Here is a 55,539-nt window from a genome sequence, read left to right as displayed (position 1 = left end):
GCCAAGACGCAAACCCGGCGCACGCATGCGCACGGCGGAGCTGTTTGAGACGGGCGATTGGTTCGATGTTTCAGTCGTGATACATCGGCGCATCGGCGTTCACATTGCGTGAGCGGTGGGGCACGGCGAGTGAGCATCTCGTGGCGCACGTCGCGTCGCGCGGCGCGCCTTGAGGACTTGCGTACTGCAAGCATGGTGCCTTGCCTGCCCGCTTGACTGCGAGCGCCCCCTATCGGCAAGACGCATGCGGGAAACGTGTTTTGGTTTTTACGTCGGGCGTTGCCCAGGCGGTCAGGCAAAACCGCGCGCGGCAAGCATCGTCATGGCAACGAAAAGCCGCGCGCAACCCGTTCACATTTCAACCGCGAAACTGCAAGCTCGCTTCAGGCCGTGGCGGCCACCGTCAGCTTGAGTTCTTCGATCATGCGATCGCGCATGACGAACTTCTGCACCTTGCCCGTCACCGTCATCGGCATCTCGGTGACGAAGCGGATGTAGCGCGGGATCTTGTAGTGCGCGATCTGGCCCTGGCAGAACGTGCGAATTTCCTCTTCCGTGGCCTGCTGGCCGGGCTTGAGGACGATCCACGCGCAGACCTCTTCGCCGTATTTCGGGTCGGGTACGCCAAACACGTTGACGGCCTGCACCTTCGGATGGCGGAAGAGGAATTCTTCAATCTCGCGCGGGTAGACGTTCTCGCCACCGCGGATGAGCATGTCTTTCACGCGGCCGACGATGTTGCAGTAGCCCTCGGCATCGAACGTTGCGAGATCGCCCGTGCGCATCCAGCCGTCGTGAATGGAGTCAGCGGTCTTGGCTTTGTCGTCCCAATAGCCGAGCATGACCGAATAGCCCTTGGTGCACAGCTCGCCCTTCTCACCCACCGGCACAACTTCTCCTGCGCCGTCCACCAGCTTGACCTGCAGATGTGGCTGGATGCGGCCGACCGTGGTCACGCGCTTGTCGAGCGGGTCCGTCACGGCGCTCTGGAAGGACACGGGGCTCGTCTCCGTCATGCCGTATGCGATGGTGACCTCGCGCAGGTTCAGCTCCGACACCACGCGCTTCATCACCTCGATGGGGCACGGCGATCCGGCCATGATGCCGCCGCGCAGGGTGGATACATCGAAGCTCTTGAAGTCCGGATGATCGAGCTGTGCGATGAACATGGTCGGCACGCCGTGCAGCTGCGTGCAGCGCTCTTCCGCCACCGTGCGCAGCGTGGCCAGCGGATCGAACGCCTCGCCCGGAAACACCATGCACGCGCCCGTGGCCGTGCAGGTCAGCACCGACATGACCATGCCGAAGCAGTGATACAGCGGCACCGGAATGCACAGCCGATCGCCGCCTTGCAGGTTCATCGCCATGGCAACGAAGCGCGCGTTGTTGACGACGTTGACGTGCGTGAGCGTGGCGCCCTTGGGCGCGCCCGTCGTGCCGCTGGTGAACTGGATGTTGATGGCGTCGTCAGGCGACAGCGTGGCCGTGATGGCATCCAGCGCATCAACGGGTACGCTTTTTCCGCGCGCAATCACCTCGGCAAAGTTGAGCATGCCCGGCGTATTGGCCTCGCCCATCCGGATGACCCAGCGCAGCGCCGGCAGCTTGGCCGCCTTCAATGCTCCAGGCTGCGCGGTCGCCAGTTCGGGCGCGAGCGTCTGCAGCATTTCCAGGTAGCGCGAGGTCTTGAACGCTTCGGCCGCCACGATGGCCTTGCAGCCGACCTTGTTGAGCGCGTATTCCAGCTCTGAAAGCCGATACGCAGGGTTGATGTTGACGAGGATGAGCCCCAGGCGCGCCGTCGCGAACTGCGTGAGCACCCATTCGACGCGGTTGGGCGACCAGATGCCGATGCGGTCGCCCCGCTCCAGTCCCAGCGCGTGCAGGCCGGCGGCGAGCGCATCGACCTGTTCGGCAAAGGCGCGCCACGTCCAGCGCACGTTCTGCTCGCGGAACACGACCGCCTCGTCGTCGGGGCAGCGGCGCACGGTATCCGCCAGCAACGCCGAGACCGTGACATGTGCCAGCGGCACCGACGTATCGCCCACCACATACGACGCACCGTTGCGCGGTCGCGCGTCGAAAACCTCACCAGCCATGGATGTCTCCTCCAATCAACGTTGGCCTTTTTGGGGCCTTGTTCTGAATGATTTGTAACCACTGCGTCGATCGCAATTTGACGCAGCTTGACGCATTTGGCAATCCGTTCTCGGACGAACAATGACGCGGAACAATTGCTGCGCTGCAGCAGCAAAAATCGGCGGCCGCCCTCGCCAACGCGCTAACATGCCGGCCTGATGTTTTGGGCTTTCTTGCACGTAGGGATCGACGATGATCGTAGTAGTGATGGGTGTTTCGGGTTGCGGCAAATCCACGGTGGGCCAGAAGATCGCCGAGCGGCTGGGCTGCGCTTTCCGTGACGGCGACGAGTTCCACTCCGAGGCCAATCGCGCCAAGATGCACGCCGGCATTCCCCTGAACGACGACGACCGCAAACCCTGGCTCGAATCGATCCGCGCCTACATGGACGAGAAGACAAGCAACGGGCAATCGCTGGTGGTGGCGTGCTCCGCGCTGAAGCAGCGCTACCGCGACGTGCTGCGCGGTCCCGCCGGCAACGCTGAATTCGTCTACCTGAAGGGCGATTTCGATCTGCTGCAAGGCCGCCTTGCCGCACGAAAGGACCACTTCTTCAACCCGAGCCTCCTGCGCAGCCAGTTCGATGCGCTGGAAGAGCCGACCGATGCCGTCATCGTCGACATCGCGCTGCCGCCGGAAGCCATCGTCGACGAAGCGGTCGCCCAACTGCAGGCACGCGCCGCGCACCGCCCGGCCGCCTGACCCTGCCCGATCAGCGCTAGCTGCGCATGAGCTGTTGCAACACGGCCTCCACCTCGCCGTTGCACACGCGGCTCATGCGCTCCTGCTCACGCGGCGTATCGATCTGCTCGTGCGCCTGCAAGCCCAGTTCGATCAGCGATTGCGCGCGCGGCAGCCAATGGCGCGTCAGCGCTGCCTGTAAATCTGCAGCAATGCGGTCCGGATCGCCAAAGTAAAGCCGGCCGCCGTATTCGCTCTCGATTTCCTTGCGGATCACCTCGGCGGCGTGCGGCAGCACCGCGCGGTTCACGGCGACGTGCCGCAATTCGTGCTCGCGGATGGCGTTGTACGCGCAAGTGCCCGGCGCAAATTCGCGCGCGACGGTCACCCGAAAATTGTTCAGCACCAGCTCCACCGAAATGGACGGCCGCAGGCAGGTGGTGGCCGGCTGCGTGGCGATGGCCATGTAGCGGCTGTTCACGTCGAAGCGCGCCACCAGCGTCGCATACGTCTTGCCGAGCACGCGCGCCGAACGATCGTATGGCGGCGCCTCGGCGGTGAGTTGTTCGACCGAGCGGTCGTTGGAAAAGGACAGCGGCGTTTCGGTGGCGCGCACCTCTACGCGCATCGGGCCCAGCGCCTGGTCGCACGCCTTGAGCCAGTGCGATTTGTTGGCATTGAGCAGAGGAGCGCCCGCGCCGCCCGTTGCAGCAGCAACGTTCTCGATTGGCGCAAAGCGCACATCGGCCAGCCTCAGCCGATGCAGCCGACTCCACTGCCAGGCACCGGCCGCCACGGCCAGCACCACACCCAATACCACCACCCGACGCATGCTGGGCTCCCCGTTTGCGCATCCCGAAGCGGCTGCGCAGGGGCACCGGTCGGGTCATGCCGGCGTCAGTGCCACCGGTTCTAGGTTGTTGTGCCGGGCCGCAACCAGTCGTCTGATCTGCTCGCCCGATCGTTTGAGCGCTACACGCGCCTCTGGAAGGAAAGGATAGAAGATCGGCCACACGTGCGGAAGCCGCCGCCCCATTTCTACCGAAACGGATACCCCGGCCGCCCGCGCGCGCTCGGCCATTCGGAGGGTGTCGTCGCGCAGCACTTCGCTGGTGCTGACGTAGCAGTGCAGCGTGGGCAAGCCCGTGAAATCTGCATACAGCGGCGAGGCGAGCGGATGGTCCGTCGGTGCGCCCGAGTCGCCGAGGTACAACGCGGCACCGTGCGCCATCCACGCGCCGCGAAACATCACGTCGGATTCATCGTTGTCGATCAGGCTTTGGCCCGTGGCGGCAAGATCCGTCCACGGCGAATACAGCACCGCGCCCGCCGGCAGCGGGTCCGCCGCATCGCGCAAGGCCACGAGCAACGCCAACGCCAGGCCGCCGCCTGCGGAATCGCCCGCCACGACAATGCGCGATGGCGGCACGCCTTGCGCCAGCAGCGTGCGATACGTCAACAGCGCATCTTCGACCGGCGCTGGAAACGGATGCTCGGGTGCCAACCGGTAGTCGGGCACGCATACACGCGCCCGCGCATGCGTGGCGAGGCCAATGGTGATCGGGCGATGGGTGCGCGGGCTGCAGAAAAAGTAGCCGCCGCCATGCAGGTAAAGCACGACGGGCGCGTCGTCATGCAGGTCCGGATCGGCGGGTTCGATCCATTCGCCGGTGAGGCCATCGCCGTGGGCCCCCAGGGTCGGCACGATGCGCCAATCCGGCGGCAGCTCCACCGGCAAAGGCATCTTGCGCTTCTCGGCATGCAGGCGCGTGGCGATGGGGTCGAAGGGCTCCCGCTCGGTCGGCTTCTTGACCTGGTTGCGCACCATCCTCGAGACAATCCAGTTCTGCCAGCTCATCGCGCAGCCCTCCGCCGCAAAGTCCCAGCCTAGCGAGGATGCACTGCCCAGACAATCGGTTCACACCCTGCATTCGCGCGAGTGTTTCCGTCGGGCAACGCACGGGGCTGAGCACTTGCTTGTCTCGCCACATGACAAACAATCTATAAATTTATATATTATTGGAATCTAGATTGTTCCCTGCCCCTCTCCCGTTTTTTTTTCATGTCGATTGACTTCGCACACTTCACTCCAGGCGCGGCGCTCGCTGGCGGCCTTGTCATTGGGCTGGCGGCGGCCGTGCTGGTGCTTGGCAGCGGCCGCATTGCCGGCATCAGCGGCATCGTTGGCGGCCTGCTGCAGCGCCCGCAGGGGGATGTGGGTTGGCGCGTCGCGTTTCTGATCGGCCTGGTGGCGGCACCCCTCATTGCGGCGTGGCTGGGCCACCCCGTGGTCCCGGACATCGCAGCCGGCTGGGGCGAGGTGCTGGCTGCAGGTTTCCTGGTCGGCATCGGCACACGCTACGCAGGCGGCTGCACGAGCGGCCACGGCGTCTGCGGGTTGTCGCGCGGCTCGGTTCGCTCGCTGGTGGCAACGCTGACGTTCATGGCCTCGGGCATCGTCACCGTGTTCGTCGTGCGCCACGTGGTGGGCGGCTGACATGGCCATCGTGATCGCACTGGTTGCAGGCCTGCTGTTTGGCGCGGGGCTCATCGTGTCGGGCATGGCCAATCCGGCCAAGGTGCTCGGCTTTCTCGATCTGTTCGGTCAATGGGACCCTTCACTCGCGTTCGTGATGGCGGGGGCGATTGCCGTGGGCGTGGTCGCCTTCTTCGTGGCGCGGCGGCGCGGCCGCTCGTGGCTGGGCACGCTGATCCTGTTGCCGTCGGCCACGGGCGTGACCGCGCGGCTCGTGCTGGGCAGCGCCGCGTTCGGCATCGGCTGGGGACTGGCCGGTTTCTGCCCCGGGCCGGCATTGGTGGCGCTGGGCGCGGGCGTGCCCAAGGCTGTCGGCTTTGTCGGCGCCATGCTGGCGGGCATGGCCGTCTTCAGCGCGCTGGAACGCAAGCGCTAGCCAGTCGCCACCGCATATAAACCGATAACCAACCCCACGAGAGACAACATGACGCTGTGCAAACTCGGTGCCGCATTAGCGCTGGCCATCGGCACATCCGCATTCGCACAAACAACGCCGGCGACGCTGCCGGTGCCAGACGAAGCCACCATCCCCGCCGGGCCTGTGGGCGACGCCATCAAGCGCGGCAAGCTGATCCTCACCGACACCAAGCGCCAGTTGCCGCACAACGTCGGCAACGGCCTGAACTGCACGAGCTGCCACCTCAATGGCGGCACGACGCCCTACGCGTCGCCATGGGTCGGGCTGACTGCCGCGTTTCCGGAGTACCGCTCGCGCAGCGGCGCAGTCATCTCGCTGCAGCAACGCGTGAATGATTGCTTCCAGCGGTCGATGAACGGCAAGCCCATCGCCTTCGACGGCGAAGACATGAACGCCATCCTTGCCTACATGAAATGGCTCTCCAGCGGTGTACCCGTAGGCACCAACGTGACGGGGCGCGGCTTTGAGAAGATCGACACCGCGCTCGCGCCCAACCGCGACAACGGCAAAGCAATCTACGCCCAGCGCTGCGCCGCCTGCCATGGCGTCGAGGGCCAGGGGCTGCCCAACCCGCAAGGTGGTTACCTGATGCCGCCGCTGTGGGGCAAGGACTCGTTCAACGTGGGCGCAGGCATGGCGCGCCTGTACACCGCCGCAGCCTTCGTGAAGCACAACATGCCGCTTGGCCAGGGCGGCACGCTGACGGCGCAGGAGGCCGTGGACGTGGCAGCCTTCTTTACCCAGCAGCCCCGCCCCGACTATGCCGCGCGCGCCAAGGATTGGCCCAAGGGCGACAAGCCGAAAGACGCGCGCTGAGCGCCGCCCGATTCAAAAACAAAAAGCCTGCGACGCAACCGCCGCAGGCTTTTTGCTTTCGCACTTCGGGGCGCTGCCCTCGCAGTGCTTTCCCCGTTCAATCCTGATCAGTTGACCTTGAGCTGACCACCGCGGCCCAGGCCGCCCTTGACGTCTTGCGCCTTGTAGCTGCGCAGCGCGACGACCATCTTGTTCCACGCGTCGATGAAGGCGACCACCGTGGCCTTGCCTTCGGGTGTCGCCGAGAAGCCTGCCAGGCCACCGCCCACGCCACCGCCAAAACCGGCCAGCACGGCGCCGTAGTTCGTCGCGGTCGAGCTGCCTTCGGCGGCTGCGATCTGCACGGCCGAGCGCACGTCGAACAGGGTCAGCGTCACGACCGAAGCCTTCGACTTCACGCTGCCGGCCAGCGCAGCGATGGCGCTGTTGCCGAGCAGGCCGCCCACGGCACCCGCCACACCGCCGACCGGCGAGTCGTTGATGATGATCTGCGGCTCCATGTAGTAATCGGCCGCCACGCGCTGGCCCTTCTGCTGCTTGGAGCCGGCGCGGTATTCGCCGGAGTTGCGCTGCAGATCGGTGATGCGCGACAGGCGTGCGTCGGTCTTCTGGTTGCCGATCGACGTGATCACGAAGCAGTTCGATTGCTGCACGGCCATGCGCAGCAGCGGATCGATCGTCGTCACCTTGGTGGCGCTGCCGAACTGGCCGTACCAGTCGGCGTTGCGGCCGTCGTCCATGGCGATGGTGCCCAGCGGCGAGGCGCAGCGCTCGAGCGTCGGATCTGCGCCCACGCTGGAGCCGCCGGCCGCAGCGCCGCTCACGCCGGCGTTTTGTCCGCCCGGGGTCACGATGCCGCCGCCAGCGCAGGCAGCCAGGGAAGCAGTGATCAGTGCCACGCCTGCGGCCTTGGCAGTGCGGCTGAGAAGATTGGTGTTCATATTGTTGTGTGGCTCACATTGAGTCGATGTTCGGCTTATGCGTCCTGCGACTCAATAAGCCCCCCTTGATCAGGCGTGCGAGGTGTGCAACAGGCTTTCCCCCCTCCCCGAACTGCCTTGAAACGCTTTGAAACGGATGACTGCGGTGCCTGCTCAGTACCAGTACCAGCTCGTCTGGCGCCAGACGCCAAGGTACGGATACCCCGAATACCAATAGCCGTAGTAGGTGCTGCGCCATTGCGCGCGCCATTTGTAGTCGTCTTCGTCGGATTTCTTGGCGGCGCGGGCTTGCTCGAGCAGCTTCTTCGATTCCTTGTCGCCGCGGCTCACGGCAATCGAGAGCCATTTTTCGGCTTCGCGCGGGTCGGAGCCCATCTCTTCCAGCCCGAACAGGTAGAACGCGCCGAGCGCCTTCTGCGCCTGCAGGTTGCCGTGCTCTGCCGCCTCGCGCATCCAGTTCAGTGCCTGGTAGCTGTCCTGGCGGACGCCGTCGCCGCGGAAATAGCGCAGACCCAGGTCGTAGGCAGCCTTGGGTTCTCGCCTGGCAACTTCCTTGAGGGCGACGATGCGTGGATCTTCGTCGGGGATATTCGCCTGATCGAACGCCACCTGGGCCTTCGGCCGATCGGCGCAACCGCGGTCGTCGCACACCCGCACCACATCGCTGGGCGGCTGCGGCTGGGCACACGCGGCCAGCAGCGACACGACTCCCAACATCAGCAAACGATTCCGCATTCGCCTGACCCCTTTTTTTGTTGTTGCTGTTGATCGAGAGAAACTCCGTTGACAGCCTGGCAGGTGCCGGTCGTTTTTTGCGATCCCGTTCGCAAAACCGGCGCCGCCGGAGCGGCCGCACAACGCTTTCTCTTCCCCGCTCCGGTAGGAGGTGCGGGCTGATGATATAGATCGGTCTACTTTAGCCGGAACCGTGTGCAGGTGTGTTACCAAAGCGTAAAGCTGACGCGGCCACAACACTCTGCAGCGCACGGCCCGCGGGCCCAATCGACAGGCCGCAAAAAGAGGCCGGTGCTAAGATGCGGCACGGCAAAACAGGAGAGGCGGCAATGCGCGCAAGCAAGCGCCAACAGGTGGTGGACAAGGCCGGCGAGCTGTTTTCCCAGCACGGCTTCCATCCCGTAGGCGTCGATTGGATCATCGACGCGTCCGGCGTCGCCCGTATGACGCTGTACCGGCACTTTTCCGGTAAGGACGATCTGATCAAGGAAGTGCTGGAGCAGCGCTATACCTACGTCATGGGCAGCATCGCCGAGAAGCTCAGCCCCCTGCCCGACGCCACCGCCCGCCTGAAAGGCATCTTCGACTGGTACGGCGCGTGGTTCCGCACCCCCGAGTTTGCGGGTTGCCTGTTCGAACGCGCGCTGGCGGAATTCGGCTCCACCTGCCCCAAGGTGACCGACGTGGCGGTGCGCTACCGCGACGACCTGCTCGCCATGATGGAAACGCTGCTCAAGGATGTGGTGCCCGCCAAGACGGCACGGCAACTTGCGGGGGTCTACGTGATGCTGCTGTCGGGCGCCACGGCCGATGCCCGCGCCATCGGCGATCCATCCGTCGCGTCGCAAGCCTGGCACGCCGCCGAAACCTTGCTGAACCAGGCCAAGGCCACCGCGGAAGCGGTCTGAACGTGCCCGCCGCGGGCTACCAACCGCGCTGCACCCGCCGCGCAATCATCGACGGCAACCGCAGCATGCCCTCCACCGTCAGGCGCAGATGCATCCCGAACAGCAGGATGTTGTCGCGCAGATACCGGAAATGCGAGACGCCGCCCTCGTGCGCGCGGAAGTAGCGCACCGGCGCCGCCAGCCGGATCGGGCGCACGCCCGCCCAACATAGGCGCACCGCCGCTTCCGGATCGAAATCGAAACCGCGCATCCATGCCTGCCGGCGCATGATCTCGGCGAGCGGCGCAATCGGATAGACGCGAAAACCGAACAACGTATCGCCAATGCCGGCCCACAGCGTTTCGATGTCTGCGCAGCCGTTGGACAGGCGCCGACCCTGCACGCGCACCTGCGGCGCCGACGCGTCGAACACCGGTTGGCCGAGGATCATCGCGTCGGGCGCAGCCTGCGAGGCGGCCATGAACTCGGGGATGAGGTCTGCGGGATGCTGGCCATCGGCGTCCATGGTCAGCACGTAGGAAAAGCCTGCCGCGGCAGCAGCTTCCAGCCCGGCCAGCACGGCCACGCCTTTGCCGCGATTGCGGGGCAGCACGATCACGCGCAGCCCCGGGTCTTGCGCGGCCATGGCCTGCAGCCGTTCGGTGCTGCCGTCGGTGCTGCCGTCTGCCACCACCCAGACCGGGTTCCACTGCGCACGCGCGTTGCGTACGGTGTCGTCAACCTTGGGGCCCGGGTTGTAGCTCGGAATCAGAACGAGATGCGTGGTGGAAGCGCCGGTCATCGGCATGGCGTCGGTCCGGCGATACGTTGAAAGCGGAATGCGTCGGGCGCGGGCGCGAGCCTATCGCGTGCGGTGCTCTGCCACGTAGGCCGCGAGTGAGCCCAGCGAGGCGAAGATCTTCTGGTTGTCGGGATTGCCCGAGCGCAGCTCAAAGCCGTATTTCTTGGAGATCAGCAGCGCAACTTCGAGGATATCGATGGAGTCGAGCCCAAAGCCCTCGCCATACAGCGGTGTGTCCGCCGTCAGGGCATCGAGTTGAATGTCTTCGAGATTCAGTTCGCCGATCATGAGCGCGGCGAGCTCTTTTTCCAGGTCGTTCATCGGTCTTGCAACCACAGGCGGCATATAGCGGGGATTGCGGCCAGAGCCAACGACGTTCTCCTTGCGCGAAGCCCCTGCCTTGTCCAGCCCAGCCTGTGAAGGGGGTCGTTTAAGCTACGCGGATTCTAGACGAAGGGTCACACCCCGTATAGCGCGAAACCGTGACAAAGACTGCATATCGCGGCGTGTGCAGAAGTGACGCAAACGATTCAACGGCTGGTGTGGCGCCGTAAACCGGCAAGGCTCGGCACAGCGAGGCCAGCCCGGCGCGTACATCCGGTTACAAACACGCGGCGACCGGCGCGGGCGAGACACGCCTGGAGCCCTAGAATGTGGCCGCCCTATGATGAAACTGCCCGCCCCGACGACCACAATGCACCCCGGCCTCTTCCAACGCCTTCTGCCATGCACCGATTGACCGCCTTTGCGCGCGGCGCTGCGGGCGTGGGCGCCGTGGTGGCGTATCAGGTGGGCGCGCACTACGCAGCGGCCACGCCGGGTGCGCACGGCTTGGGCCTGGCGATGGCCCTGGTGCCGCCGTTGGCCATTGCGCTGGTGGCGGCCACGCGTTCCCGGCATCGTGCAAAGCTGTTGCCGCTGTGGCTTATCGTGTGCGGCGCACTGTGGATGGCGCGCGCACCGCTGGCCGCGCATTTTGACTGGGGGCTGTATCTCGAACACGCAAGCTTCAACCTGATGATGGCCTACGTGTTCGGCCGCACGCTGGCGGCGGGGCGCGAGCCGCTGTGCACACGCTTTGCCCACATGGTGCACGGCACGCTGACGCCGCGCATTGCGCGTTACTCGCGTCGCATCACCCTGGCGTGGACCCTGTTTTTCCTGGCGACCGCCGCCGTATCCACGCTGCTGTTTGCCACGGCATCGACCGTAACGTGGTCGACGTTTGCGAACTACCTTTCGCTGCCGTTGGTGGGCGTGATGTTCGTGGCGGAATACCTCTGCCGCCGCATCGTGCTGCGCGGCGAGCCGCGCTCCAGCCTGTTCGATGCGGTGCGCGCGTATCGACAATCGGAACAATCCGGGCACGCAGCGCCCATCGCCACAGAGCGCCCCCGCTGAACCCACTCGCTCCAAGATTCGTTTCATGCCGACTCATCCGCTGGTCTCCCATTCAACACTCGACCGCACGCTCGCCTGGCGTGACGGCGCGCCCGTCTCTGCACGTGCGTTCCTGGCCGATGTGATGGCGCTGGCCCCAATGCTGCCGCCCGGCGCCCACGTATTCAATGCCTGCGCAGACCGCTACCGCTTTGCCGTCGGCCTGTGCGCGACGCTGGTGGCCGGCAAGATCAGCCTGCTGCCGCCCATGCAGACGCCGCAGATGGTGCGTCAGCTTTCGGCATTCGCGCCGGACGTGTTCTGCCTGCACGACGCGGCGGCCTGCCCCGTCGACCTGCCGGGCTTTCGTTATCCCGATGCGTTGGATGCCGACACCGCGCCCATCGACGTGCCGCAGATCGACGCCTCGCAAATCATGGCGGTGCTGTTCACGTCCGGCTCGACGGGCACGCCAGTGCCGCATCGCAAGACGTGGGGCGCGCTGGTGCGCTGCATGTGCACGGCCGTCGACCATCTCGGCCTGGGCGACGGGCGCGCGTTCACGTTGGTCGGCACCGTGCCGGCGCAGCACATGTACGGCTTTGAGGTGACAGTGCTGCTGGCGCTGCAAGGCGGCCTGGCGTTCAGCAATCGGCAGCCGTTCTATCCGGCGGACATTCGCGAGGAGCTGGACGCCGTACCGCAGCCGCGCGTGCTGGTGACCTCGCCGGTGCATCTGCGGGCGCTGCTGGCATCGGAGCCGGCGTTGCCGAGCGCATCGCTCGTGCTGTCGGCGACTGCGCCGCTGTCGGAAGCGCTGGCGCGGGAGGCCGAGACGCGCCTGTCCGCGCCGCTCCTGGAGATTTACGGCAGCACCGAAACCGGCCAGGTTGCGACGCGCCGCACCGCGCAGGAAACCGCGTGGCACCTGTACCCCGACGTCCGCATGGAGTTGCGCCCCGGCACGCCGGAAGACGACGGCCCGACGGTGTGGGTCTACGGCGGACACGTCGAAGCCGCGGTGCCGATGGGAGATGTGATCGAGCCGATCGACGAGACACATTTTCTGCTGCACGGGCGCAAGGCTGACCTGATCAACATTGCCGGCAAGCGGTCGTCGCTGGCGTATCTGAACCACCAGCTCAATGCGATTGCGGGCGTGGAGGACGGCGTGTTCTACATGCCGGACGATGCGCCCGCGGCCCCGCACACGCACGGCAGCGCGGCGGTCACGCGCCTGGTGGCGCTGGTCGTGGCGCCGGGCATGAGCGCGGCGGACGTGCTGCGCGCCCTGCACGACCGCATCGATGCAGCATTTCTGCCGCGCCCGCTGCTGCTGGTGGACGCGCTGCCACGCAACGAGACCGGCAAACTGCCCCGCGATGTGCTGGCCGCGCTCGTCGCACAACACTCGCATTGCAACGCGGACAAGCCCGCCATGCGTTTCACCATCGCTGCGGATCACCCGGCGCTGCCGGGGCATTTTCCCGGTCACCCGATCGTGCCGGGGGTGGTGCTGCTCGACCATGCGCTCCACACGATCGGTGCGGCGCTCGGCCGCCCGTTGGATGCCTGCAAAATCAGCTCGGCCAAGTTTCTCAGTCCTGCCGCACCCGGGGAATGGCTCGACCTCGCGTTCGAAACGACGGCCAGCAACGCCGTGCGCTTCACCATCCGCGCGGGCGAGCGTGAGGTGGCCAGCGGCGTGCTGTCCGCATCCGCGTCGGAGGGCGTTGCCGCATGAAGCGCACTGACTGGGCCGAGCGTCCGGAGCGCAGCAACCTCGCGCTGCTGCGCGTGATGACGTGGCTGTCGCTGCGGCTGGGGCGGCCGTTCGGCCGTGTCCTGTTACGGCTGATTGCGGTGTATTTCGTCGCGGCGTCGCCTGCGGCGCGGCGTGCTTCGCGTGACTATCTGCGGCGCGCGCTCGGCCGGCCCGCAACGCTGCGTGAGGTGTTCGGCCACATGTTCACCTTCGCCACGACCATCCACGACCGCATCTACCTGATCAGCGGTCGCTTCGATCTGTTCGACATCCAGTTGCAGGGCCAACACCACGTGCACGACGTGCTGGCGCAGGGGCGTGGTGCGTTCCTGCTGGGCGCGCACCTGGGCAGCTTCGAGGTGGTGCGCGCGCTCGGCCGCACAGTGCCCGACCTGCGCGTGGCCGTCGCCATGTACGAAGAGAACGCACGCAACATCAACGCTGCGGTTGCCGCCATCAACCCGGCGGCGGCGCCGGAGGTCATTCCGCTGGGCCGCGTAGACGCCATGCTGCAAGTGCGCGAAGCGCTGGACGGCAACCGCCTCGTCGGCATGCTGGCCGATCGCACGCTGTTGCGCGATGCGGGGCCGTCCGTTCAGCAGATGGATTTTCTGGGCAGCCCTGCAGCGTTTCCGCTGGGGCCGTTGCACATGGCGGCCATGCTGAAGCGCCCCGTGCTGTTCATGACGGGGCTACACCTCGGCGGCAATCGCTACGCCGTACATTTCGATCCGTTGGCGGACTTCACCGATGTGCGCCGCGAAGATCGCGCCGCCGCCGTGCAAACCGCCCTCGCCCGCTATGTGGAACGCGTTGAGCACTACTGCCGCGTCGCGCCCTGCAACTGGTTCAACTACTTCGACTTCTGGCAGGATGCCGACGCGGCCGACGCGCAGGGTCGCGCCCCCGCCGAGCGCCAGACCACCCCAACGCCATGACTGCAACGCGCCTATTCCTCCGCGCCTTTCTGGCCATGCTTGCCGCCAGCCTGTTGGCTGCAACCGCCCACGCCGCAGATACCGCCTGGACGCTCGACCGCCTGATGTCGACGCTCGCACGCAACAAGTCGGGCCGCGCGACGTTCACGGAAACAAAGACGCTCTCAATCGCGGCGCAGCCCATCGAATCTTCCGGCGAGCTGGTGTTCGTCGCGCCCGATCATCTGGAAAAGCGCACCCTGGCGCCGAAGCCCGAGCACCTCGTGATTGACGGCGACAAGCTGACCGTGGAGCGCAATCAGCGCAAGTTCACGATGCCGCTGTCGCAGTACCCCGAGCTGGGCGCCTTTATCGAGAGCATCCGCGCGACGCTGGCGGGTAACCGCTACGCGCTCGAGGCGATCTACAAGGTCGCCATCGCGGGCCACGGCGATGACTGGACGCTCACGCTTTCGCCGCTCGACGCACGCATGCAGAAGGTCGTCAGCACCATCACGCTGGAAGGCACGCGCGATGTGCTGCGCAGCGTCGCCATCCGCCAGGCCGACGGCGATCATTCGCTGATGCGCCTGCAACGCGTGCCCGGCAACTGAGGACGGCGCGCACATGAAACGCTCGGACGCCCTGCGTCGGCCTGCGGTGCTGGTCTGGTTGACCGGCCTGCTGCTGTGCGCGGTCGTGATCGGGCGTACCAGCTTTACGGCGGACTTGTCGGCGTTTCTGCCGCGATCGCCGAGTGCGGAGCAGCGTGTGCTGGTCGACCAATTGCGCGAAGGGCTGGTGTCGCGGCTCATCCTCGTCGGCATTGAGGGCGGCGACGCGGCCACCCGCGCAACGTTGTCAAAGCAGCTGGCCGCCACGCTGCGTGCCGACGCACGATTCAGCGCCGTCAATAACGGCGAGCCCGTGAGCGAGGCCCGCGACCGGCAGTTCGTCTTCGACCACCGCTACGTGCTCAGCCCGGCTGTTACGCCGCAGCGCTTTTCCACCGAAGGGCTGCACGCGGCGCTGGGCGAAAGTCTGGATCTGCTGAGTTCATCGGCCGGGCTCGTCGCCAAGAAGATGCTGCCGCGCGATCCGACGGGCGAGGTGGCGGCGCTCGTCGGCCAGCTCGACAACACGGCGCTGCCGTCGTCGATGCATGGCGTGTGGGCATCGCGCGATGGCCAGCGCGCCGTGCTGGTCGTGCAGACAACGGCTGCCGGCTCCGACACCGATGCGCAGGCGCGTGCCATCGATACCGTGCGCCGCGCATTCGAGGCGGCCGCCCGCACCGTGCCGAACGCGACGTCCACGCGCATCGTGATGACGGGCCCGGGCGTGTTCTCCGTCGATTCGCGCGACACCATCAAGCACGACGTCGAGCGGCTTTCCACCGTCAGCGTCGTGCTGGTGGTGGCACTGCTGCTGACGGTGTACCGCTCGCCGCGTACCGTGGTGCTGGGGTTGCTGCCGGTGCTGTCCGGCGTGGCGGCAGGCGTGGCGGCCGTCAGCCTGACGTTCGGCGCGGTGCACGGGCTCACGCTCGGTTTCGGCACCACGCTCATCGGCGAGGCGGTCGACTATTCGATCTACCTGTTTGTGCAATCCGCCCGCTTGCGCGGCGCCACCGCCAACGACAGCCTGCGCGCATGGATTGCCACGTACTGGCCGACCATCCGCCTGGGTGTGCTGACCTCGGTGTGCGGCTTTGCGTCGATGCTGTTCTCGGGCTTTCCGGGGCTGGTGCAGCTGGGGCTGTATTCGATCGTCGGATTGGTGACAGCTGCGCTCGTGACGCGCTATGTGCTGCCGCATCTGCGGGGTGCGGAAGTGGCGACGCGCGATGTGTCACGCGTGGGCGCGTGGCTGGCGCGGGCGACGTCTGCCGCACCGCGCCTGCGCTGGCTGTTGGCGGCGGTGCTCATCGGTGCATGTACGGCGCTTGTGTTGCACCGCGATGGCTTGTGGAGCCGCGAACTCGCCGCGCTGAGCCCCGTCCCCGCGAAGAGCCAGGCGCTCGACGCCAGCCTGCGCGCAGACGTGGGCGCACCCGATGTGCGCTATCTGGTGGTGATTCCGGCTGCAACGGAACAGGCGGCGCTGGAAGGCGCCGAGAAGATCGCCGCGCAACTTCAGCCGCTGGTGGACGACGGCGTGCTCGCCGGCTTCGAAAATCCCGCGCGTTATCTGCCGAGCGATGCCACGCAGCAAGCGCGCCTTGCAAGCCTGCCCCTCGCCGATGCGCTGGCCGCCCGCATGCGCAGCGCCGTTGAAGATCAGCCGATCCGCGTGAAGCCCGATCTCTTCGCCCCGTTCATCGCCGATGTCGAGGCGGCACGCGCGCAGCCCCTTTTGCGGCGTGCAGACCTGGAGGGCACGTCGATGGCATTGGCGGTGGACGCGCTGCTGACCGAGCGCGCCGGGCAATGGAGCGCCATGCTGCCACTGCGTGCACCAGCGGCCGCGCCCGCCACGGCAAATAACGCTACAAATCGTCCCAGCCTGGACGCCGCCCCGATTCGCTTCGCTGTCGCGCAAGCGAACGTGCCCGGCGCGCTCTTCGTCGACATGAAGGCCGAAGCCGATCGGCTATACGTGGATTACGTGCGGGAAGACCTGCGCCTCTCGCTCGCGGGTTTTGCGGCGATCGCGTTGCTGCTGCTTGTGGCGCTGCGCTCACCGCAGCGGACGCTTCGCGCGTTGGCGCCCCTGGTGGCGGCGGTGCTGGTGGTGACGGCGGGCTTTGCGGTGGCACGCGTGCCGCTGACCATCCTGCATCTGGTCGGCATGCTGCTGATCGTGGCCGTGGGCTCGAACTACGCGCTGTTCTTCAATCAACGCACGCAGGCCATCGCGCCGCAGACGCTGGTGTCACTGCTGGTGGCCAACCTGGCGACGGTGGCCGGCTTCGGCCTGCTGGCGTTTTCCCGCGTGCCGATGCTCGAAACCTTCGGGCTGACCGTCGGCCCGGGCGCCATGCTCGCGCTGGTGTTTGCCGCCATCCTGGCGCCACGCGCCCATCACGATCAGCACGCCGCCGCATGAACGCACCGACCACCTCACCGCTTGGCACGGCCCGCCGCTGGAAGCCGAGCCCGCTAATCAACGGCGCCCTGGCACTGCACGCCGGTGCGGCCGTTGCCGTCGCGGCCGATCCATCGACGTGGCCGTGGGCGGGCGGCAGCGTCATCGCCTCGCATCTGGTGCTGATGGCCGGCGGTCTGTGGCCGGGCAGCAGCTGGCTGGGCCCGAACTGGACGCATCTACCCGCCACGGCGGGGCGGCAGATCGCGTTGACCATCGACGACGGCCCTGACCCCGATGTCACGCCGCGCGTGCTGGACATGCTTGACCAATACGGCGCCAAGGCCACCTTCTTCTGCATCGGCGAATTGGCGCAACGCCACCCGCGCTGCGTCGAGGCCATCGTCGCGCGCGGGCACGCGGTGGAAAACCACAGTCAGCGGCATCGGCATACGTTCTCGCTGCAGGGGACGGGCGCGTTGCGACGCGAGATTGCTGCCGCGCAAGACACGCTCACGCAGATCACCGGCACGCGCCCGCTGTTCTTCCGCGCGCCGGCCGGCCTGCGCAATCCGTTTCTGGAGCCCGTGCTGTGTCAGCTTGGCCTGCAACTGGCGAGCTGGACGCGCCGCGGCTTCGACACCCGCTCGCGCAACGCCGAAGCCATTGCCCATCGCCTGCTGCACGGTCTCGCCCCACGGGACATCCTGCTACTGCACGACGGCCACGCGGCGCGCGATGCACACGGGGCGCCTGTGCTGCTGGCCGTGTTGCCGAAGATGCTGGAAGCCGCCGCGCGTGCGCAATTGCAGTGGACGACGTTGCGCGCTGCCCTCCCGGCTCAGCCCGCGCAGACCGCGCGTCCGCAAATGGCCATTTGATAAAATTTGTTAAGAATCGGCGCGCCAGTCTGCCGAACCATCCCACCCCACCATCGCCGCGACATCCTGCCCGTGAAGCCCGTCCTGCTCACGCATTTCACCGCCACGAGCTGCCTCGGACGTGGCCTTGACGCCACGCTCGACGCGTTGCGCGTGCAACGTGGCGGCCTCACGCCGTGCACCTTCCCGCGCGCTGATCTCGACACCTGGATCGGCGAAGTGCCCGGGGCCGATGCGGGGCCCGTGCGTGCAGACCTGGCCGATTTCGATTGCCGCAACAACAGGCTCGCCCAGATCGGCCTCACACAGGACGGTTTTGCCGAAGGCGTTGAAGCCGCCAAGGCACGCCATGGTGCCGCGCGCGTCGGCGTATTCATCGGCACCAGCACGTCGGGCATTCTCGAAACCGAACGCGCCTATCAGCAGCGCGATCCGCAAACGGGCGCGCTGCCGGCGAGTTTTCACTACGCGCAGACGCACAACATCTATTCGCCCGCCGCGTTTGTGCGTGCGTACTTTCGGCTGAGTGGGCCGGCCATGGTGATTTCGTCGGCGTGCTCGTCGGGCGCCAAGGTCTTTGCCTCGGCGCGGCGCATGCTGGCTGCGGGGCTCATCGATGCGGCGGTGGTCGGCGGCGTCGATTCGCTGTGCCTGACCGCCCTGTACGGCTTCAACTCGCTTGAGCTGCTGTCAGGCCAACCATGCCGGCCGTACGACGCGGCGCGCGACGGCATCTCCATCGGCGAGGCAGCAGCCTTTGCGCTGCTGGAGCGCGCCCCCGCCGCCAACGACACGCTGGACGACGACGCCATCCTGCTGCTCGGCATTGGCGAATCGAGCGATGCGCATCACATGTCGTCGCCGCATCCCGAAGGATTGGGCGCCCGCGCGGCCATGGCGCAAGCGCTCGCCACCAGCGGGCTGAGCGCAACGGACATCGACTACATCAACCTGCACGGCACCGGCACGCCCAGCAATGACGCTGCGGAGGCGCGGGCCATCCAGGCGCTGTTCGACGGCACGGCATGCAGTTCGACCAAGGGCGCGACCGGCCACACGCTGGGCGCGGCGGGAGCGTTGGAAGCCGTGATTACAGCGCTGGCGCTGCGCCATCAATTTCTGCCCGCCGGCATCAACACCACGCAGCCCGACCCGGCCTTGAACGTCAACTACCTGACAACCAGCCGCGACGCGCCTGTTCGCGCGGCACTGAGCAATGCGTTTGGCTTTGGCGGCACGAATTGCAGCCTGGTCTTTGCCCGCGCAGGCGATGTGGGGGTGTCGTCATGACCGGCCTGAGCGTCTTCATCGAAAGCATCGGCGTGCTGGGCCCCGGCCTGCAGGATTGGCCGCACACGGCTGACGTGCTCGCAGGCCGCGCACCCTACGCACACGCGCCGACCGAATTGCCGCCGCCAGCCGGCCTGCCGTCGGTCGAACGTCGTCGAACGGGGCCGGTGGTCAAACTCGCGCTGGCAGTCGGCCACGAAGCCGTTGCAGCGAGCGGACGCGATGCCGCCACGCTGGCCACGGTCTTCAGCTCGTCTGGCGGCGACGGCCACAACTGCAACGCCATCTGCGAGACGTTGGCTGGCGACGATCGCAAACTGTCGCCGACGCGCTTCCACAACTCCGTGCACAACGCGCCGGCCGGCTACTGGAGCATCGCCACGCACGCGATGGCGCCGTCCAACGTGCTGTGCGCGTATGACGGCAGCTTTGCCGCCGGCCTGCTGGACAGCCTCTGCCAGGTTGCAATTGATGCCACGCCCACGCTGCTGATCGCCTATGACGGCGATTATCCGGAGCCGCTGAATGCGGTGCGGCCCGTGCCCGATACGTTTGCGGTGGCGCTGGTACTCGCGCCCGAAGCCAGCCCGCGCACGCTCGCGCGCATTGACGTCGCGCTGACCGACGCGCCGCCGGCGGCGTTGGCACATACCGGCCTGGAAACCCTGTGGCACGGCAACGCCGCAGCCCGCGCGCTGCCATTGCTGGAAGCGTTGGCCGCACGGCGCGCAGGCCGCGTGGTGCTCGAGTATTTGCCCGAGACCGGCGTGCAGGTCGACATCACCTTCAGCACGCCATGACGTCAAGCGCGCAGCCGGCTCCGCCGCTCGACCGCAACTGGATCGCGGCACGCATTCCGCACAGCGGCGCGATGTGTCTGCTCGACACCGTTGTCGCCTGGGACGAAGCACACATCCATTGCCGCGCCACGAGCCATCGTGACGCTGCGAACCCGCTACGTTCGCACGGTCAACTGGCTGCCGTTTGCGGCATCGAATACGCCGCTCAGGCGATGGCCGTGCATGGCGCCCTGTGCGATGCTGCGCAAGCGCGCCCGCGCGCCGGCTTTCTTGCCAGCGTGCGCAGCGTTGAAGCCCATGTCCCGCGCATCGACACCATCGATGCACCGCTCGACGTCGAAGCTGAACGCATCGGCGGCGACGGCAACAACGTCCTGTACCGATTCACCGTGCGCAGTGGCACGCGCATCCTGTTGACCGGCCGCGCCGCCGTGGTGCTCGACGCGTCCGTTGCATGAATCTGTTTGCGAGGATTCCGCTGTGAAAGGCCCTCTGCTTTTGATCCCTGCGCTGCTGCTGGCGCTGCTCAGTCCCCTGGCCCATGCCGACTTGTCCGAGACCAAGGAAAACATCAAGCAGGACACGAAGGAAGCGGCCCGAAAAACCGGCCATGCCGCGAAGGAAGCCGGGCATGCGACGGCCAATGCCGCGCGCACGGTCGGGCATGGCGTGAAGAATGCGGCGCATGCGACCAAATGCGGCGTGAAGCATCTCTTCAAGAAGCCTTGCGAGAGCGACTAGAACGCCGCAACCCTGCAGGCTGAAGGCCAACAAAAAACCCGGCGTCCTTGGTGGACTGCCGGGTTTTTTGTTGTGTTCCGAGAGGGACTTAGAACGGAATATCGTCGTCCATATCCTCAAAGCCATTCGACGGTGCCGGCTGACGACGTGCACCGCCGCCCTGACCGCCGCCTTCGCCGCCGCGCGAGTAGCCACCGCCTTGGCCTTGACCTTGGCTGCGGCCACCGCCGTAACCACCGCCACCGCCGCCTTCACCGCCACGCGAGTAGCCGCCACCGCCACCACCGCTGCCGCCGCCCTCACCACCGCGGCCGCCGAGCATCTGCATCTGGTCTGCGACGATCTCGGTGCTGTATTGCTTCTGGCCGTCCTTTTCCCATTGACGGGTCTTGAGGCGCCCTTCGATGTAGACCGACGAACCCTTCTTCAGGTATTCGCCCGCAATTTCGGCCAGACGGCCGAAGAAGGCGATGCGGTGCCACTCGGTGGCTTCCTTCATTTCGCCGCTGGCCTTGTCCTTGTAGCGGTCGGTGGTGGCCACGCGGATGTTGGTGACCGCGTCGCCGCTGGGCATGTAACGCGTTTCCGGATCGGCACCGAGATTGCCGACGATGATGACTTTGTTGACGGACGCCATGATGAGTTTCCGAAGGTAATTGAAGGGATGCCGCCGTAAAGGGCTAACGAAAAAAGCCGACTGAAAGTGTAGCGCTGAATGCCGACCCTAGTGCCGACGCAACGCCGGCATCTGCATGGGGCTGGCGATTATAAGCCACGCCAAAGCCAGCGCCGCGCAGGTCAAAAATACTGCATGCTGCCCCGCGTGCAGCAGAATCCAGCCGCCGCCCGCACCGCCCGCAAACAGGCCCAGCGCCTGCGTGGTGTTGTACACACCCATGGCCGCGCCCTTGCGTACGCCCGGCGCGTACTTCGACACCAGCGACGGTTGCGACGCCTCCAGCACGTTGAAACCGAGGAAGTAGACCAGCAGCGCGATCGCCAGCGCGGCGAGCGTCGGATTCACTTCGCCCAGTGCCAGCTGCGCCACCATCACCAGCGCCACGGCGGACAGCAGCACCGCTTTCATCTTGCCGCGTTTTTCTGCCGCAATGATGGCCGGCACCATCAGCACGAAGGACACGCCCATCACCGGCAGGTAGATTTTCCAATGGGAATCGACGGGCAGGCCGGCGGCTTCCAGCATGTGCGGCAGCACAACGAACAACGCCGTCTGCGTGGCATGCAGGGCGAACACGCCAAAGTTCAGGCGCAGCAGTTCGGGGTTGCGCAGGACTTCGCGGAACGGCGCCTTTACATGCTCGGGCGGACGCGGCGGGTTGGGCACCACCCACAGCACCACGCCGATGGCGACGATGGCCAGCACGCCAATCGCCGTGAACATGCCCGGCATGCCGACCCAGCGGAAGATGACCGGCGCACTCACGATGGCCACGGCAAACGACAGGCCGATGCTGCCGCCGATCATGGCCATGGCCTTGGTGCGATGCTCCTCGCGCGTGAGGTCGGCCACGAAGGCGATCACCGCCGACGAGATCGCGCCCGCACCCTGGATAGCCCGCCCCACGGCGATGCCCGCGACGCTGTGCGAAAACGCCGCCACCAGGCTGCCCACCGCAAAAATCACCAGCCCCGTCACGATGACGGGCTTGCGTCCGAAGCGATCCGACAGCCAGCCGTAAGGGATATAGAGCACCGCCTGCGTGAGGCCGTACACGCCGATGGCGAAAGCGACGAGCTGGGTGTTGTTGCCGTCGGGCAGCGTTTTCGCGAACACCGCGAAGACCGGCATGATCATGAACAAACCCAACATGCGCAGCGCGAAGATGCCGGCCAGCGAGGCGGCCGCACGCAGCTCAAGGCCGTTCATGCGGCCGGAAGCGGAAGTCATGGATGGGGAAGCGGAAGACATGGTGCGGAAACCGCCGCGAAAACCCGGAAGAAAAGCGGCGACAAGAACACTTGAACGGCTCTGCAGATTGCCCCATCTGGGAGCAGATACCAGCAAAACCGAAGTTCGGTATATTAGCAGGCTTACCCTTTTCCACCCCTCCGCCGATTGCCGCAGGCGGTCCGCACCCCGACGCCGCATTCAGCTGCACTCAGCCGCACATGGACGAAATCAAGATTCGTGGGGCCCGTACCCACAACCTGAAGAACATCAACCTCGATCTGCCGCGCAACCAGCTGATCGTGATCACCGGGCTTTCGGGGTCGGGCAAGTCGTCGCTCGCGTTCGACACGCTGTATGCGGAGGGGCAGCGGCGCTACGTGGAATCGCTGTCGGCGTATGCCCGGCAGTTTCTGCAACTGATGGAAAAGCCCGACGTCGACCTGATCGAAGGTCTGTCGCCGGCCATTTCCATCGAGCAGAAGGCCACCAGCCACAACCCGCGCTCGACGGTCGGCACCGTCACCGAAATCCACGACTACCTGCGCCTGCTGTATGCGCGCGCCGGTACGCCCTACTGCCCCGATCACGGCCAGCCGCTCGAAGCGCAAAGCGTGTCGCAAATGGTGGATGCCGTGCTGGCGCTGCCGGCCGACACCAAGCTGATGATCCTGGCGCCCGTGGTGGCCAACCGCAAGGGCGAGCACGTCGACCTGTTTGAGGCGATGCAGGCGCAGGGTTTCGTGCGCTTTCGCATCCGCTCGGGGGGCGGCACGGCGCACGAGGCCGAGGCCAAGGTCTACGAAGTCGACAACCTGCCCAAGCTCAAGAAGAACGACAAGCATTCGATCGAGGTCGTGGTCGACCGCGTGAAGGTCAACCCGGAACTCAAGCAGCGTCTGGCCGAATCGTTCGAAACCGCGCTGCGCCTGGCCGATGGCCGCGCCATCGCGCTGGAGATGGATACAGGCAAGGAGCACGGCTTCAGCTCCAAGTTCGCCTGCCCGATCTGCTCGTATTCGCTGCAGGAGCTGGAGCCGCGGCTGTTCTCGTTCAACAACCCGATGGGCGCGTGCCCGCACTGCGACGGTCTGGGCCAGATCACGTTCTTCGATCCGAAGCGCGTGGTGGCATTTCCGAATCTGTCGCTGGCGTCGGGCGCCATCAAGGGCTGGGACCGCCGCAATCAGTTCTATTTCCAGATGCTGCAGAGCCTGGCGGCGTTCTACGACGTCGACATCGATGTTGCGTTTGAAGACCTGCCGGCCGAAATCCAACAGATCGTGCTGCACGGCTCGGGCAAGCAGCAGATTCCGTTCACATACATCAACGAGCGCGGCAAGACCACGGTGCGCGAACACGCGTTCGAGGGGATCATTCCGAACCTGGAGCGGCGCTACAAAGAGACCGACTCCATCGCGGTGCGCGAGGAGCTGGCCAAGTACCAGAACAACCAGCCCTGCCCCGAGTGCCACGGCACCCGCCTGCGCCGCGAGGCCCGCTTCGTCAAGATCGGCGAGGCCGACCAGGCACGCGGCATCTACGAAATCAACGGCTGGCCGCTGCGCGATGCGCTCACGTATTTCCTGACGCTGAACATGCACGGGGCCAAGCGCGAGATTGCCGACAAGATCGTCAAGGAAATCACCGCGCGGCTGAACTTCCTGAACAACGTCGGGCTCGATTACCTGTCGCTGGAGCGCAGCGCCGATACGCTCTCGGGCGGCGAGGCGCAGCGCATCCGGCTGGCGTCGCAGATCGGCTCGGGGCTGACCGGCGTGATGTACGTCCTGGACGAGCCGTCCATCGGCCTGCACCAGCGCGACAACGATCGGCTGATCGGCACGCTCAAGCACCTGCGCGATCTCGGCAACTCGGTGCTGGTGGTGGAGCACGATGAAGACATGATCCGCGCGTCGGACTACGTGGTGGACATCGGCCCCGGCGCCGGCGTGCACGGCGGTCAGATCATCGCCGAGGGCACGCCCAAGCAGGTCGAGCAATCGCCGGCGTCGCTGACGGGCGACTACTTGTCGGGCAAGCGCCGCATCGAGGTGCCCAAGCAGCGCACGGCGCCCGACGAGGAGCGCTGGCTGCGCATCATCAATGCCAGCGGCAATAACCTGAAGAACGTGTCGGCCGATATTCCGATCGGGCTGCTGACGTGCATCACGGGCGTGTCGGGTTCGGGCAAGTCGACGCTGATCAACGACACGCTGTACCACGCGGTGGCGCGCCATCTGTATGGCTCGACACCGGAGCCGGCAGCGCACGATCGCATCGACGGGCTCGAGCACTTCGACAAGGTCATCAACGTCGACCAATCGCCGATTGGCCGCACGCCGCGCTCGAACCCGGCCACCTACACGGGCCTGTTCACGCCGATCCGCGAGCTGTTTGCCGGCGTGCCGTCGGCCAAGGAGCGCGGGTATGACCCGGGCCGCTTCTCGTTCAACGTCAAGGGCGGCCGCTGCGAGGCCTGCCAGGGCGACGGCGTGCTGAAGGTCGAGATGCACTTCCTGCCCGACGTGTACGTGCCGTGCGACGTGTGCCACGGTAAGCGCTACAACCGCGAAACGCTGGAAGTGCTCTACAAGGGCAAGAACATCACCGAAGTGCTCGAGATGACGGTGGAGCAGGCGCACGAGTTCTTTGCGCCGGTGCCGGTGGTGCGCCGCAAGCTGCAGACGCTGCTGGATGTGGGCCTGGGCTACATCCGCCTGGGGCAATCCGCGACGACGCTCTCGGGCGGTGAAGCGCAGCGCGTGAAGCTGTCGCTCGAGCTGTCGAAACGCGACACGGGCCGCACCCTGTACATCCTGGACGAGCCGACCACCGGCCTGCACTTCCACGATATCGAGCTGCTGCTGAAGGTCATCTACAAGCTGCGCGACCACGGCAATACGATCGTGATCATCGAGCACAACCTCGACGTGATCAAAACGGCGGACTGGCTGCTCGACCTGGGCCCCGAAGGCGGCGCCGGCGGTGGGCAGATCATCGCCAAAGGCACCCCCGAGGATGTGGCCAAGAGCAAGGCGAGCTTTACCGGCAAGTACCTTGCGCCGCTGCTGAAGCGGAAGTAAGCGACCTCCTTTTCGGCAAAAAAAAGCGCAGCTTCGGCTGCGCTTTTTGCTGGGGCGACGCTGCCCCTCAGTGGCCGGCAGGCGCCGCCTCGGCGCCCACCTCGTCCGCATCCTTCATGCGACTGCGATTCAACGCGCCGGCCTCATCCAGGACCGGATACGCGGCTGCGCAGAACAGCGAATTCAATCGCTTGAAATCGCTGATGATGTCGAGATGCAACGAACTGGTCTCGATGCTCTCGGCCGTCTGCGCGGACACCCGCGTCAGGTGACTGCGCGAGTAGCGTTTCTCCAGATCGCGGAAGTGCGCCTTTTCCAGCATCAGCTTCTGCGCGCTGCGCAGGTCGCCCGTGAGAAACACCGACAGCGCCAGCTTGAGGTTCGTGACCAGGCGCCCGTGCATGTCTTCCAGCTCTTCCATGCCGGCCTCGGAAAAGGCCAGCTTGTGTGCGATCTTCTTCTCGCGCACGTCCTGCAGCATGCGGTCGAGAATGTCGCCGGCGTGCTCGAGATTGATGGTCAGCGAAATGATGTCGGCCCAGCGCTTGCCCTCGCGCGCGTCCAGCGCTTCGTGGCTCAGCTGCGTGAGATAGAGCTTGATGGCGGTGTAGAGCGCATCGACCTCGTCGTCGATCGCGCGGGTGGTCTGCAGCAGGCGCACATCGTTGGTCTTGAGCACGCGCAGGGTGTTGTCGAGCATGTGTTCAACGCGATCGCCGATGCGCAGCACCTCGCGCGCCGCGTTGCCAAGCGCCAACGTTGGCGTAGCCAGCGCAGAGGGATCGAGATAGCGCGGCGCAACCAGATCGTCGATATGCGCACCGCCCGGCAGGATGCGGGCGCACAGTCGCGCCATCGCTTCGGTAAAGCCGATCAGCAGCACCGCCAGCGCGACGTTGAACACCACATGAAACGCCACGACCACATGCTGCGGCGCCACGCCCGCGTGCGGCGCCCACGCTGCCAGTGTGTCCAGGAACGGCAGCGCCAGCGCCGCGCCCAGCATGCGCGACAGCAAGTTGCCGAGCGTCGCCCGGCGCGCGGCCTGGCTCGATGACGGTGTGGTCGCCAACGCGGCCACGGCGCTGCCGATGTTTGCGCCCAGCACAATCGCAAAGGCCACCTTGACCGACACCGCGGCCGATGCCGCCAGCGTCGCGCAGAACAGCACGACGGCCAGACTCGAATAGCACAGCAGCGTGAGCACCGCGCCAATCAGCATGTTCAGACCGGTGTCTGACGAGATGGAGCCCAGCAGCACGCGCAGCGCATTGGCTTCCACCATCGGGCTCGACGCGATCGAGATCAGCTCCAGCGCCATCATGATCAGCCCCAGGCCGATCAGCACCCGCCCAAAGTGCCCCACCGCACTGCCCTTGCGCGACAGATGCAGGATCACGCCAAAGAAGATCAGCAACGGCGACAGCCACGACAGGTCCAGCGCAAACACCTGCGCCATGATGGCCGTGCCCACGTTGGCGCCCAGCAAAATCGCCAGCGCCGACGACACGCCCATCAGCCCCTGCGCAACAAACGCCCCGACGATGGTGGCCGTCGCATTACTGCTCTGCACAAGGCACGTCACGCCGATGCCGGCCAGCAGCGCAGAGAACCGGTTCGAGACGCTGCGCGACAGCAGGCGACGCAAGTCCGCCCCATACAGGCGCAACATGCCGACCTTGACGGTCTGCGTGCCCCACACCAACAGGGCGACGCCAGAAAGCAGATTAAGCAGGGTGATCATCGATGCCGTTCTGTCTTGCTTATTTGGTCAGGGCCACGCGCAGGCCCAGCCCGATGAAAATACAGCCGCTCACCCGGTCGAGCCACAGCGACGCGCGTGGCGTACGGCGCATCCAACCGCCCAGCGCGGCCGCGCACCAGCCGTAGAGACTGAACACGACGATGGTCTGCGCCATGAACACGCCACCCAGCAGTAACATCTGCAGCGCTGCGTGGCCCGCCTGCGCATCGACAAACTGCGGCAGGAACACCACGAAGAACAACGTCACCTTCGGGTTGAGCAAATTGGCGAAGACACTCTGGCGATACACGCGCCACAGATCGGGTGCCGCCTGCGGTCCAGCAGGATTCAGGCCGACGCCGCCCTTGCTGCCCAGTGCCTGGACGCCCAACCAGATCAGGTACGCGGCGCCCAGCCAACGAATCGCCTGGAACGCCACCGGGGACGACTGCAGCACGGCGGCCAGCCCGAGCGCCGCCAGCGTCGTATGAAAGAGGCACCCTGACGCAAACCCAGCCGCCGCCGACAGCCCGGCCTTGCGGCCCTGGCTGGCACCGCGCGCGATGACCTGAAGGTTGTCCGGCCCCGGCATCACGGTGATCGCGATCGAGGTCAGCAGAAACAGCACTACGTGTGGCATCGACGTCTCCCGGTGTGCGCCGAAAATGGAAAGGCTCATGCTACTGCGCGCGGCAGTAGAACGTCATATTTTTGTCACATGAATGTATGCGGCTAGCGCATCACGCCACGTCGTTGCCGGCCGCTCAGTGACCGTCGAAGCGGCAGACCGTGAAGAGCGGCAGACCGCCTTCGATCAGCAATTGCGAGCCGCCCAGTTCGGGCAGGTCGACAATCGCAGCGCCCTCCACCACCGTCGCGCCCAGCCGCTCCAGCAGGCGCTTGCCGGCCATCATGGTGCCGCCGGTGGCGATGAGATCGTCGATCAACAAGACGCGGTCGCCGGGCTTGCAGGCATCGGCATGGATTTCCACCGTCGCGCTGCCGTATTCGAGCATGTACTCCTCGGCCACCGTGTTGAACGGCAGCTTGCCTTTCTTGCGGATCGGCACGAAGCCCAGGTTCAGCTCGTACGCCACGATCGAGCCGAGGATGAACCCGCGCGCATCGATGCCCGCCACCAGGTTCAGCCCCTGCCCCATGTAGCGATGGACGAACACGTCCACCAGCACGCGCAGGCTCTTCGGGTCCTGCAGCAGCGGCGTGATGTCGCGAAACATCACCCCGGCCTGCGGCCAATCCGGCACCGTGCGGATCCGGTCACGCAGGTAGCGCGACACATCGCCCAGTTCGGTGGACGCGGGAACGGACGACGGCGTCAGCAGCGCCGCCTGGTGATGAGGGACTTGGCTCATGGCAAAAACAGGAAAGCAGGAAACGTGGTCTGCGGTAATGGGCTACCACCCGGGCCGATTGGCGCCGAACCACAATGGGGAAACCGCAACCATACAGGAGACACGGCGATGGCAAAGAAAATTCTGATGCTGGTCGGCGACTACGTCGAGGATTACGAGGTCATGGTTCCTTTCCAGGCGCTGCAGATGGTCGGCCACACGGTGCACGCGGTCTGCCCGGACAAGCGCACCGGCGATTCCGTCGCGACCGCCGTCCACGATTTCGAAGGTGCACAGACGTACTCCGAAAAACCGGGCCATCGCTTCACCGTCAACGCCACGTTTGCCGACGTCGACCCGGCCACGTACGACGCACTCGTCGTGCCCGGCGGCCGGGCGCCCGAATACCTGCGGCTGAATGCCCGCGTGCTGGAAGTGGTGCGTCACTTCTTCCAGGCGGACAAACCCGTCGCCGCGATCTGCCACGGTGCCCAGTTGCTGTCGGCGGCGGGCGTGCTGGAAGGCAAGACGTGTTCCGCCTATCCGGCATGTGGCCCGGAAGTCACGGCCGCAGGCGGCACGTTCAAGGACATCCCGGTCGACCAAGCGCACACCGACGGCAAGCTCGTCACGGCGCCCGCGTGGCCGGCACATCCAGCGTGGTTGGCGCAGTTTCTTGAAGTCCTGGGCACGCGGGTTCTACACTGACTCGGTTGCCCGCACGCCGGGCACTCCAGGAGCCCGGCCATGTGCGAAATCTTCATCCGCGCCAATCCCCATTCGTACGACAGCCTCGCGCGCTCGCTCCGCCTGCACGGCGTGGCGACCAGCGTGCGGCTGGAATGCCTGTTCTGGGAGGTGCTCGAAGAGATCGGCCAGCGCGACGGCCTGACGGTCAACCAGCTCATCAGCAAACTCTATGACGAGCTGTTGGAGCGACGCGGCGAGGTGGCGAATTTCGCGTCATTCCTGCGCGTCTGCTGCCTGCGCTATCTGATGCTGCAGCAGGACGGGCGCATTCCCGCCGATACCCGGGTGTCGATCAGTTCGCTCGACGCCGCAGCGGTGCTCGATGGCCTGCCGCCCAACTTGGCCGATACTCCGCCGCCCCGCCGCTCGCGGGGGCCGCTGCTCGAAGCGCTCGTCAAGTAGGCCCCGCGCATCAACGCGGCGAGAGCCGCTCCTCCGCCATCTGCAGTCCCTCGGGCGTGCCGCGCAGCACGACGATATCGCCCAGTTCCAGCACGGTGTCCGGGTCCGGATCGAGCGCCCGAATGCCCTGGCGCCGGATCGCCGTGACCGACGTCTTGAAGGTCTCCAGCCCCATCGTCCCGAGCTTGCGGCCGATGGCGGGCGAGCCCTTGGCCAGCGGCACCGAATGCAGGCGCACGGCGTCGCGCTCGAGCATGTCTTCCTCGTCATCCTGGCCGTGGAAGTAGCCGCGCAGCAGGCTGTAGCGTGCGTCGCGCATCTCCTGCGCACGGCGCACCACGCGGCGCAAGGGCACGCCCAGCAGCACCAGCGCGTGCGAGGCCAGCATCAGGCTCCCTTCGATGATCTCGGGGACGACCTCCGTGGCGCCGGCTTGCTGCAGGCGGTCGAGATCCGCATCGTCGATGGTACGCACGATCACGGGCAGGGTCGGCTCCAGGGCCTGCACGTGGTGCAGCACCTTCAATGCAGACGCCGTGTCGGCGTAGGTAATGGCGACCGCCGCTGCGCGGTGGATACCGGCGGCCACCAGCGACTCGCGCCGCGCCGCATCGCCATAGACGACATGCTCGCCTGCGGCGGCGGCCTCGCGCACGCGGTCGGGGTCCAGATCCAGCGCGACGTAGCCGATGCCTTCCTGTTCCACCATGTGCGCCAGGTTCTGGCCGCTGCGCCCGTAGCCGCAGATGATGACGTGGCGCTCGGTGGCGATGCTCTGCGCGGCGATCTTGGTCATGGCCAGCGACTGCATCAGCCAATCCGTGCGCGACAGCCGCATCGCGATCACATCGCTGTATTGGATCAGGAACGGCGCCAGCAGCATCGACAGCAGCATCGCCGCCAGGATCGCCTGGCCGAGCAGCGGGTCGATGAGCTTCATGCCGTCGATCTGGTTGAGCAGCACGAAGCCGAACTCACCGGCCTGCGCCAGCCCCAGGGCCGTGCGGATCGCCGCACCGCCGCCGGAGCCGAAGGCCCGCGCCAGCAGCGCAATCAGCACGAACTTGAACAGCACCGGCGCCATCACCAGGCCCAGCACCAGCGCCCAATGCTCGAAGACCACGCGCGGGTCCAGCAGCATGCCCACCGTCACGAAGAAGAGCCCCAGCAGCACGTCGCGGAAGGGCTTGATGTCTTCTTCCACCTGCAGCTTGTACGGTGTTTCCGACACCAGCATGCCGGCCAGGAACGCGCCCAGCGCCATCGACAGGCCCAGCCGCTCCGTGAGCGCCGCCATGCCCAGCGTGACCAGCAGCAGGTTTAGCATAAAGAGTTCTTGCGAGCGCCGCGCCGCCACCAGGTGGAACCAGCGCGACAAGAGCTTCTGGCCCAGGAACAGGATCAGCACCAGCGCAACGGTGATCTTCAGGGCCGCAACCGACAGCGCCAGCGCCAGGTCAGTCGGGTTCTTGCCCAGCGACGGGATGACGATCAGCAGCAGCACCACCGCCAGATCCTGGAACAACAGCACGCTGATGATGTTGCGGCCGTGCTCGGTTTCCAGCTGCAAGCGCTCGGCCAGCATCTTCGAGACGATGGCCGTGGACGACATCGCCAACGCGCCGCCCAGCGCCAGCCCGGCCTGCCACGACAGCGGATACCAGTGCGACAGCAGCATCGACGCCGGAATCGTCAGCAGCATGGTCAGCACCACCTGTGACGCGCCGAGCCCCAGCACCAGCCGCCGCATCGAACGAAGCTTGGAGAGGTTGAACTCCAGCCCGATCGAGAACATCAGGAACACCACCCCGAACTCGGCCAGATAGCGCGTCTGGGCAGAATCGGACTCCAGCCCCGTCGCCTTCGGCCCGATCAGCACACCTACCACGAGGTAGGCCAGCATCGGCGGCAGTTGCAGCATGCGGAACAGCACCACGCCGATGACAGCGGCGGACAACAACACAAGGGTGAGTTCCAGCGGCGAATGCATGCGACGCGAAAAACCGATCGAAAGGGGTTGAACAGGAGGGGCAGCACCCGCGCATCAGGCCGGTGCGTGCACAAACGAGCACGCAGGCGCTGCAAGACCGATGCCAGGGTATAAACGAAGAACGCGATACGCGAGACGCCGCACAGCAAAAAATGACGGCGTGGCGACGGGAAGAAAAGTGATTTGAAAGCCGATTGCCGCGGCGCAGCAAAACGGAGCGCCCGCACGCTCCGCCACTCCCCGCAAGTCAAGCCCCGACGCGCCACCCGCGGCCGAGAACAGTGTCAATCGTTGTTATACTTCGCCGCCATGATAGCGAATTTCAATCCGGATCGAGCACTTGCGCTGGCGCAGCAAACCTTCGACATCGAAGCGCAAGCCGTCCTCGGTCTCAAAACCCAGGTGTCCGCCGACTTTGCGCGTGCGGTCGAAATGGTGCTCGGCTGCACCGGGCGCGTCGTTGTATCCGGCATGGGCAAATCGGGCCATGTGGCGCGCAAGATTGCCGCCACGCTGGCCTCGACCGGCACGCCGGCGTTCTTCGTGCACCCTGCAGAAGCCAGCCATGGCGACCTCGGCATGGTCACGCGCGACGACGTTTTCATCGGCTTTTCCAATTCCGGCGAAGTCTCGGAGCTGAACGTCATCCTGCCGCTCGTCAAGCGGCTCGGCGCCAAGCTGATCGCCGTCACGGGCAACCCGGAGTCCTCGCTCGGCAAGCACGCCGACGTGGTGCTCAACTCGCACGTCGATGTCGAGGCCTGCCCGCTGAACCTTGCCCCCACCGCCAGCACCACCGCGCAGATTGCGCTGGGCGATGCGCTGGCCGTGGCGGTGCTCGACGCGCGTGGCTTCGGTGCCGAAGATTTCGCCCGCTCGCATCCGGGTGGATCGCTCGGCCGCAAGCTGCTGACGCACGTGCGTGACGTCATGCGCGCCGGCGACGCCATCCCGCACGTGAATGAAGACACGCCGCTGTCGCAAGCGCTGATGGAAATCACCCGCAAGGGCATGGCGATGACCGCCGTGGTCGATGCCGATGGCCATGCCGTGGGCGTGTTCACCGACGGCGACCTGCGCCGCCTGCTCGAAACCCCGCGCGACTGGCGCACGGTGCCCATCCACGAGGTCATGCACCGCAACCCGCGCTCGGTCGGTCCCGACCAGCTCGCCGTTGAAGCCGTCGAAGTCATGGAAACGCACCGGATCAACCAGTTGCTGGTGGTGGATGCCGCCGGCCTGCTGGTGGGCGCGCTGCACATCCACGACCTGACGCGGGCCAAGGTCATCTGACCGCCCACGCCGCTGATGATCACTCCGGCCCCGTTTCCCGCCGACAGCGTCCACAGCAACATCGACGCACGCTTTCCGCAGGCAATGGAGCGCGCCGCGCGCGTGCGCCTGATGGTGTTCGACGTCGATGGCGTGCTGACCGACGGCCGCCTGCTCGTCGGGCCCGAGGGAGAAATCAGCAAAGCATTCGACACGCTCGACGGCCACGGCATCAAGCTGCTGGCACAGGCCGGTGTCACGTCGGCCATCATTACCGGGCGGCAATCCGAAATCGTCGCCTGGCGCGCCGGGGAACTCGGCATCGAACATCTGTACCAAGGCGTAGCCGACAAGCGCGAGGCGTTTGCCCACCTGCTGGCCGCCACGCAACTTCAAGCAGCAGACGCCGGCTACATGGGCGATGACTGGCCCGATCTGCCGGTGATGACGATGGTGGGCTTTACCGCCTGCCCTGCTCAGGCCCATGTCGAACTGCGCAGCCGCGCCCACTATGTCGCGCAAGCCACGGGCGGACGCGGCGCCGTGCGCGAAGTGGCCGACCTCATCCTCAAGGCACAAGGCGCCTACGACGCCCTGCTCGCGCAACTGCTGCACGCCCCGCAACCCTCCTGACTCCATGGCCAGCGAACGCTCCCAACGCCTCGTCTCCTCCGTGCTGCAGATCATGCTGCGCGGGCTGCCGATCCTGCTGATGGCGATCGTCTGCGGCGTCACGTTCCTGCTCGTGCAGGTCAACACCCCGCAAACCGACGAAGCCGCCACGCAACCCAAGCGCCACATCCCCGACTACACCATGGACGGCATCTCGGCCACGGCGCTCGACGAGACCGGCACGACCAAATACCGCTTTACCGGCGTCCACATGAATCACTATGAGGACGACCTGACCTACGACGTCACCTATCCGGCGCTGCGCGTCTATGCGCCCGATCGGCCGCAGGTCACCGCCCGCGCGGATCTCGGCAAGATGAACGGCGACGGCACCATCATCGATCTGTACAACAACGCCAAGGTCATCCGCGCACAAGGGCCCGACGCCCGCCAGGACCCGCTGATGACGGCCGACTCGACCTACTTCCAGGTGCTGCTCAACGACGACATCGTGCGCACCGACAAGCCGGTCGAGCTGCATCGCGGGCCGTCGATCATGAACGCCAACGGCCTCATCTTCAACAACGTGACGCGCCAAGTACAATTGCTGGGCAACGTGCGCGGCCGAATCGAAGGGCTGGGGGCGCCGAAGCAGTAAACTCTGCCCCCGACACCTGACAACGCCCACCGACCGCGCCCTTCTCCGACGTGATCCCCATGACTGATTCCCTCCGTGCTGCCGGCCTCGCCATCGCCGCTGCGCTGCTGCTTCCGGCTCTGCCCGCGCACGCCGAGCGCGCCGATCGCGACAAGCCGCTCGTGCTCGAAGCCGACAACGCCAGCTACGATGATCTGAAGCAGGTCTATCACCTGACCGGCAACGTGGTGCTGACCAAGGGCACCATGGTGCTGCGCTCCGACCAGGCCGATCTGCGGACCGACCCCGAGGGCTACAACTACGCCGTCGCCACTTCCAAGCCCGGCAATCTCGCCTTCATTCGCCAGAAGCGCGACAACGTCGACGAGTACATTCAGGGTTGGGGCGAGCGCATCGAATACGACGGCAAGCAAGAGATTTCCAAGCTGATCACCCGCGCCCGCATGGAGCGCCTGCAAGGCGCGACGCAGCTCGACGAGATCCGCGGCGCGGTCATCACGTACGACGGCCAGAAGGAGTTCTACACGGCCTCGGGCGGCGCTGAAAACGCCACCGCCGCCAATCCGTCGGGCCGCGTGCGCGCCGTTCTCGCGCCGCGCACGAGCACGCCTGCCGCACCGGCATCAAACCCGGCCGCCAAGCCCTGATCCGTATCGCCTGTCTTTTCTGCTTCGCTTATGTCCGCCACCACTCTCGCCCCGAAAACTGCAGCGCCGCAGGCCACGACTTCCAGCACGCTGGTCGTCCGCCATCTGAAGAAGCGCTACGGCACGCGCACGGTGGTCAAGGACGTGTCGCTCGACGTGAAAAGCGGCGAAGTGGTGGGTCTGCTTGGCCCCAACGGCGCGGGTAAGACGACCTCGTTCTACATGATCGTCGGCCTGGTGGCGCTGGACGCCGGCGACATCGTGCTCGACGGCGAGCACATCAGCCGGCTGCCGATCCATCAGCGGGCGCGCATGGGCCTGTCGTATTTGCCGCAGGAAGCGTCGGTATTCCGCAAGCTCAACGTGCAGGAAAACATCCGCGCGGTGCTCGAGCTGCAGGAGCAGAACGGCAAGAAGCTGTCGCAAGACGAAGTCAATCGCCGCCTCGACGGCTTGCTCGACGACTTGCAGATCGCTCACCTGCGCGACAACCCCGCGCTGTCGCTCTCGGGCGGTGAACGTCGCCGCGTGGAAATCGCGCGCGCCCTCGCCTCGTCGCCGCGCTTCATCCTGCTCGATGAACCGTTTGCCGGCGTCGACCCCATCGCCGTCGGTGAAATCCAACGCATCGTCAGCTTCCTGAAAGACCGCAACATCGGCGTGCTGATCACCGATCACAACGTGCGCGAAACGCTGGGCATCTGCGATCACGCCTACATCATCAGCGAAGGCACCGTGCTCGCTGCGGGCATGCCGGAGCAGATCATCGAAAACGAGGATGTACGCAAGGTCTATCTGGGCGATAACTTCCGGATGTAAGCCGCGTTGCACGCTTACGCCTTAAGGACGTGGCAAAGCCGCACCTTAAAGCAAAATCCGTTCCATCGGCGAAGTGTTGGGCATAGAATAGCCCGCATGAAACAGTCGCTCCAGCTCCGCCTCTCTCAGCACCTCGCGCTCACGCCGCAGTTGCAGCAATCGATTCGATTGCTGCAACTGTCGACCATCGAACTGCAGCAGGAAGTTGAGCAAGCCCTGACCGAAAACCCGCTGCTGGAGCGGGAAAACGAGTGGCTCGACACCTCCGCCCGCATTGGCGCAGACGGCTCCGTGAGTGCGCTGCAAAGCAACAGCGCCACACCCCTGCCCACGGAATCGCCTCCGCCGGCACCCAACGGTGGCGACAACAGCGACAGCGCCGACAACAGCTACGAGAACGGCCACGACAGCGGCGCCGATTTCGACAGCGATTACGGCTCCGACCGCTCGGACTGGAGCCTCGACGACTTCGCCCGCAAGCCGCAATCCGACGAAGACGATCGCGCGCCACTGCAGTTGCGCGAAGCCGAGCAAAGCCTGCGCGAATTCCTCATGGAACAACTCGCGCCGCTCAAGCTGTCGATGCGCGACAAGGGCCTCGTCATCTTCCTGATCGAGTCGCTCGACGACGAAGGCTATCTGTCGGGCACGCTCGACGAAATCCTGGCAGATCTGCCGGCCGAACTCGAAGTCGAACTCGACGAACTGCAAGCCGCGCTGCGCATGCTGCAGAGCTTTGATCCGCCCGGCATTGGCGCACGCTCGGCGGCCGAATGCCTGTCATTGCAACTGCATCGCCTCGATTCGCCCGCGAAAGCGCTGGCACTCATCATCGTCAATCAGCATCTTGAACTGCTTGCCGCGCGCGACTACACGCGCCTGAAGAAGGCACTCTCCGTCGATGAGCCTGCACTCAAAGCCGCACATGAGCTGATTCGTTCACTGGCGCCGTTCCCCGGCCATGCATTCGGCCGCGCCGAAGCGGACTTCGTGGTGCCCGACGTGGTCGTGCGCAAGACAAGCGCAGGCTGGATGGCGCAGCTGAACCCCGACGTCATGCCGCGCCTGCGCATCAACGACATGTACGCGCAAATCCTGCGCAGCAGTCGCGGTGAATCAGGCGCCGCCAATCTGCAGCAGAAGCTGCAGGAAGCACGTTGGCTGATCAAGAACATTCAGCAGCGCTTCGATACGATCCTGCGTGTCTCGCAAGCGATTGTCGAGCGTCAAAAGAGCTTCTTCACGCACGGCGAAATCGCCATGCGCCCCTTGGTTTTGCGGGAAATAGCCGATACACTGGGTCTACACGAGTCCACGATCTCCCGTGTGACAACGAACAAATACATGGCGACCCCGATGGGGACGTTCGAGTTGAAGTACTTCTTCGGCAGCCATGTATCGACGGAAACCGGCGGGGCCGCGTCATCCACCGCGATACGCGCGCTCATCAAGCAACTTGTAGGAGCCGAAGACCCGAAGAATCCTCTGTCCGATAGCAGAATTGCCGAACTGTTAGGCGAACAAGGATTCGTGGTGGCCCGTCGGACGGTGGCCAAATACCGCGAAGCCCTCAAGATCCCTGCAGTGAATTTGCGCAAGTCTTTATAGCCGCATCGCGGGCAGTTCCGGTGCGGCTCATCTTGAGAAGGAGAACCGCTATGAACTTCAAACTCAGTGGACACCACCTGGACATCACGCCTGCTTTGCGTGAGTACGTGGAAACGAAACTGGAGCGTGTGATCAGGCACTTCGATCAGGTGATTGGCGTCAGCGTGTTGCTATCGGTCGATAACCACAAGGAGAAGGATCGGCGTCAGTACGCGGAAATCAACCTGCACCTCAAAGGTAAGGACGTCTTCGTCGAATCACACCATGAAGATCTTTATGCGGCCATTGACCTACTCGTCGACAAACTGGACAGGCAAGTGATCAAGTACAAGGACCGCGTGCAAGGGCACGATCGCGACAGCATGAAGCACCAAGCCTTCCAGGCCGTGCAGATGCAGCAATAGCAGGACGGCACCGCAAAAACCGCGCCCCGAGTTGGCGCGGTTTTTTTATGCCGTGGTGCATTCGTGACGAATCCGATTGCAACGGATTTAAGTCGGGCTAAAATCTGACGAAAGTATGAATGCTGGCGTGGCGCGGCTTTTGGCGCGATGCTGGCAAAAACAGGGTCGATGCCGGGCGCACAGTGCCGGCACCGGCTGATCGCAGCCCTGGGGGATTCGCTTCTCTGCCCTGCGCGGTGCACCGCTGGTGCGCCGCACAAAGCGCCGCGGCACGTGGTCTATAATGACCCCATTGTCCGCGCGCCATCTTGGTGCAGAAGGACGCCGCTCATTTCACGCATTGCACATGAATCGCTTGGCCAAACTGCTGCCGCCCGGGAACATTGCCCTCGACGTCAGCGTAACCAGCAAAAAGCGGGTATTTGAACAGGCCGGCCTGCTGTTCGAGAACAACCACGGCGTGACGCGCGCAGTCGTCACCGACAACCTGTTCGCGCGCGAGTCGCTGGGCTCCACAGGCCTAGGCGCCGGCGTGGCGATCCCGCACGGGCGCATCAAGGGGCTCAAGCAACCGCTGGCCGCTTTCATGCGCCTGTCCGAACCGGTGCCCTTTGAATCACCCGACGGCAAACCGGTCTCGCTACTGATCTTCCTGCTGGTGCCTGAACAGGCCACCCAGCAGCATTTGGAAATCCTGTCTGAAATCGCCCAGCTGCTGTCCGACCGTGACATGCGCGAAGGCCTCGCCACCCTGCCGTCGCCCGAGGCGATTCACCAGCTACTGACCGACTGGCGGCCCTGATCGCAGCGCAATCGGGGGCAAGCGCAACCGATTGCGAACGCGCTATGCCCCGTCGGCACCACCGTGCCCTGCTATGGAACTGACCGGCGTCATCGCCCAATCGATCTTTGACGACAACGCAGCCGATCTGAAGCTGTCGTGGGTCGCCGGCCTGGAGGGCGCGGACCGCGCGTTCGACGTGGACTTCGCCAAGGAAGCGACCTCCGCGGCGGACCTCGTCGGGCACTTGAACCTCATCCATCCAAATCGCATCCAGGTGCTCGGCAAGCCCGAGATCACCTACTACCAGCGCCTGTCGGAAGAAAACCGCAAGCGACAGATGGGCGAGCTGATCTTGCTGGAGCCGCCCTTCCTGGTCGTGGCCGATGGTGTGGATCCGCCCCCGGACCTGGAGCTGCGCTGCACGCGTTCGTCTACGCCGCTGTTCACGTCGCCGATTTCCTCGGCTGCCGTCATCGATCACCTGCGCTTGTATCTGTCGCGCATCTCGGCACCGCGCGTGACGATGCACGGGGTGTTTCTCGACATCCTTGGCATGGGCGTGCTGATCATGGGCGATTCGGGTCTGGGCAAGAGCGAGTTGGGCCTGGAACTGATCTCGCGCGGCCACGGCCTCGTTGCCGACGACGCAGTCGACTTCGTGCGGCTGGGTCCGGACTTCATTGAGGGGCGCTGCCCGCCGCTGCTGCAGAACCTGCTGGAAGTGCGCGGCCTGGGCCTGCTCGACATCAAGACGATCTTCGGTGAAACCGCGGTGCGCCGGAAGATGAAGATCAAGCTGATCGTGCAGCTCGTGCGCCGCAACGATGGCGAGTTCGAACGCCTGCCGCTCGATTCGCAATACCTCGATGTGCTGGGGTTGCCGATCCACATGGTGAAGATCCAGGTGGCCGCCGGCCGCAACTTGGCTGTGCTGGTCGAAGCCGCCGTGCGCAATACCATCCTGCGTCTGCGCGGCATTGATACGTTGCGCGACTTCATGGACCGCCAGCGCGCCGCCATGCAGGCAGAAGCCGCATCGCACTCGCCCCAGGGCCGTCTGCTTTAACAAAGCCGCCACAAAGTTTCGTATTCAGACCGGTTTACCCTAGTTTTCGCTGCGAAACGTCAACCCGACGTGCGGCCGCCCCGTTGTGGGAGGGAATGCGCCGAGCACACAACGCGGCGGCGTTCATCGCGAGCGCGGCGGCTTGTTTTCGCCCGCTCTTCTGACGGTACCAAGGAGAATACGACGATGAAACAACTGATTGCCGCTTGCGCCCTGGCGCTCCCGTTCCTCGCCGGCCAGGCTTTCGCCCAAGGCAGCGCACCCGCAGCCGCGCCCGCCGCACCTGCTGCCGCCCCGGCAGCCAAGAATTCGCAGCAAGACAAGATGAAGCAATGCAACATGGACGCCGCCGGCAAGAAGGGCGACGAGCGCAAGGCCTTCATGAAAGGCTGCCTGTCGGACAAACCGGCTGCGGCCGCCAAGCCGATGACGCAGCAGGAAAAGATGGCAGCCTGCTCCAAGGCCAACAAGGGCAAGAAGGGCGACGAGTACAAGAACGCCCAGAAAGAATGCCTCTCGAAGGGCTGAGCATTCCCTTAACTTCGCTCGAAAAAAGGCGGCCGGATCGGTCGCCTTTTTTGTTGGTCGCTGCTTTGCAACACAGGGATGCTATCCTCGCGGCATGCGGATCATTCTCATCACCGGTATGTCGGGTTCAGGGAAATCGGTCGCCCTGAACGTGCTCGAAGACGCAGGCTACTACTGCGTCGACAACCTGCCCGCGCAGTTCATCCCCGAACTGGCGCGCTATCTGGCGGACCAGGGTTATACGCATCTGGGCGTGGCCACTGACATCCGCAGCCGTGAATCGCTGCGCAAGGTGCCCGAGACGGTCACCGTGCTGCGCAAGGAACACGACGTGCGCATGCTGTTTTTGACGGCGAGCACGAACGCGCTGGTGCAGCGCTATTCCGAGACGCGCCGCCGGCATCCGCTGTCGATCCGCAACGGCCGCCCCGATACCGCCGCCAACGTGCAGGCCGCCGCCAAGGGCCTCGACACCTCGCTCATCGAAGCGATCGAGATGGAACGCGAGCTGCTCAGCCCGCTTGCCGATCCGGCCCATCGCATCGACACCAGCACGCTGCGCACCAACGCCCTGCGCGCGTACATCAAAGAATTCATCAGCGACGAGCCGCACGACATCACGTTGATGTTCGAATCGTTCGGCTTCAAGCATGGCGTGCCGACCGACGCCGATCTCGTCTTCGACGTGCGTTCGCTGCCCAACCCGTACTACGACACGCAATTGCGTCCGCTCACGGGCCGCGATCAACCCGTCATCGATTTCCTGCAAAGCCAGCCGATGGTGCTTGCGATGGCCGAAGACATTCGCGCCTACGTGGAAAAGTGGCTGCCGAGTTTCATCGCCGACAACCGCAGCTACCTGACCGTCGCGATCGGCTGCACGGGAGGCCAGCATCGTTCCGTATACATCGCGGAACGGCTTGCCACGTACTTCCGCGCGCATGGTAATGTGTTGGTCCGCCACCGCGAATTGGCCGTAGACGGTTGACCGCGCCGGATATGTCCCGCGCGCGACTCCGTTTCATCTGGATGCGGCTTCTTGCGCGGCGCCACGCGAAGGTCTTGCCGCCTGCCGAAAAGCCCGTCCATGCAAGAAGACATCGCTCTCTCACCGTTCTCGCCGCTGCCGCCGCTGCCCACTGAGTTGCCGCTGTTTCCGTTGCACACGGTGCTGTTTCCGGGCGGCCTTCTCCCGCTGCGCATTTTCGAAGCCCGCTACATGGACATGGTGCGCACGTGCCTGCGCGACAAGACGCCCTTCGGCGTCTGCCTGATCGAGCGCGGCAACGAAGTCGGCACCACCGACAACCCGACCGTGCCAGTCGACGTGGGCTGCATTGCCCACATCACCGAATGCGATATGGAGCAACTGGGCCTACTGATGATCAAGGTGCGTGGTACGCAGCGCTTCAAGGTGCTGTCGTTCGAGACGACGCCCAACGGCCTCATGCGCGGCACGGTGGAGCCCATCGGCGCCGACGTGGAAGATTGCAAGGGCGAACTCTTCGACGATTGCGTGGGCGCCCTGCGCCGCATCATCACGACGCTCGGCTCACGCGAAGACGGCAACGTTCCGATGGTCGAACCCTACGAATGGAACAGCCCGAGCTGGGTCGCGAATCGGCTGTGCGAACTGCTGCCGGTGCCGCTCAAGGCCAAGCAGAAATTGATGGAGCTGATGGACGCCGGCATGCGCATCGAGATCGTCCATCGCTACATGAAGCAGCACCACATTCTGTGATGCCAACTCGGCCAAGCCTGGCCGTGTTCGTCAGATCAGGCTTGGCTGTACCAGCGTCTCCAGCGCCAATTTCACCGGCGCAGGCATTCCCACCGAATTGAGTTGTGCAAGCGGTACCCAGCGCCAGTCGTCGTCGAGCGCGGCGGGTGTGGCGATCTCCGCGCGCAGCAGATGCATGTGCAGGCGGAAGTGCGTGAAGGTGTGCGTGAGCGCGCCGGCCATCTCCACGGTGGAGACGTCGCCATAGGCCTGCGCGGCACGACGCACGGTGCCCACATCCAGCGGATGCGTGTCGAGCGCGTCGCCCATCTCGCCCACCAGCGGCAACGACCACAAGCCGCCCCAGATACCGCGTTGCGGGCGACGCTGCAGCAACACCGCGTCGGCGTGCAGCGCGATGACAAGGGTGGCGGCGCGCTCGGGGATCGCCTTACGCGGGCGCGGCACCGGCAGCTCCATCACGCGACCGCTACTGCGTGCTTCGCATAGCGATTCGAGCGGACAAGGCCGCTCGCCGCTCAGGCATGCGGGCTTGCCGCGCGTGCACACCGTGGCACCCAGATCCATCAAACCCTGCGTGTACGGTTGAATGCCCTCGGCCGGCGGCAGTACGGCTTCGGCGATGCGCCACATGGTGTCTTCGACGCGCTTGTCACCAGGAAAGCCATCAATGCCGAACACACGCGCGAAGACGCGCTTGACGTTGCCATCGAGAATGGCCGCGCGCACGCCGTACGAAAACGCAGCGATGGCCGCCGCGGTCGACCGGCCGATGCCCGGCAGCGTCGCCAATACCTCAGGATCATGCGGGAAGATGCCGCCGTGCTCCGCCACCACGATCTGCGCGCAGCGATGCAGATTGCGTGCGCGCGTGTAATAGCCGAGGCCCGCCCACGCAGCCATCACGTCGTCTGCCGGCGCAGCGGCCAGCGCGTGCACGGTGGGGAAGCGTTCGATGAAGCGTGCGTAGTAGCCCAGCACCGCGCTCACTTGCGTCTGCTGCAGCATGATCTCGGAGAGCCATGTGCGATACGCGTCGCCGGTGTTCTGCCACGGCAGATGGTGACGGCCATGACGCTGCTGCCAGGCGATCACGCGCGTGGCGAAATCGTCAGGAATCGGCGGCAATACGGGAACGGGCTGAGCAACGCGGCGCGTGCGGCGGGGGCTGGCGGTCATGCGTGTGATGGAAAAGCGGCGGACGGAACGTGCGCGCTGGCGGCGATCCTACCAGAACGAAAAAAGCGCCCGCAGGCGCCTTCTCCGTAACGAACGATGCGCGTCAGGCCGCGAACGACTGCCGCTCCAGGATCGTCCCGGCCGCGAGAATGCGATCGGTGTACTGCGCGATCGTGCCGCTGCGTTCGTCCAGCGTGTTGAGCAGCGCTTCCAGTTCTGTGATGCGCGCTTCCAGCGTATCGGTGGCCTCGTGAATGCGCTCGATCGAATCGACACGCTTGCGCAGTTGCTTCTGGTGATCGCGCACCTGCGCTTCGAGCGGCGTCATGACCGACTTCAGCCAGATCTCGATGTCGCGGTTCATGTCCTGGAAGGTGTCCAGCACGCGGCTGGCCACCGTCGAGAATGCACCGTGCACGAGTTGCGGCTTCGGACGCGTCAGGAAGCTGAACGCGCCAAAGTGGTTGTGCGCGAGCATCAGCGTCTCTTTCAGATCGGCGTCGTAGCGCGTGCCCAAAAAGCGCAGCGGCGGCGACAGCGTGAAGCCGTGCTCGGCGTTGAACTTCTTGTACATGCCGTCAACCATCTGGTGCAGTTGGTCGATGCGGTTGGCCGCGTCGCGCACCAGGCCGGTCAGGTGGCCGAACAGCTTGTCCATGTCGTCGCGCAGGCCGCGCGAGAACACGCGCTCCTTCATCTTCTCGCGCGCTTCGCGCATGGTCGAACGGATCTGCTTGAGCTGCACGCTCTTGATGATCTCCGCGCTGTGGCGGCCGAACACCGTGCGCAGCGCCTGGAATTTGGCAATGCTCTGCTCGAACTCTTCCTTCTCGCCCTGCACGCGCATCAGCATGTGCTTGACCATCGTGTGGTTCTTGCCGCGCAGGCCGCGCAGTTCGAACAGCTGCTCGACGATGTCGCGGCGGCGCATCTGCAGCAGTTGCTGCGCACCGGCGGCCATGTCCTTCACCGCCAGCTGAACCTGCTCGGTAACGATCTCGCGACGCTGCGGAATCAGCTGATCCGACAGCACCGACTCCAGCTCCGGCAGCCGGCTCTTGGCCAGCAGTTCGTGATCGTGGCTGACCTTCGCCAGCAAGCCCTTCTGCGCCGAGACCGGATACACGCGCTCGACATCGATATCGAGCACCTGCGCCGTCGTCATGATCTGGCGGCTGACTTCGCTCTCGACTTCTTCTTCAGACTTGAGCGGATCCCACAGGCCATCGACCTTGTTGAGCACCGCGATGCAGCCCTTGCGCTGACCACCGCCCACATGCGAGCGCCACAGTTCCAGGTCGCTCTTGGTCACGCCGGCGTCCGCTGCCAGCACGAACACGACGACATGCGCATCCGGAATCAGGCGCAGCGTCAGTTCCGGCTCGGTACCGATGGCGTTCAGGCCCGGCGTATCCAGGATCACCAGCCCCTGCTTGAGCATCGGATGCGGGAAATTGATGATCGCGTGCCGCCACTTCGACACCTCGACCGTGCCCGCGGCATCCACCGAGAACGCGGCGTCGGGATCGGCGTCGTTATAGAGGCCCAGCTGCTCGGCTTCTTCCTTGGGCACGCGCACGGTTTCCACCACGTGGCGGAACGCCTCGAGCATGCCCTCGGGCGACGACGGATCGAGCGGCACCGACAGCCAATGACTTTCGGCATCGCGAAAATCAGCGGTCGACGCATCGTGCAGGCGCGTCTCGATCGGCAGCAGACGGATCGACGGCGGATAGCTTTCGTCGTACATCAGCTCGGTCGGACACATCGTGGTCCGGCCCGCCGACGACGGCAGGATGCGGCGGCCAAAGTCTGCAAAGAAGATGGCGTTGATCAGCTCGCTCTTGCCACGAGAGAACTCGGCAATGAAAGCGACCTTGAGCTTGTCGCTGCGCAGCACGCCCCGGATGCGCTGCGCGCGCATGTCGGCCTGGGCGTCGTACAGCTCCTGCGCTTGCAGCCAGTCCTGGAATTCCCCCACCGACTGCAGTACTGAAGCGCGCCAGGCGCTGTACTGCTCGAACTGTGTGCTCAGTGTGTTGTTCATCGTTCTGTCTTATTTTGTGTGCGCGACCCGACCGCCAAAAAAAAATGCGCGCCCCTCGACATCGCTGTTACCGCCCAATTACGGCACAGAAATGCACAAATTTAGGTGGAACGATACAGCGAACCGCCGGCTTCCGGGCGAACTTTCCGCAAGGTTCTCCAGCCCGAGCAGACAAGTGTTGCGGGATGCCATCGAAGGCCCCGCACCCCACTTCAAAAACCTTGCGAAATGGCGTCTAGATCGCTCCAGCACGGCCTTTTTCAGCGGCTTCGGGTGGCGTGATGCGGTCGATCAGCGTTGACAGGTCGGACAGTAAAACGTCGAGCGCTGACCCTGCACGATCTGGCGGATCGGCGTGCCGCACACCCGGCACGGCAGACCAGCGCGGTCGTACACGAAGGCATCGAGTTGGAAGTAGCCGCTTTGTCCGTCCGAGCCGACAAAGTCACGCAGCGTGCTGCCGCCCCGTGCGATGGCATCTGCCAGCGTGGCGCGAATGGCCTCGGCCAGTGCCGCATAGCGGGGCCGGCTGATGCGACCCGCCGCGGTGGTCGGCCTGATTCCTGCGCGAAACAGGCTTTCCGAACAATAGATATTGCCCACGCCGACCACGATGTCGCCGGCCAAGAGCGCCGACTTGATGGCGACCCGGCGCCCGCGCGTGCGGGCAAACATCCAGTCTCCGTCGAATCGCGCGTCGAAGGGTTCGATGCCGAGATTGCGGAGCAACGGATGTTCAGCCAGGCCGGCTTCGTCGCCCGCATGCCAAAGCACGGCACCAAAGCGGCGAGGATCCCGATAGCGCAGTGTGATGGATACGCCAGTTGCGTCAGCGAGTTCGATATCGACGTGATCGTGCGGGCCGGGCGGCACGGGCGTTTCCAGCACGCGCAAGGTGCCCGTCATCCCAAGGTGGATAAGCAGCCAGCCGCCTGCGGTATCGGCGGGGCGGCCGGACTGCCCCGCCACGGGCATGCATTCGATGAGCAGGTATTTGCCCCGGCGCAGCAGGCGCGTGACGGTCAGGCCCGCAAGCAACTCCGGCAGCGCCGGATCGATCGGCCAGCGCAAGCCGTGGTGGCGCACCACGACGCGCTCGATACGTCGCTCCGTAATATGCGGTAGCAAACCCAGACGCGTGACCTCGACCTCCGGCAACTCAGGCATCGAACCTCCATCCCATGTGCTGCTCCAACCTTTTTTACGATGCGGGCGATTGTAGCGGTCAGGCTACAATGCCCCGAACCCCTATCCGGAGCTTCGAGACCATGCCTCACGCCCTCTCCCGTTCGCCCGCGACGCAACGCCCGCGGCGATTCCCGCGCAGCAGAACGGCCCTGCTGGCCGCGCTGGTGGCGGGAGGGCTGACGAGCCTGCCGGCATGGTCGTCGCAGTCGACGACCGCCGCTCCGCTGATCGCCCAAGCTGCACAGGAAGGCGGCACAGGTGGTCGCGCGGCCGTCCAGATTGAACGCTCGCGCCCGCGCACCGGCCTGCTGAGTTCGGAGCGCACCGATCTGCCGCGTGTCGCGCTCAATGAAGACATCATGTACCGCGTGCTGGCATCGGAAGTGTCGCTGCAGCGCGGGCTGATTGAACCGGCGTACCGCACCTACCTCGCGCTCGCGCAAGACACACGCGACCCGCGCTTTGCCCAGCGCGCCACCGAAATCGCGTTTCTGACACGCTCCCCCGCGCAGGCGCTGACTGCCGCCCGCCTGTGGGTGGAGCTGTCGCCGACGTCCATGCCCGCTCGCCAGGTGCAGCAGCTCCTGCTGGTAGCCACGGGCCAGTGGTCGGAAGTCGAACCGATGCTGCAGGCGCAGTTGAACAAGGTCTCGCCCGGCCAGCGTGCCGATGCCCTGCTGCAATTGCAGCAGCAGATGTCCAAGAGCAGCGATCCGGTTGGGGCCGTAGACGCGCTGCAGCGCATCGCCTCGCATGACATGCAGCGCCCCGAGACGCATCTGGCCTTGGCACGCGCGAAGGTTGCCGCCAAGGACGCCACCGGCGCGCTGACGGAACTGGACACGGCGCTCAAGCTGCGTCCCGGGTATGAAGATGCCGCCATCCTCGCCGCCGAACTGCGTGCCGACGGCGACCCCGATGCCGCCATCGCCGGCCTGCGCAGCTTCCTGAGAGCCGCACCCGCGTCCATCGATGGCCACCTGGCGCTCGCCCGCATGTACCTCGTGCGCAATCAGCAGGACAAGGCGCGCGCCGAATTTGAAACGCTCAAGAAGATCGCGCCCAATGATGCGCGCATCACGCTTGCACTGGGCCTGTTGAACCTGCAGCAGCGCCAGTACGACGACGCCGAGCGCTACCTGAAGGAATACGTGGCCGCCACCGCCAAGTCGCCCACGCTAAGCCCCGAGCCCGGCTATCAGGGCCTCGCCCAGCTGGCCGAAGAGAAGCGCGACTACGCCGGCGCGCTCGGCTGGGTCGACAAGATCACCGGTTCCGCCAACGGCGACGCCGACGGCCAGACCGCGCTGGCAGCCGGCATCAAGCGTGGCCAGTTGCTCGGCAAGCTGCGCCGTATCGACGAGGCACAGCAGACGTTTGACGAACTCGTTGCCGACTCCGAAGACGTGCCCGACGGCCCGCGCCGCCAGGCGCTGATGGACGGTATCCGCCAGGCCGAAATCGGCATGCTGATGGACGCCAAGGCTTACGGCCGCGCCCGCGCCCGCGTCAACGAACTGCTCCAGAGCGACCCGGACAACGTCGAATATTCGTACCAACTGGCGATGCTCGAAGAGCACGACGGCCACTACGACAACATGGAGACGCTGCTGCGCAAGGTGATCGACCTGCGCCCCGCCCAGGCAATCGGCTACAACGCGCTCGGCTACTCGCTGGCCGACCGCAACGTGCGCCTGCAGGAAGCGCAGGAGCTGCTGGAGAAAGCCGTGTCGCTGGCACCGGATGATCCCTACATCGCCGACAGCCTCGGCTGGGTCAAATACCGTCGCGGCGACCTGCCCGCCGCCACCGACATCCTGCGCAAGGCGTGGACTGCCGCGCCTCAAGCCGAAATCGGCGCGCACCTTGGCGAGGTGCTGTGGCAATCGGGCAAGCAGGACGACGCGCGTCAGATCTGGACCGAAGCGTCCAAGCTCGACGTAAACGACACCACCCTGCGTGACACGCTGCGCCGCTTCGGCCAGCCGGTGCCCAATGTTCCCGTGAGCGCAAATTGATGGCGATGCGGTTCACGCGCGCGCTCGGCGCGCTGATGCTCGGCGCCGGCTGCGTGCTGTTCAGCGCGTGCACAAGCCTGCGGCCAGCCAACGATCTCTTCGCCGGCACGCAAGACGCCGATGCCACCATCACGCGTTATCAAGGGCGCTTCTCGGCCCGCTACACGCAGAACAACACCGAGCAAAGCGCCGTCGGCAGCTTCCTCTGGCGTGAACGCGGCGCCGACGTGCAGCTTGAATTGATGTCGCCGCTGGGCCAGACGCTGGCCATCGTCAGCCAGAGCAACCAGGGCGCCACGCTCGAACTGCCGAACCAGCCGCCGCGCCGCGCGCCCGAAGTCGACACGCTGATGCAGGATGCGCTGGGCTTTTCGCTGCCGGTTTCCGGCCTGCGCGACTGGCTGCGCGCGCGCCCCGCTCCGGGCACGCCGGCACGCGTGGCACGCGACGCGCAATCGCGCCCCGAAACCATCGAGCAGAATGGCTGGACCGTCCGCTACGTCGCGTGGGCCGACAACGGCAACAACGCCGACGGCGCCAAGGCGAGCATCCGCCGGCTCGATCTCGATCGTCAGCACGGCGCCAACGGGCCGCTCTCGGTGCGACTCGTGCTCGACCAGTAACGCCTCGCTTCGCCATGTCCTCCGCACCCCTCGAGCTGCGTGACTGCCCCGCGCCCGCCAAGCTCAACCTCTTCCTGCACGTGGTCGGCCGCCGGCCTGACGGCTACCACCTGCTGCAAACCGTCTTCCAGTTGATCGACTGGAGCGACACGCTGCATTTCGCGCGCCGCTCCGACGGCCGCCTCGTACGCACCACGGATATCCCGGGCGTGCCTGCCGAAGACGACCTCATCATCCGCGCCGCGCGCCTGCTGCAAGCAGAAACGGGCTGCACCTACGGCGTCGACATCGCCATCGAGAAACGCCTGCCGATGGGCGGCGGCATTGGCGGCGGGTCCTCTGATGCCGCCACCACGCTGCTTGCGCTCAATCGTCTCTGGGGCCTTGATCTGCCGCGCACGCAACTGATGGCGATCGGCCTGAAGCTCGGCGCCGACGTGCCCTTCTTCGTGTTTGGCCAGAACGCCTTCGCCGAGGGAATCGGCGAAGAACTGACGCCCGTCACGCTGCCGCCGGCGGCTTTCGTGGTGATCCACCCACGCGTGCATGTGCCCACCCCTGCAATTTTTTCCGATGAAGGGTTGACACGCGATACGCCACTCACCATAATTACGGACTTTCCTGACCAACAAATTGTTTTCGCTTACGGTCGCAACGACCTGCAAGCGGTGGCGGAAAGGAAATACGGCGAAATCGCCCGAGCACTTGTCTGGCTGCGTCAGTTCAGCCCTCTGGCAAGAATGACCGGATCCGGCGCCTGCGTATTTGCTCCGTTCGACAACGTTGAGCAGGCGCAAGCGGTAGCGGATCAGGTGCCTTCCGAATGGGAAGGTCGGTGTGCGGCAGGTCTGTCGCATCACCCGCTCGCAAGATTTGCTGTGTAAGGTTTGCTGTTATTGCTTCTGCAATGGAAGCAGTAACCGATCGGTTGTGTAGGGGCGTCGCCAAGCTGGTTAAGGCACCGGATTTTGATTCCGGCATGCGTAGGTTCGAATCCTTCCGCCCCTGCCATTTTCTTCCTTATGTTCCCAGCAATAGCCCGGTTGGCTTCAGCCAGCCGGCGCGTCTGAAGTCAAAACAGGTGCCCCGATGAGCAGCGAAGGCTTGATGGTTTTTACCGGCAATGCCAACCCCAAACTCGCAGAAGCTGTCGTCAAGCATCTAGGCATTCCGCTAGGCAAGGCCCTCGTCGGCCGATTCTCCGATGGTGAAGTCCAGGTCGAGATCCAGGAAAACGTGCGCGGCAAGCACGTGTTCATTCTGCAATCCACCTGCGCCCCGACGAACGACAACCTGATGGAATTGATGGTGATGGTCGATGCGCTCAAGCGCGCGTCTGCCCGCCGCATCACGGCTGCCATCCCCTACTTCGGCTATGCCCGCCAGGATCGCCGCCCGCGTTCGGCGCGTGTGGCCATCACGGCCAAGGTCGTGGCCAACATGCTGGAAGTCGCAGGCGTCGAGCGCGTGCTGACGATGGACCTCCACGCTGACCAAATCCAAGGCTTCTTCGATATCCCGGTCGACAACATCTACGCGTCGCCGATCCTGCTCGAAGACCTGCGCAAGAAGAACTACGAAGACTTGCTCGTGGTGTCGCCCGACGTTGGCGGCGTGGTGCGCGCACGTGCGCTCGCCAAGCAACTCGGCGTGGACCTGGCGATCATCGACAAGCGTCGCCCGAAGGCCAACGTGGCCGAGGTGATGAACATCATCGGTGAAGTCGACGGCCGCAACTGCGTGATCATGGACGACATGATCGACACGGGCGGCACGCTGTGCAAAGCCGCGCAGGTGCTCAAGGAGCGCGGTGCCAAGCAGGTCTTCTCGTATTGCACGCACCCGGTGCTGTCGGGCGGCGCCGCTGCTCGCATTGCAGACTCGGCGCTCGACGAAGTCGTCGTGACCGACACCATCCCGCTGCGCGAAGACGCGATCAAGTGCGGCAAGATCCGCCAGCTCTCGACCGCGCCGCTGCTGGCCGACACCTTCACCCGCATCGTGCGCGGTGACTCGATCATGTCGCTGTTTGCTGAATAATTCGGCACCTGGGCGGCTTACTGTTATAATTCAATGCTTTACCGCAGAAAACGTCGACTAGACGGCACTTCTGCGATGTCTGCGGGGCGCAATATGGCGCCCCGTTCACCAGACGGCTTGGTCGCGAGTCGTCTTTTTCGTTTGGAGCAATCATGAAAGTTGTCGCTTTCGAGCGTAGCGTTCAGGGCACTGGTGCGAGCCGCCGCCTGCGCAACGCCGGCAAGACCCCGGGCATCATCTACGGCGGCGAAGCCACCCCGAAGTTGATCGAACTCGATCACAACGCGCTGTACCACGCGCTGAAGAAGGAAGCCTTCCACTCGTCGATCCTCGACATCGAAGTGGCTGGCAAGGTGGAAAAGGCGCTGCTGCGTGACTTCCAACTGCACCCGTTCAAGCAACTGGTTCTGCACGTCGACTTCCAACGCGTGTCGGCCAAGGAAAAGATCCACGTCAAGGTGCCGCTGCACTTCCTGAACCAGGAAACTGCGCCGGGCGTGAAGCTGGGCCACGGCATCGTGAACCACATCCTGAACGACGTTGAAGTGTCGTGCCTGCCGGCCGACCTGCCGGAGTTCATCGAAGTGGATCTGGGTTCGCTGGAAATCGGCCAGACCCTGCACATCGCCGACCTCAAGCTGCCGAAGGGCGTGACCATCCTCACCCACGGTGGCGATGAGAACCCGGCGGTTGCCAACATCAGCGTGCCGGCTGGCGAGAAGTCCGCTGCCGCCGAAGAAGGCGCTGCTGCTGCAGGCGAAGACAAGCCGGCAGCCTAAGTTGCCGCACCTCGCACTTCGGTGCGAGCGAAAAAAAGCCCGCCGAGCCTGTCTCGCCGGGCTTTTTTTCCGCCTGAGCGGCGCGGGCCGCACCGCCTCCAGGCTGCGGAAAGCAGCTATGCTTGTACGATCAAGGGGCGCCTCCTGCACCTCAACCTGATACCAATCGCATGATCAAACTCATCGTCGGCCTCGGCAATCCGGGCGCCGAATATGCGGCGACACGACATAACGCCGGCTTCTGGCTGGTCGACCAGCTCGCTCGCATGGGCAACGTGACGCTGCGCAACGAGGCGCGCTTTCACGGCTATGCTGCGCGCGCCAATCTCTGGGGCAACGAGGTGTGGCTGTTGCAGCCGCAGACCTTCATGAACCGCTCCGGGCTGGCTACCGTTGCACTGGCCCGCTTCTACAAGGTGATGCCCGATGAAATCCTGGTCGTGCACGACGAATTGGATTTGCCGCCCGGCACCGTCAAGCTCAAGCTCGGCGGCGGATCCGGCGGCCATAACGGCCTGAAGGACATTGCCGCGCATCTGACCACACAACAGTTCTGGAGGCTGCGGCTTGGCATCGGCCACCCGCGCAACCTGCTGCCGCCCGGCTCGGCAGCGTCCGGCCAGCATGACGTCGCGAACTTCGTGCTCAAAGCGCCTCGCAAGGAGGAACAGGAGCTCATCGACCGCGCTATCGATCAGAGCCTGGATGCACTGCCGGAGCTGATTGCCGGCAACGCCGAAAAAGCCATGATGCGCCTGCATACCGCACGCTGAACCGCCAAGACAGAGGACACCGCCATGACACCGATCGCCATACTGACCTCACGCGCCGCCGTGCTGGCGGGCCTGGCGCTCGGCTTGGCAGCCCTCAGCCTGCCAGCGCACGCGCAGGTGTACCGCTGCAGCGAGAACGGCCAGACGACCTATTCCGACCATCCCTGCGGTACGCGCGCGAAGCCCGTGCCGATGATCGACAACACGCCCACGGCCGCAGACCAGAAGGCCGCCCGCGAGCGCGCCACCGCCGAGGCCGCCGAAGTCCAGCAGATGGAAACCGCGCGCCGCAAAGCGCAGGCGGCGGAAGACGCCCGCCAGGCCCAGATCGCAGCGCAAGCGGCCGAACAGGCGCGCCGCGAGCAACGGCAGAAAGTGGTGGTGGCGCAGGAAGGCGTTCGCTACTGCCATCGCGTCTACGTGGGGCCGGTGCCCTACCCGCAGCCCTATCCGACGCCGATGCCGGTGATCAGCCAGCCTCCCGCGCCGGCAGCGGGCGCGCTCCGCCAATCTGGGAATGGCGCCAAGCCATTCACGCAAGCACCCCTGGCACCCGCTCCGATCGTGCCGCGTCCCCCGCGTCCGCATTACCCGCACTACCGCATCGTCTGCGAGCCGGGCTATGTGTACGAAGGGCCGGAAGATTTGTTGCCGATCCAGTAAGCGCTCTGCGAGCGAAACGGTAGGCACCAATGCAAAGAGACGGCCGAAGCCGTCTCTTTTTTGTGTTCACGCCGCGCGTGGTGGTGCGGAGGTGAGCTGGGTGTACTTGTGCATCAACTGCTCGTGCGTTTCCTCATGGGCCGGGTCCTTGGGGATACAGTCCACCGGACAGACCTGCTGGCACTGAGGCTCGTCAAAGTGGCCGACGCATTCGGTACATTTGCCGGGGTCGATCACGTAGATCTCCGGGCCCATCGAAATCGCGCCGTTGGGGCACTCAGGCTCGCATACGTCGCAATTGATGCACTCATCGGTGATTATGAGCGCCATGATGCCTTCCTTGAAATGGCCGGCGAGCCAGCGCTCGCCAAAGCGTCATTTTATTCCGATTTGCCAGACCCTTCCGACTTGCCGGTCTTTTCCTTGAGCCATTTTTCGACCGACGGGAACACGAACTTGCTGACGTCACCGCCGAGCACGGCGATTTCGCGCACGAACGTGCCGGAGATGAACTGGTATTGATCCGACGGCGTCAGGAACATGGTTTCCACGTCCGGCAGCAGGTAGCGGTTCATGCCGGCCATCTGGAATTCGTACTCGAAGTCCGACACCGCACGCAGGCCCCGCACGATGACGCGCGCGCCGTTCTTGCGTACGAAATCCTTCAAGAGACCGGAAAACCCCTCGACCCGCACGTTGGTGTAGTGGCCGAGCACCTCACGGGCGATTTCGATGCGCTCTTCCAGCGCGAAAAAGGGCCGCTTGTTCGGGCTCTGCGCCACCCCGACGATCAGCTCATCGAAGATGTTGGATGCGCGTCGCACGAGGTCTTCGTGGCCGCGCGTGAACGGATCGAAAGTGCCGGGATAAACCGCGATCACCATGGTTCCTCCACCAATGGGAAAAGAGCATCCGCAAGCGTCGGCGTGGGACATGGCCGCGCCGGTACTGCATTCGGACGCCGTTGCGTTATCGAGCGCAGCAGGTCCCGAGCCTGCCGCCTGTGCCACCGATATCGACCGGGCGCACCCGCTTTGCAGGTGCCGCCCGATGCTCATGCACCGGTTGCGAGCGGCGTAGTTTAACCGTTTTTGCGCAGCAGCAAATGCGCATGCACCGCACCGGCGCGCAGGTGTTTGTGAAGCACCAGATCGGCGGGCAACGCGAGGCCGGCCGTCGGCTCCGCGTCATGTGAATCAGCACTCACATCCGCCAACGGCTGCGCTGCTTCGACGTAGATCACGCCTCCGGGCTTGACCACCCGCGTCGCGGCTTCCAACGCGCGCAGCGTCCAGTCCTGCGCAAACGGCGGGTCGATGAACACCGCATCGAGTGCAGCATCGGGCTGCCGAGCGAGCCAGGCAAAGGCGTCGCCGGAGACGATGTCGACCATGCGCGCGCCCAGCTTGTCGCGGATGGCGTGCAACGCGCGCACGGCCGGGGCGTGGTTTTCGATGAGCGTCACGTGCGCGGCGCCGCGCGAAGCGGCCTCAAAGCCGAGCGCGCCGGTGCCGGCAAAGATGTCCGCGCAGCGCCAGCCGGTCAGGTCCTGACCGAGCCAGTTGAAGACCGTTTCGCGGACGCGGTCGCTGGTCGGGCGAAGGCCGTCTGCGTCGACCACCGGAAGCGGCGTGCGCTTGTATTGCCCGCCGATGATGCGCACCTGCTGCGGTGCGCGCGCGTGCGACGTGGCGGTCTTGGCCTTGGGGCCTTTGGAGCTGGAGGTACGAGGTGCCATGGGCGCGATTTTAGGGGCTGTTGCCTCATAAAACGAGCGCAAACAAAAACCGGCGGGAAATGCCGCCGGTTTTTTCGGATCAAGACGCGGTACGTCAGTTCGCGGCGGCTTTTTCCGGACCGCCTACCACGATCGTCGCCATGGCCTGCGGTTGCAGCACGCGCTGGAATGCCGTGCGCACCTGCTCACGCGTGACAGCCGCGATGCGCTGCGTCCACGTATCCAGGTAGTCGAGCGGCAGGTTGTACCAGCCGATGTTGGCCACGTTGTCCAGCAGCTTGCGATTGCTGTCCAGACGTAGGGGGAAGCCGTTGACGAGGTTGTCCTTGGCCGCCTTCAGCTCCGCGTCGGTCGGGCCATCGG

57 protein-coding genes and 1 tRNA gene (1 of these 58 cut by a window edge) are annotated in these 55,539 nt (G+C 65.2%); 38 read left to right on the top strand and 20 right to left on the bottom strand.

Features of this window, described 5'->3' with window-relative positions; all coding sequences use genetic code 11:
• Window positions 1-383: 383 nt before the first annotated feature.
• A complete protein-coding gene (locus R2676_RS13885; protein ID WP_206272914.1) occupies window positions 384-2,099 on the bottom strand; it encodes an AMP-binding protein in 1,716 nt (571 codons plus the stop codon).
• Window positions 2,100-2,331: 232 nt separating this feature from the next.
• Here R2676_RS13885 and R2676_RS13880 point away from each other — a divergent pair, with 232 nt between their 5' ends.
• A complete protein-coding gene (locus R2676_RS13880; RefSeq protein ID WP_027678254.1) occupies window positions 2,332-2,841 on the top strand; it encodes a gluconokinase in 510 nt (169 codons plus the stop codon).
• A gap of 16 nt (window positions 2,842-2,857) precedes the next feature.
• Here the strand turns inward: R2676_RS13880 and R2676_RS13875 are convergent, their stop codons facing one another.
• Window positions 2,858-3,652, bottom strand: coding sequence for a hypothetical protein (locus R2676_RS13875; protein WP_206272915.1), 795 nt, complete (start codon window positions 3,650-3,652; stop codon window positions 2,858-2,860).
• Window positions 3,653-3,706: 54 nt separating this feature from the next.
• Complete coding sequence (locus R2676_RS13870) at window positions 3,707-4,678, bottom strand: alpha/beta hydrolase (RefSeq protein ID WP_206272917.1); 972 nt, start codon at window positions 4,676-4,678, stop codon at window positions 3,707-3,709.
• Between the two features lie 204 nt (window positions 4,679-4,882).
• On the opposite strand from R2676_RS13870, the gene R2676_RS13865 reads away from it, so the two are divergent.
• Genes R2676_RS13865 through R2676_RS13855 form a run of 3 tightly spaced genes read left to right on the top strand, consistent with a single transcriptional unit; the run spans window position 4,883 to window position 6,590 of the window.
• Entirely contained in the window at window positions 4,883-5,317 is a 435-nt protein-coding gene (locus tag R2676_RS13865) for a YeeE/YedE family protein (RefSeq protein WP_206272919.1), read from the top strand.
• Window position 5,318: 1 nt separating this feature from the next.
• The gene (locus R2676_RS13860) at window positions 5,319-5,732 is read left to right on the top strand and encodes a DUF6691 family protein (RefSeq protein ID WP_206272921.1); all 414 of its coding nucleotides are present in this window, start codon (window positions 5,319-5,321) and stop codon (window positions 5,730-5,732) included.
• A 48-nt stretch (window positions 5,733-5,780) separates the two neighbouring features.
• Window positions 5,781-6,590 carry a c-type cytochrome gene (locus R2676_RS13855; protein WP_206272923.1) on the top strand — a complete coding sequence of 270 codons (810 nt, stop codon included), beginning with the start codon at window positions 5,781-5,783 and terminating at the stop codon, window positions 6,588-6,590.
• A gap of 107 nt (window positions 6,591-6,697) precedes the next feature.
• Here R2676_RS13855 and R2676_RS13850 read toward each other — a convergent pair whose 3' ends face one another.
• Window positions 6,698-7,531, bottom strand: coding sequence for a hypothetical protein (locus R2676_RS13850; RefSeq protein WP_206272925.1), 834 nt, complete (start codon window positions 7,529-7,531; stop codon window positions 6,698-6,700).
• Between the two features lie 153 nt (window positions 7,532-7,684).
• Window positions 7,685-8,266: a tetratricopeptide repeat protein gene (locus tag R2676_RS13845; protein WP_206272926.1), complete on the bottom strand. Its 582-nt coding sequence runs from the start codon at window positions 8,264-8,266 to the stop codon at window positions 7,685-7,687.
• A 329-nt stretch (window positions 8,267-8,595) separates the two neighbouring features.
• On the opposite strand from R2676_RS13845, the gene R2676_RS13840 reads away from it, so the two are divergent.
• Window positions 8,596-9,174: a TetR/AcrR family transcriptional regulator gene (locus R2676_RS13840; protein ID WP_316857259.1), complete on the top strand. Its 579-nt coding sequence runs from the start codon at window positions 8,596-8,598 to the stop codon at window positions 9,172-9,174.
• A 16-nt stretch (window positions 9,175-9,190) separates the two neighbouring features.
• Here R2676_RS13840 and R2676_RS13835 read toward each other — a convergent pair whose 3' ends face one another.
• Both R2676_RS13835 and R2676_RS13830 read right to left on the bottom strand, forming a co-directional pair.
• On the bottom strand, window positions 9,191-9,961 hold the full coding sequence (locus R2676_RS13835) for a glycosyltransferase family 2 protein (RefSeq protein ID WP_206272286.1): 771 nt from the start codon (window positions 9,959-9,961) through the stop codon (window positions 9,191-9,193).
• Window positions 9,962-10,015: 54 nt separating this feature from the next.
• Window positions 10,016-10,276 (bottom strand): phosphopantetheine-binding protein, encoded by a 261-nt coding sequence (locus R2676_RS13830; RefSeq protein ID WP_027678266.1) that lies wholly within the window; start codon window positions 10,274-10,276, stop codon window positions 10,016-10,018.
• 405 nt (window positions 10,277-10,681) lie between these two features.
• Here R2676_RS13830 and R2676_RS13825 point away from each other — a divergent pair, with 405 nt between their 5' ends.
• From R2676_RS13825 to R2676_RS13780, 10 genes are all read left to right on the top strand, one after another.
• Window positions 10,682-11,356, top strand: coding sequence for a COG4648 family protein (locus tag R2676_RS13825; RefSeq protein WP_206272287.1), 675 nt, complete (start codon window positions 10,682-10,684; stop codon window positions 11,354-11,356).
• A 25-nt stretch (window positions 11,357-11,381) separates the two neighbouring features.
• Entirely contained in the window at window positions 11,382-13,079 is a 1,698-nt protein-coding gene (locus R2676_RS13820) for an AMP-binding protein (protein WP_206272288.1), read from the top strand.
• Window positions 13,076-14,038, top strand: a complete 963-nt coding sequence (locus tag R2676_RS13815; protein ID WP_206272289.1) for an LpxL/LpxP family acyltransferase — start codon at window positions 13,076-13,078, stop codon at window positions 14,036-14,038. Before R2676_RS13820 ends, R2676_RS13815 begins: the two co-directional genes overlap by 4 nt.
• Window positions 14,035-14,631 carry a LolA-related protein gene (locus R2676_RS13810; RefSeq protein WP_206272290.1) on the top strand — a complete coding sequence of 199 codons (597 nt, stop codon included), beginning with the start codon at window positions 14,035-14,037 and terminating at the stop codon, window positions 14,629-14,631. Before R2676_RS13815 ends, R2676_RS13810 begins: the two co-directional genes overlap by 4 nt.
• A 13-nt stretch (window positions 14,632-14,644) precedes the next feature.
• Entirely contained in the window at window positions 14,645-17,065 is a 2,421-nt protein-coding gene (locus R2676_RS13805) for an MMPL family transporter (RefSeq protein WP_206272291.1), read from the top strand.
• Window positions 17,062-17,925: a polysaccharide deacetylase family protein gene (locus R2676_RS13800; RefSeq protein ID WP_206272292.1), complete on the top strand. Its 864-nt coding sequence runs from the start codon at window positions 17,062-17,064 to the stop codon at window positions 17,923-17,925. The genes R2676_RS13805 and R2676_RS13800 overlap by 4 nt, the downstream gene beginning before the upstream one ends.
• Before the next feature lie 72 nt (window positions 17,926-17,997).
• The gene (locus R2676_RS13795; RefSeq protein ID WP_206272293.1) at window positions 17,998-19,215 is read left to right on the top strand and encodes a beta-ketoacyl-[acyl-carrier-protein] synthase family protein; all 1,218 of its coding nucleotides are present in this window, start codon (window positions 17,998-18,000) and stop codon (window positions 19,213-19,215) included.
• Window positions 19,212-20,015, top strand: coding sequence for a beta-ketoacyl synthase chain length factor (locus R2676_RS13790; protein ID WP_206272294.1), 804 nt, complete (start codon window positions 19,212-19,214; stop codon window positions 20,013-20,015). Before R2676_RS13795 ends, R2676_RS13790 begins: the two co-directional genes overlap by 4 nt.
• Window positions 20,012-20,473: a hotdog family protein gene (locus R2676_RS13785; protein WP_206272295.1), complete on the top strand. Its 462-nt coding sequence runs from the start codon at window positions 20,012-20,014 to the stop codon at window positions 20,471-20,473. The genes R2676_RS13790 and R2676_RS13785 overlap by 4 nt, the downstream gene beginning before the upstream one ends.
• Before the next feature lie 22 nt (window positions 20,474-20,495).
• Window positions 20,496-20,756 carry a hypothetical protein gene (locus tag R2676_RS13780; protein WP_206272296.1) on the top strand — a complete coding sequence of 87 codons (261 nt, stop codon included), beginning with the start codon at window positions 20,496-20,498 and terminating at the stop codon, window positions 20,754-20,756.
• An 88-nt stretch (window positions 20,757-20,844) separates the two neighbouring features.
• Here the strand turns inward: R2676_RS13780 and R2676_RS13775 are convergent, their stop codons facing one another.
• Together R2676_RS13775 and R2676_RS13770 are read right to left on the bottom strand one after the other, a co-directional pair.
• Window positions 20,845-21,393: a single-stranded DNA-binding protein gene (locus R2676_RS13775; RefSeq protein WP_147217184.1), complete on the bottom strand. Its 549-nt coding sequence runs from the start codon at window positions 21,391-21,393 to the stop codon at window positions 20,845-20,847.
• Window positions 21,394-21,480: 87 nt separating this feature from the next.
• Complete coding sequence (locus tag R2676_RS13770; protein ID WP_206272396.1) at window positions 21,481-22,644, bottom strand: MFS transporter; 1,164 nt, start codon at window positions 22,642-22,644, stop codon at window positions 21,481-21,483.
• Window positions 22,645-22,886: 242 nt separating this feature from the next.
• Between R2676_RS13770 and uvrA the strand changes: the two genes are divergently transcribed.
• Window positions 22,887-25,751, top strand: coding sequence for an excinuclease ABC subunit UvrA (uvrA, locus tag R2676_RS13765; protein WP_027678291.1), 2,865 nt, complete (start codon window positions 22,887-22,889; stop codon window positions 25,749-25,751).
• A 67-nt stretch (window positions 25,752-25,818) separates the two neighbouring features.
• On the opposite strand, the gene R2676_RS13760 is transcribed toward uvrA, so the two are convergent.
• From R2676_RS13760 to R2676_RS13750, 3 genes are all read right to left on the bottom strand, one after another.
• On the bottom strand, window positions 25,819-27,495 hold the full coding sequence (locus R2676_RS13760) for a Na/Pi cotransporter family protein (RefSeq protein WP_206272352.1): 1,677 nt from the start codon (window positions 27,493-27,495) through the stop codon (window positions 25,819-25,821).
• Window positions 27,496-27,514: 19 nt separating this feature from the next.
• Window positions 27,515-28,135: a LysE family translocator gene (locus tag R2676_RS13755; protein WP_206272353.1), complete on the bottom strand. Its 621-nt coding sequence runs from the start codon at window positions 28,133-28,135 to the stop codon at window positions 27,515-27,517.
• A gap of 124 nt (window positions 28,136-28,259) precedes the next feature.
• Window positions 28,260-28,868, bottom strand: a complete 609-nt coding sequence (locus R2676_RS13750) for an adenine phosphoribosyltransferase (RefSeq protein ID WP_051530827.1) — start codon at window positions 28,866-28,868, stop codon at window positions 28,260-28,262.
• A 108-nt stretch (window positions 28,869-28,976) separates the two neighbouring features.
• On the opposite strand from R2676_RS13750, the gene R2676_RS13745 reads away from it, so the two are divergent.
• Both R2676_RS13745 and R2676_RS13740 read left to right on the top strand, forming a co-directional pair.
• Window positions 28,977-29,555, top strand: coding sequence for a DJ-1/PfpI family protein (locus R2676_RS13745; protein ID WP_206272354.1), 579 nt, complete (start codon window positions 28,977-28,979; stop codon window positions 29,553-29,555).
• 39 nt (window positions 29,556-29,594) lie between these two features.
• Window positions 29,595-29,999: a ribbon-helix-helix domain-containing protein gene (locus tag R2676_RS13740; protein ID WP_027678296.1), complete on the top strand. Its 405-nt coding sequence runs from the start codon at window positions 29,595-29,597 to the stop codon at window positions 29,997-29,999.
• 10 nt (window positions 30,000-30,009) lie between these two features.
• Here R2676_RS13740 and R2676_RS13735 read toward each other — a convergent pair whose 3' ends face one another.
• A complete protein-coding gene (locus R2676_RS13735; RefSeq protein WP_206272355.1) occupies window positions 30,010-31,989 on the bottom strand; it encodes a cation:proton antiporter domain-containing protein in 1,980 nt (659 codons plus the stop codon).
• A gap of 309 nt (window positions 31,990-32,298) precedes the next feature.
• Between R2676_RS13735 and R2676_RS13730 the strand changes: the two genes are divergently transcribed.
• From R2676_RS13730 to R2676_RS13675, 12 genes are all read left to right on the top strand, one after another.
• On the top strand, window positions 32,299-33,282 hold the full coding sequence (locus R2676_RS13730; protein WP_206272356.1) for a KpsF/GutQ family sugar-phosphate isomerase: 984 nt from the start codon (window positions 32,299-32,301) through the stop codon (window positions 33,280-33,282).
• A gap of 15 nt (window positions 33,283-33,297) precedes the next feature.
• Complete coding sequence (locus R2676_RS13725) at window positions 33,298-33,894, top strand: KdsC family phosphatase (protein ID WP_102064457.1); 597 nt, start codon at window positions 33,298-33,300, stop codon at window positions 33,892-33,894.
• Window positions 33,895-33,898: 4 nt separating this feature from the next.
• A complete protein-coding gene (lptC, locus tag R2676_RS13720; protein ID WP_102064456.1) occupies window positions 33,899-34,531 on the top strand; it encodes an LPS export ABC transporter periplasmic protein LptC in 633 nt (210 codons plus the stop codon).
• 59 nt (window positions 34,532-34,590) lie between these two features.
• Window positions 34,591-35,178: a lipopolysaccharide transport periplasmic protein LptA gene (gene lptA, locus R2676_RS13715; protein WP_147217205.1), complete on the top strand. Its 588-nt coding sequence runs from the start codon at window positions 34,591-34,593 to the stop codon at window positions 35,176-35,178.
• 30 nt (window positions 35,179-35,208) lie between these two features.
• Window positions 35,209-35,997, top strand: a complete 789-nt coding sequence (gene lptB, locus R2676_RS13710) for an LPS export ABC transporter ATP-binding protein (protein ID WP_004633384.1) — start codon at window positions 35,209-35,211, stop codon at window positions 35,995-35,997.
• 96 nt (window positions 35,998-36,093) lie between these two features.
• Window positions 36,094-37,605 (top strand): RNA polymerase factor sigma-54, encoded by a 1,512-nt coding sequence (locus tag R2676_RS13705; RefSeq protein WP_206272357.1) that lies wholly within the window; start codon window positions 36,094-36,096, stop codon window positions 37,603-37,605.
• A gap of 50 nt (window positions 37,606-37,655) precedes the next feature.
• Window positions 37,656-38,009: a ribosome hibernation-promoting factor, HPF/YfiA family gene (hpf, locus tag R2676_RS13700; RefSeq protein WP_004633388.1), complete on the top strand. Its 354-nt coding sequence runs from the start codon at window positions 37,656-37,658 to the stop codon at window positions 38,007-38,009.
• Between the two features lie 346 nt (window positions 38,010-38,355).
• Window positions 38,356-38,811, top strand: coding sequence for a PTS IIA-like nitrogen regulatory protein PtsN (gene ptsN / locus R2676_RS13695; RefSeq protein WP_012761097.1), 456 nt, complete (start codon window positions 38,356-38,358; stop codon window positions 38,809-38,811).
• Window positions 38,812-38,884: 73 nt separating this feature from the next.
• On the top strand, window positions 38,885-39,859 hold the full coding sequence (gene hprK / locus R2676_RS13690) for an HPr(Ser) kinase/phosphatase (RefSeq protein ID WP_004633393.1): 975 nt from the start codon (window positions 38,885-38,887) through the stop codon (window positions 39,857-39,859).
• Window positions 39,860-40,045: 186 nt separating this feature from the next.
• Complete coding sequence (locus tag R2676_RS13685; RefSeq protein WP_206272358.1) at window positions 40,046-40,387, top strand: PsiF family protein; 342 nt, start codon at window positions 40,046-40,048, stop codon at window positions 40,385-40,387.
• A gap of 94 nt (window positions 40,388-40,481) precedes the next feature.
• Window positions 40,482-41,375 (top strand): RNase adapter RapZ, encoded by an 894-nt coding sequence (rapZ, locus tag R2676_RS13680; protein WP_027678304.1) that lies wholly within the window; start codon window positions 40,482-40,484, stop codon window positions 41,373-41,375.
• A gap of 99 nt (window positions 41,376-41,474) precedes the next feature.
• On the top strand, window positions 41,475-42,128 hold the full coding sequence (locus R2676_RS13675; RefSeq protein WP_027678305.1) for an LON peptidase substrate-binding domain-containing protein: 654 nt from the start codon (window positions 41,475-41,477) through the stop codon (window positions 42,126-42,128).
• Window positions 42,129-42,158: 30 nt separating this feature from the next.
• Here the strand turns inward: R2676_RS13675 and mutY are convergent, their stop codons facing one another.
• The 3 genes from mutY to mutM all read right to left on the bottom strand — a co-directional run bounded on the left by mutY (window position 42,159) and on the right by mutM (window position 46,521).
• Complete coding sequence (gene mutY / locus R2676_RS13670) at window positions 42,159-43,307, bottom strand: A/G-specific adenine glycosylase (RefSeq protein ID WP_206272359.1); 1,149 nt, start codon at window positions 43,305-43,307, stop codon at window positions 42,159-42,161.
• Window positions 43,308-43,410: 103 nt separating this feature from the next.
• Window positions 43,411-45,354 carry a dynamin-like GTPase family protein gene (locus R2676_RS13665; RefSeq protein ID WP_027678307.1) on the bottom strand — a complete coding sequence of 648 codons (1,944 nt, stop codon included), beginning with the start codon at window positions 45,352-45,354 and terminating at the stop codon, window positions 43,411-43,413.
• Window positions 45,355-45,645: 291 nt separating this feature from the next.
• Window positions 45,646-46,521, bottom strand: coding sequence for a bifunctional DNA-formamidopyrimidine glycosylase/DNA-(apurinic or apyrimidinic site) lyase (mutM, locus tag R2676_RS13660; RefSeq protein WP_206272360.1), 876 nt, complete (start codon window positions 46,519-46,521; stop codon window positions 45,646-45,648).
• 101 nt (window positions 46,522-46,622) lie between these two features.
• Here mutM and R2676_RS13655 point away from each other — a divergent pair, with 101 nt between their 5' ends.
• The 8 genes from R2676_RS13655 (at window position 46,623) to R2676_RS13620 (ending at window position 53,438) form a co-directional block, all read left to right on the top strand.
• Window positions 46,623-48,560: a tetratricopeptide repeat protein gene (locus R2676_RS13655; RefSeq protein ID WP_316857265.1), complete on the top strand. Its 1,938-nt coding sequence runs from the start codon at window positions 46,623-46,625 to the stop codon at window positions 48,558-48,560.
• A complete protein-coding gene (gene lolB / locus R2676_RS13650) occupies window positions 48,560-49,183 on the top strand; it encodes a lipoprotein insertase outer membrane protein LolB (protein ID WP_206272362.1) in 624 nt (207 codons plus the stop codon). The genes R2676_RS13655 and lolB overlap by 1 nt, the downstream gene beginning before the upstream one ends.
• Before the next feature lie 14 nt (window positions 49,184-49,197).
• Window positions 49,198-50,067 carry a 4-(cytidine 5'-diphospho)-2-C-methyl-D-erythritol kinase gene (gene ispE / locus R2676_RS13645; protein WP_206272363.1) on the top strand — a complete coding sequence of 290 codons (870 nt, stop codon included), beginning with the start codon at window positions 49,198-49,200 and terminating at the stop codon, window positions 50,065-50,067.
• 50 nt (window positions 50,068-50,117) lie between these two features.
• A tRNA-Gln gene (locus tag R2676_RS13640) sits at window positions 50,118-50,194 on the top strand.
• Window positions 50,195-50,272: 78 nt separating this feature from the next.
• Window positions 50,273-51,223 (top strand): ribose-phosphate pyrophosphokinase, encoded by a 951-nt coding sequence (locus R2676_RS13635; RefSeq protein ID WP_206272364.1) that lies wholly within the window; start codon window positions 50,273-50,275, stop codon window positions 51,221-51,223.
• A gap of 152 nt (window positions 51,224-51,375) precedes the next feature.
• Window positions 51,376-52,002: a 50S ribosomal protein L25/general stress protein Ctc gene (locus tag R2676_RS13630; RefSeq protein WP_027678312.1), complete on the top strand. Its 627-nt coding sequence runs from the start codon at window positions 51,376-51,378 to the stop codon at window positions 52,000-52,002.
• A gap of 170 nt (window positions 52,003-52,172) precedes the next feature.
• A complete protein-coding gene (gene pth, locus R2676_RS13625) occupies window positions 52,173-52,775 on the top strand; it encodes an aminoacyl-tRNA hydrolase (RefSeq protein WP_206272365.1) in 603 nt (200 codons plus the stop codon).
• A 24-nt stretch (window positions 52,776-52,799) separates the two neighbouring features.
• Window positions 52,800-53,438, top strand: a complete 639-nt coding sequence (locus R2676_RS13620) for a DUF4124 domain-containing protein (RefSeq protein WP_206272366.1) — start codon at window positions 52,800-52,802, stop codon at window positions 53,436-53,438.
• 66 nt (window positions 53,439-53,504) lie between these two features.
• Here R2676_RS13620 and R2676_RS13615 read toward each other — a convergent pair whose 3' ends face one another.
• The 4 genes from R2676_RS13615 to R2676_RS13600 all read right to left on the bottom strand — a co-directional run.
• Complete coding sequence (locus R2676_RS13615) at window positions 53,505-53,768, bottom strand: YfhL family 4Fe-4S dicluster ferredoxin (protein ID WP_206272367.1); 264 nt, start codon at window positions 53,766-53,768, stop codon at window positions 53,505-53,507.
• A 50-nt stretch (window positions 53,769-53,818) separates the two neighbouring features.
• Window positions 53,819-54,322, bottom strand: a complete 504-nt coding sequence (coaD, locus tag R2676_RS13610; protein WP_206272368.1) for a pantetheine-phosphate adenylyltransferase — start codon at window positions 54,320-54,322, stop codon at window positions 53,819-53,821.
• A 197-nt stretch (window positions 54,323-54,519) separates the two neighbouring features.
• Entirely contained in the window at window positions 54,520-55,176 is a 657-nt protein-coding gene (gene rsmD / locus R2676_RS13605; protein ID WP_206272369.1) for a 16S rRNA (guanine(966)-N(2))-methyltransferase RsmD, read from the bottom strand.
• A 94-nt stretch (window positions 55,177-55,270) separates the two neighbouring features.
• A protein-coding gene (locus R2676_RS13600; protein ID WP_206272370.1) for a M16 family metallopeptidase crosses the window boundary here: on the bottom strand, window positions 55,271-55,539 show its final stretch. Its footprint extends 1,084 nt past the window's final position; only the last 269 of its 1,353 coding nucleotides appear in the window; its start codon lies off the right edge, out of view; its stop codon occupies window positions 55,271-55,273.

Source organism: Ralstonia flatus (assembly GCF_958439105.1).
Taxonomy (GTDB): Bacteria; Pseudomonadota; Gammaproteobacteria; order Burkholderiales; family Burkholderiaceae; genus Ralstonia; species Ralstonia flatus.
Note: the sequence above shows the minus strand (reverse complement) of the source record. Positions and strands in the feature narration are given on the sequence as shown.

Bases quoted from the DNA above. Each gene is read 5' to 3' on its own strand.
- R2676_RS13730 (WP_206272356.1), top strand. From the start codon at position 32,299: ATGATAGCGAATTTCAATCCGGATCGAGCACTTGCGCTGGCGCAGCAA.
- R2676_RS13750 (WP_051530827.1), bottom strand. From the start codon at position 28,868: ATGAGCCAAGTCCCTCATCACCAGGCGGCGCTGCTGACGCCGTCGTCC.
- R2676_RS13735 (WP_206272355.1), bottom strand. From the start codon at position 31,989: ATGCATTCGCCGCTGGAACTCACCCTTGTGTTGTTGTCCGCCGCTGTC.
- R2676_RS13790 (WP_206272294.1), top strand. From the start codon at position 19,212: ATGACCGGCCTGAGCGTCTTCATCGAAAGCATCGGCGTGCTGGGCCCC.
- R2676_RS13805 (WP_206272291.1), top strand. From the start codon at position 14,645: ATGAAACGCTCGGACGCCCTGCGTCGGCCTGCGGTGCTGGTCTGGTTG.
- ispE (WP_206272363.1), top strand. From the start codon at position 49,198: ATGTCCTCCGCACCCCTCGAGCTGCGTGACTGCCCCGCGCCCGCCAAG.
- R2676_RS13685 (WP_206272358.1), top strand. From the start codon at position 40,046: ATGAAACAACTGATTGCCGCTTGCGCCCTGGCGCTCCCGTTCCTCGCC.
- R2676_RS13880 (WP_027678254.1), top strand. From the start codon at position 2,332: ATGATCGTAGTAGTGATGGGTGTTTCGGGTTGCGGCAAATCCACGGTG.
- R2676_RS13620 (WP_206272366.1), top strand. From the start codon at position 52,800: ATGACACCGATCGCCATACTGACCTCACGCGCCGCCGTGCTGGCGGGC.
- R2676_RS13885 (WP_206272914.1), bottom strand. From the start codon at position 2,099: ATGGCTGGTGAGGTTTTCGACGCGCGACCGCGCAACGGTGCGTCGTAT.
- R2676_RS13745 (WP_206272354.1), top strand. From the start codon at position 28,977: ATGGCAAAGAAAATTCTGATGCTGGTCGGCGACTACGTCGAGGATTAC.
- R2676_RS13820 (WP_206272288.1), top strand. From the start codon at position 11,382: ATGCCGACTCATCCGCTGGTCTCCCATTCAACACTCGACCGCACGCTC.
- R2676_RS13800 (WP_206272292.1), top strand. From the start codon at position 17,062: ATGAACGCACCGACCACCTCACCGCTTGGCACGGCCCGCCGCTGGAAG.
- R2676_RS13845 (WP_206272926.1), bottom strand. From the start codon at position 8,266: ATGCGGAATCGTTTGCTGATGTTGGGAGTCGTGTCGCTGCTGGCCGCG.
- R2676_RS13870 (WP_206272917.1), bottom strand. From the start codon at position 4,678: ATGAGCTGGCAGAACTGGATTGTCTCGAGGATGGTGCGCAACCAGGTC.
- R2676_RS13615 (WP_206272367.1), bottom strand. From the start codon at position 53,768: ATGGCGCTCATAATCACCGATGAGTGCATCAATTGCGACGTATGCGAG.
- R2676_RS13725 (WP_102064457.1), top strand. From the start codon at position 33,298: ATGATCACTCCGGCCCCGTTTCCCGCCGACAGCGTCCACAGCAACATC.
- rapZ (WP_027678304.1), top strand. From the start codon at position 40,482: ATGCGGATCATTCTCATCACCGGTATGTCGGGTTCAGGGAAATCGGTC.
- R2676_RS13665 (WP_027678307.1), bottom strand. From the start codon at position 45,354: ATGAACAACACACTGAGCACACAGTTCGAGCAGTACAGCGCCTGGCGC.
- R2676_RS13775 (WP_147217184.1), bottom strand. From the start codon at position 21,393: ATGGCGTCCGTCAACAAAGTCATCATCGTCGGCAATCTCGGTGCCGAT.
- R2676_RS13655 (WP_316857265.1), top strand. From the start codon at position 46,623: ATGCCTCACGCCCTCTCCCGTTCGCCCGCGACGCAACGCCCGCGGCGA.
- pth (WP_206272365.1), top strand. From the start codon at position 52,173: ATGATCAAACTCATCGTCGGCCTCGGCAATCCGGGCGCCGAATATGCG.
- R2676_RS13855 (WP_206272923.1), top strand. From the start codon at position 5,781: ATGACGCTGTGCAAACTCGGTGCCGCATTAGCGCTGGCCATCGGCACA.
- ptsN (WP_012761097.1), top strand. From the start codon at position 38,356: ATGAATCGCTTGGCCAAACTGCTGCCGCCCGGGAACATTGCCCTCGAC.
- R2676_RS13815 (WP_206272289.1), top strand. From the start codon at position 13,076: ATGAAGCGCACTGACTGGGCCGAGCGTCCGGAGCGCAGCAACCTCGCG.
- R2676_RS13830 (WP_027678266.1), bottom strand. From the start codon at position 10,276: ATGAACGACCTGGAAAAAGAGCTCGCCGCGCTCATGATCGGCGAACTG.
- R2676_RS13835 (WP_206272286.1), bottom strand. From the start codon at position 9,961: ATGCCGATGACCGGCGCTTCCACCACGCATCTCGTTCTGATTCCGAGC.
- R2676_RS13760 (WP_206272352.1), bottom strand. From the start codon at position 27,495: ATGATCACCCTGCTTAATCTGCTTTCTGGCGTCGCCCTGTTGGTGTGG.
- R2676_RS13850 (WP_206272925.1), bottom strand. From the start codon at position 7,531: ATGAACACCAATCTTCTCAGCCGCACTGCCAAGGCCGCAGGCGTGGCA.
- R2676_RS13840 (WP_316857259.1), top strand. From the start codon at position 8,596: ATGCGCGCAAGCAAGCGCCAACAGGTGGTGGACAAGGCCGGCGAGCTG.
- lptB (WP_004633384.1), top strand. From the start codon at position 35,209: ATGTCCGCCACCACTCTCGCCCCGAAAACTGCAGCGCCGCAGGCCACG.
- coaD (WP_206272368.1), bottom strand. From the start codon at position 54,322: ATGGTGATCGCGGTTTATCCCGGCACTTTCGATCCGTTCACGCGCGGC.
- mutY (WP_206272359.1), bottom strand. From the start codon at position 43,307: ATGACCGCCAGCCCCCGCCGCACGCGCCGCGTTGCTCAGCCCGTTCCC.
- lptC (WP_102064456.1), top strand. From the start codon at position 33,899: ATGGCCAGCGAACGCTCCCAACGCCTCGTCTCCTCCGTGCTGCAGATC.
- hprK (WP_004633393.1), top strand. From the start codon at position 38,885: ATGGAACTGACCGGCGTCATCGCCCAATCGATCTTTGACGACAACGCA.
- R2676_RS13875 (WP_206272915.1), bottom strand. From the start codon at position 3,652: ATGCGTCGGGTGGTGGTATTGGGTGTGGTGCTGGCCGTGGCGGCCGGT.
- R2676_RS13785 (WP_206272295.1), top strand. From the start codon at position 20,012: ATGACGTCAAGCGCGCAGCCGGCTCCGCCGCTCGACCGCAACTGGATC.
- R2676_RS13705 (WP_206272357.1), top strand. From the start codon at position 36,094: ATGAAACAGTCGCTCCAGCTCCGCCTCTCTCAGCACCTCGCGCTCACG.
- R2676_RS13770 (WP_206272396.1), bottom strand. From the start codon at position 22,644: ATGAACGGCCTTGAGCTGCGTGCGGCCGCCTCGCTGGCCGGCATCTTC.
- R2676_RS13740 (WP_027678296.1), top strand. From the start codon at position 29,595: ATGTGCGAAATCTTCATCCGCGCCAATCCCCATTCGTACGACAGCCTC.
- lptA (WP_147217205.1), top strand. From the start codon at position 34,591: ATGACTGATTCCCTCCGTGCTGCCGGCCTCGCCATCGCCGCTGCGCTG.
- R2676_RS13675 (WP_027678305.1), top strand. From the start codon at position 41,475: ATGCAAGAAGACATCGCTCTCTCACCGTTCTCGCCGCTGCCGCCGCTG.
- hpf (WP_004633388.1), top strand. From the start codon at position 37,656: ATGAACTTCAAACTCAGTGGACACCACCTGGACATCACGCCTGCTTTG.
- R2676_RS13825 (WP_206272287.1), top strand. From the start codon at position 10,682: ATGCACCGATTGACCGCCTTTGCGCGCGGCGCTGCGGGCGTGGGCGCC.
- R2676_RS13755 (WP_206272353.1), bottom strand. From the start codon at position 28,135: ATGCCACACGTAGTGCTGTTTCTGCTGACCTCGATCGCGATCACCGTG.
- R2676_RS13860 (WP_206272921.1), top strand. From the start codon at position 5,319: ATGGCCATCGTGATCGCACTGGTTGCAGGCCTGCTGTTTGGCGCGGGG.
- rsmD (WP_206272369.1), bottom strand. From the start codon at position 55,176: ATGGCACCTCGTACCTCCAGCTCCAAAGGCCCCAAGGCCAAGACCGCC.
- R2676_RS13865 (WP_206272919.1), top strand. From the start codon at position 4,883: ATGTCGATTGACTTCGCACACTTCACTCCAGGCGCGGCGCTCGCTGGC.
- lolB (WP_206272362.1), top strand. From the start codon at position 48,560: ATGGCGATGCGGTTCACGCGCGCGCTCGGCGCGCTGATGCTCGGCGCC.
- uvrA (WP_027678291.1), top strand. From the start codon at position 22,887: ATGGACGAAATCAAGATTCGTGGGGCCCGTACCCACAACCTGAAGAAC.
- R2676_RS13810 (WP_206272290.1), top strand. From the start codon at position 14,035: ATGACTGCAACGCGCCTATTCCTCCGCGCCTTTCTGGCCATGCTTGCC.
- R2676_RS13635 (WP_206272364.1), top strand. From the start codon at position 50,273: ATGAGCAGCGAAGGCTTGATGGTTTTTACCGGCAATGCCAACCCCAAA.
- mutM (WP_206272360.1), bottom strand. From the start codon at position 46,521: ATGCCTGAGTTGCCGGAGGTCGAGGTCACGCGTCTGGGTTTGCTACCG.
- R2676_RS13630 (WP_027678312.1), top strand. From the start codon at position 51,376: ATGAAAGTTGTCGCTTTCGAGCGTAGCGTTCAGGGCACTGGTGCGAGC.